This window comes from Prochlorococcus marinus str. MIT 9314 (assembly GCF_000760035.1).
In the GTDB taxonomy this organism is placed as follows: Bacteria; Cyanobacteriota; Cyanobacteriia; order PCC-6307; family Cyanobiaceae; genus Prochlorococcus_A; species Prochlorococcus_A marinus_B.
Map to the genome: position 1 here is coordinate 1 of NZ_JNAO01000011.1, position 57,671 is coordinate 57,671.

Annotated in this window: 62 protein-coding genes, 1 tRNA gene and 1 pseudogene; 45 read left to right on the forward strand and 19 right to left on the reverse strand. The window is 28.5% G+C overall.

Annotated elements, in window-relative coordinates; all coding sequences use genetic code 11:
• Positions 1 to 268: pseudogene (argC, locus tag EU98_RS0108975) on the forward strand (N-acetyl-gamma-glutamyl-phosphate reductase); the annotation flags it as partial.
• On the opposite strand, the gene purN reads toward argC, so the two are convergent.
• Positions 252 to 908 (reverse strand): phosphoribosylglycinamide formyltransferase, encoded by a 657-nt coding sequence (gene purN / locus EU98_RS03590; RefSeq protein WP_032515924.1) that lies wholly within the window; start codon positions 906 to 908, stop codon positions 252 to 254. The pseudogene argC and the gene purN sit on opposite strands and share 17 nt — an antisense overlap.
• 176 nt (positions 909 to 1,084) lie before the next feature.
• On the opposite strand from purN, the gene EU98_RS03585 reads away from it, so the two are divergent.
• Positions 1,085 to 2,668, forward strand: coding sequence for a glucose-6-phosphate isomerase (locus EU98_RS03585; RefSeq protein ID WP_032515925.1), 1,584 nt, complete (start codon positions 1,085 to 1,087; stop codon positions 2,666 to 2,668).
• On the opposite strand, the gene leuS is transcribed toward EU98_RS03585, so the two are convergent.
• Entirely contained in the window at positions 2,665 to 5,235 is a 2,571-nt protein-coding gene (gene leuS, locus EU98_RS03580; RefSeq protein WP_032515926.1) for a leucine--tRNA ligase, read from the reverse strand. The genes EU98_RS03585 and leuS overlap by 4 nt on opposite strands.
• 107 nt (positions 5,236 to 5,342) lie before the next feature.
• Here leuS and dapF point away from each other — a divergent pair, with 107 nt between their 5' ends.
• From dapF to EU98_RS03560, 4 genes are read left to right on the forward strand one after another with little or no spacing between them, the layout of a single operon-like run.
• Positions 5,343 to 6,203: a diaminopimelate epimerase gene (gene dapF, locus EU98_RS03575; protein WP_032515927.1), complete on the forward strand. Its 861-nt coding sequence runs from the start codon at positions 5,343 to 5,345 to the stop codon at positions 6,201 to 6,203.
• The gene (locus tag EU98_RS03570; protein WP_032515928.1) at positions 6,203 to 7,375 is read left to right on the forward strand and encodes a cysteine desulfurase family protein; all 1,173 of its coding nucleotides are present in this window, start codon (positions 6,203 to 6,205) and stop codon (positions 7,373 to 7,375) included. Before dapF ends, EU98_RS03570 begins: the two co-directional genes overlap by 1 nt.
• Positions 7,375 to 8,001: a DUF1995 family protein gene (locus EU98_RS03565; protein WP_032515929.1), complete on the forward strand. Its 627-nt coding sequence runs from the start codon at positions 7,375 to 7,377 to the stop codon at positions 7,999 to 8,001. Before EU98_RS03570 ends, EU98_RS03565 begins: the two co-directional genes overlap by 1 nt.
• 7 nt (positions 8,002 to 8,008) lie before the next feature.
• On the forward strand, positions 8,009 to 9,226 hold the full coding sequence (locus EU98_RS03560; RefSeq protein WP_032516017.1) for a D-alanyl-D-alanine carboxypeptidase: 1,218 nt from the start codon (positions 8,009 to 8,011) through the stop codon (positions 9,224 to 9,226).
• 8 nt (positions 9,227 to 9,234) lie between these two features.
• Here the strand turns inward: EU98_RS03560 and coaD are convergent, their stop codons facing one another.
• Positions 9,235 to 9,708, reverse strand: a complete 474-nt coding sequence (gene coaD / locus EU98_RS03555; RefSeq protein WP_025894515.1) for a pantetheine-phosphate adenylyltransferase — start codon at positions 9,706 to 9,708, stop codon at positions 9,235 to 9,237.
• A gap of 59 nt (positions 9,709 to 9,767) precedes the next feature.
• Here coaD and EU98_RS03550 point away from each other — a divergent pair, with 59 nt between their 5' ends.
• The 4 genes from EU98_RS03550 (at position 9,768) to EU98_RS03535 (ending at position 13,519) form a co-directional block, all read left to right on the forward strand.
• Positions 9,768 to 10,256 carry a flavin reductase family protein gene (locus EU98_RS03550; protein ID WP_032515931.1) on the forward strand — a complete coding sequence of 163 codons (489 nt, stop codon included), beginning with the start codon at positions 9,768 to 9,770 and terminating at the stop codon, positions 10,254 to 10,256.
• A 9-nt stretch (positions 10,257 to 10,265) separates the two neighbouring features.
• Positions 10,266 to 12,224, forward strand: coding sequence for an excinuclease ABC subunit UvrC (gene uvrC, locus EU98_RS03545; RefSeq protein ID WP_032515932.1), 1,959 nt, complete (start codon positions 10,266 to 10,268; stop codon positions 12,222 to 12,224).
• Between the two features lie 88 nt (positions 12,225 to 12,312).
• Positions 12,313 to 12,879, forward strand: a complete 567-nt coding sequence (gene hemJ / locus EU98_RS03540) for a protoporphyrinogen oxidase HemJ (protein WP_032515933.1) — start codon at positions 12,313 to 12,315, stop codon at positions 12,877 to 12,879.
• A complete protein-coding gene (locus tag EU98_RS03535) occupies positions 12,872 to 13,519 on the forward strand; it encodes a PHP domain-containing protein (RefSeq protein WP_032515934.1) in 648 nt (215 codons plus the stop codon). The genes hemJ and EU98_RS03535 overlap by 8 nt, the downstream gene beginning before the upstream one ends.
• A 1-nt stretch (position 13,520) precedes the next feature.
• Here EU98_RS03535 and cobN read toward each other — a convergent pair whose 3' ends face one another.
• Positions 13,521 to 17,258, reverse strand: coding sequence for a cobaltochelatase subunit CobN (gene cobN, locus EU98_RS03530; protein ID WP_032516018.1), 3,738 nt, complete (start codon positions 17,256 to 17,258; stop codon positions 13,521 to 13,523).
• A 72-nt stretch (positions 17,259 to 17,330) separates the two neighbouring features.
• On the opposite strand from cobN, the gene EU98_RS03525 reads away from it, so the two are divergent.
• Together EU98_RS03525 and metH are read left to right on the forward strand one after the other, a co-directional pair.
• Positions 17,331 to 18,245, forward strand: a complete 915-nt coding sequence (locus EU98_RS03525; protein ID WP_032515935.1) for a branched-chain amino acid transaminase — start codon at positions 17,331 to 17,333, stop codon at positions 18,243 to 18,245.
• Positions 18,246 to 18,263: 18 nt separating this feature from the next.
• Positions 18,264 to 21,830: a methionine synthase gene (gene metH / locus EU98_RS03520; RefSeq protein ID WP_032515936.1), complete on the forward strand. Its 3,567-nt coding sequence runs from the start codon at positions 18,264 to 18,266 to the stop codon at positions 21,828 to 21,830.
• Positions 21,831 to 21,839: 9 nt separating this feature from the next.
• On the opposite strand, the gene EU98_RS03515 is transcribed toward metH, so the two are convergent.
• A complete protein-coding gene (locus EU98_RS03515) occupies positions 21,840 to 22,058 on the reverse strand; it encodes a hypothetical protein (RefSeq protein WP_032515937.1) in 219 nt (72 codons plus the stop codon).
• 99 nt (positions 22,059 to 22,157) lie between these two features.
• Between EU98_RS03515 and EU98_RS03510 the strand changes: the two genes are divergently transcribed.
• Entirely contained in the window at positions 22,158 to 22,541 is a 384-nt protein-coding gene (locus EU98_RS03510; protein ID WP_032515938.1) for a DUF2237 family protein, read from the forward strand.
• Between the two features lie 48 nt (positions 22,542 to 22,589).
• Positions 22,590 to 23,420, forward strand: a complete 831-nt coding sequence (locus EU98_RS03505; RefSeq protein WP_032515939.1) for a DUF4922 domain-containing protein — start codon at positions 22,590 to 22,592, stop codon at positions 23,418 to 23,420.
• A gap of 3 nt (positions 23,421 to 23,423) precedes the next feature.
• Here EU98_RS03505 and EU98_RS03500 read toward each other — a convergent pair whose 3' ends face one another.
• Positions 23,424 to 23,603 (reverse strand): hypothetical protein, encoded by a 180-nt coding sequence (locus tag EU98_RS03500; RefSeq protein WP_032515940.1) that lies wholly within the window; start codon positions 23,601 to 23,603, stop codon positions 23,424 to 23,426.
• A 144-nt stretch (positions 23,604 to 23,747) separates the two neighbouring features.
• Here EU98_RS03500 and EU98_RS03495 point away from each other — a divergent pair, with 144 nt between their 5' ends.
• Positions 23,748 to 24,758, forward strand: a complete 1,011-nt coding sequence (locus EU98_RS03495) for a molecular chaperone DnaJ (RefSeq protein ID WP_032515941.1) — start codon at positions 23,748 to 23,750, stop codon at positions 24,756 to 24,758.
• A gap of 413 nt (positions 24,759 to 25,171) precedes the next feature.
• Here the strand turns inward: EU98_RS03495 and EU98_RS03490 are convergent, their stop codons facing one another.
• Together EU98_RS03490 and pheT are read right to left on the reverse strand one after the other, a co-directional pair.
• Positions 25,172 to 25,420, reverse strand: coding sequence for a hypothetical protein (locus EU98_RS03490; protein ID WP_025894526.1), 249 nt, complete (start codon positions 25,418 to 25,420; stop codon positions 25,172 to 25,174).
• Between the two features lie 105 nt (positions 25,421 to 25,525).
• Positions 25,526 to 27,970, reverse strand: coding sequence for a phenylalanine--tRNA ligase subunit beta (pheT, locus tag EU98_RS03485; RefSeq protein ID WP_032515942.1), 2,445 nt, complete (start codon positions 27,968 to 27,970; stop codon positions 25,526 to 25,528).
• 101 nt (positions 27,971 to 28,071) lie between these two features.
• On the opposite strand from pheT, the gene rpmG reads away from it, so the two are divergent.
• The 5 genes from rpmG to lptC all read left to right on the forward strand — a co-directional run bounded on the left by rpmG (position 28,072) and on the right by lptC (position 31,951).
• A complete protein-coding gene (gene rpmG / locus EU98_RS03480) occupies positions 28,072 to 28,266 on the forward strand; it encodes a 50S ribosomal protein L33 (RefSeq protein ID WP_002805540.1) in 195 nt (64 codons plus the stop codon).
• 17 nt (positions 28,267 to 28,283) lie between these two features.
• Complete coding sequence (gene rpsR, locus EU98_RS03475) at positions 28,284 to 28,505, forward strand: 30S ribosomal protein S18 (protein ID WP_002806014.1); 222 nt, start codon at positions 28,284 to 28,286, stop codon at positions 28,503 to 28,505.
• Between the two features lie 41 nt (positions 28,506 to 28,546).
• Positions 28,547 to 29,731 (forward strand): ribonuclease catalytic domain-containing protein, encoded by a 1,185-nt coding sequence (locus EU98_RS03470; RefSeq protein WP_032515943.1) that lies wholly within the window; start codon positions 28,547 to 28,549, stop codon positions 29,729 to 29,731.
• 68 nt (positions 29,732 to 29,799) lie between these two features.
• Complete coding sequence (gene metG, locus EU98_RS03465; RefSeq protein WP_032515944.1) at positions 29,800 to 31,344, forward strand: methionine--tRNA ligase; 1,545 nt, start codon at positions 29,800 to 29,802, stop codon at positions 31,342 to 31,344.
• Entirely contained in the window at positions 31,328 to 31,951 is a 624-nt protein-coding gene (lptC, locus tag EU98_RS03460) for an LPS export ABC transporter periplasmic protein LptC (protein WP_241466394.1), read from the forward strand. The genes metG and lptC overlap by 17 nt, the downstream gene beginning before the upstream one ends.
• On the opposite strand, the gene EU98_RS03455 is transcribed toward lptC, so the two are convergent.
• Positions 31,948 to 32,574 (reverse strand): cofactor assembly of complex C subunit B, encoded by a 627-nt coding sequence (locus tag EU98_RS03455; RefSeq protein WP_032515946.1) that lies wholly within the window; start codon positions 32,572 to 32,574, stop codon positions 31,948 to 31,950. The two genes, lptC and EU98_RS03455, sit on opposite strands and share 4 nt — an antisense overlap.
• A gap of 114 nt (positions 32,575 to 32,688) precedes the next feature.
• Between EU98_RS03455 and EU98_RS03450 the strand changes: the two genes are divergently transcribed.
• The 7 genes from EU98_RS03450 to EU98_RS09865 all read left to right on the forward strand — a co-directional run bounded on the left by EU98_RS03450 (position 32,689) and on the right by EU98_RS09865 (position 35,278).
• Positions 32,689 to 33,000 (forward strand): hypothetical protein, encoded by a 312-nt coding sequence (locus EU98_RS03450; protein ID WP_032515947.1) that lies wholly within the window; start codon positions 32,689 to 32,691, stop codon positions 32,998 to 33,000.
• Between the two features lie 10 nt (positions 33,001 to 33,010).
• The gene (locus EU98_RS03445) at positions 33,011 to 33,571 is read left to right on the forward strand and encodes a bifunctional adenosylcobinamide kinase/adenosylcobinamide-phosphate guanylyltransferase (RefSeq protein WP_032515948.1); all 561 of its coding nucleotides are present in this window, start codon (positions 33,011 to 33,013) and stop codon (positions 33,569 to 33,571) included.
• A gap of 2 nt (positions 33,572 to 33,573) precedes the next feature.
• Entirely contained in the window at positions 33,574 to 34,056 is a 483-nt protein-coding gene (locus EU98_RS03440; protein WP_032515949.1) for a tRNA (cytidine(34)-2'-O)-methyltransferase, read from the forward strand.
• Positions 34,057 to 34,085: 29 nt separating this feature from the next.
• Positions 34,086 to 34,159: transfer RNA gene (locus tag EU98_RS03435), tRNA-Met, on the forward strand.
• 67 nt (positions 34,160 to 34,226) lie between these two features.
• Positions 34,227 to 34,514, forward strand: a complete 288-nt coding sequence (gene clpS, locus EU98_RS03430) for an ATP-dependent Clp protease adapter ClpS (RefSeq protein ID WP_032515950.1) — start codon at positions 34,227 to 34,229, stop codon at positions 34,512 to 34,514.
• 11 nt (positions 34,515 to 34,525) lie between these two features.
• Entirely contained in the window at positions 34,526 to 34,777 is a 252-nt protein-coding gene (locus EU98_RS0108980) for a DUF1651 domain-containing protein (RefSeq protein WP_025931916.1), read from the forward strand.
• Positions 34,778 to 35,128: 351 nt separating this feature from the next.
• Positions 35,129 to 35,278, forward strand: a complete 150-nt coding sequence (locus EU98_RS09865; RefSeq protein ID WP_193743016.1) for a hypothetical protein — start codon at positions 35,129 to 35,131, stop codon at positions 35,276 to 35,278.
• 23 nt (positions 35,279 to 35,301) lie between these two features.
• Here EU98_RS09865 and EU98_RS03425 read toward each other — a convergent pair whose 3' ends face one another.
• The 3 genes from EU98_RS03425 to EU98_RS03420 all read right to left on the reverse strand — a co-directional run bounded on the left by EU98_RS03425 (position 35,302) and on the right by EU98_RS03420 (position 36,474).
• Entirely contained in the window at positions 35,302 to 35,691 is a 390-nt protein-coding gene (locus EU98_RS03425; RefSeq protein ID WP_032515951.1) for a hypothetical protein, read from the reverse strand.
• Complete coding sequence (locus EU98_RS09870) at positions 35,688 to 35,840, reverse strand: hypothetical protein (protein ID WP_193743017.1); 153 nt, start codon at positions 35,838 to 35,840, stop codon at positions 35,688 to 35,690. The genes EU98_RS03425 and EU98_RS09870 overlap by 4 nt, the downstream gene beginning before the upstream one ends.
• A gap of 268 nt (positions 35,841 to 36,108) precedes the next feature.
• Entirely contained in the window at positions 36,109 to 36,474 is a 366-nt protein-coding gene (locus EU98_RS03420) for a hypothetical protein (protein ID WP_032515952.1), read from the reverse strand.
• A gap of 75 nt (positions 36,475 to 36,549) precedes the next feature.
• On the opposite strand from EU98_RS03420, the gene EU98_RS09875 reads away from it, so the two are divergent.
• Both EU98_RS09875 and EU98_RS09880 read left to right on the forward strand, forming a co-directional pair.
• Complete coding sequence (locus EU98_RS09875; RefSeq protein WP_193743018.1) at positions 36,550 to 36,702, forward strand: hypothetical protein; 153 nt, start codon at positions 36,550 to 36,552, stop codon at positions 36,700 to 36,702.
• 338 nt (positions 36,703 to 37,040) lie between these two features.
• On the forward strand, positions 37,041 to 37,214 hold the full coding sequence (locus EU98_RS09880) for a hypothetical protein (protein WP_193743019.1): 174 nt from the start codon (positions 37,041 to 37,043) through the stop codon (positions 37,212 to 37,214).
• 108 nt (positions 37,215 to 37,322) lie between these two features.
• On the opposite strand, the gene EU98_RS09885 is transcribed toward EU98_RS09880, so the two are convergent.
• Positions 37,323 to 37,499 (reverse strand): hypothetical protein, encoded by a 177-nt coding sequence (locus EU98_RS09885; RefSeq protein WP_193743020.1) that lies wholly within the window; start codon positions 37,497 to 37,499, stop codon positions 37,323 to 37,325.
• A 196-nt stretch (positions 37,500 to 37,695) separates the two neighbouring features.
• Between EU98_RS09885 and EU98_RS09890 the strand changes: the two genes are divergently transcribed.
• Complete coding sequence (locus EU98_RS09890) at positions 37,696 to 37,866, forward strand: hypothetical protein (protein WP_193743021.1); 171 nt, start codon at positions 37,696 to 37,698, stop codon at positions 37,864 to 37,866.
• 63 nt (positions 37,867 to 37,929) lie between these two features.
• Positions 37,930 to 38,151: a hypothetical protein gene (locus tag EU98_RS03410; protein WP_032515953.1), complete on the forward strand. Its 222-nt coding sequence runs from the start codon at positions 37,930 to 37,932 to the stop codon at positions 38,149 to 38,151.
• Between the two features lie 9 nt (positions 38,152 to 38,160).
• Here EU98_RS03410 and EU98_RS09895 read toward each other — a convergent pair whose 3' ends face one another.
• Positions 38,161 to 38,319, reverse strand: a complete 159-nt coding sequence (locus EU98_RS09895; protein ID WP_179852468.1) for a hypothetical protein — start codon at positions 38,317 to 38,319, stop codon at positions 38,161 to 38,163.
• Between the two features lie 303 nt (positions 38,320 to 38,622).
• Here EU98_RS09895 and EU98_RS03405 point away from each other — a divergent pair, with 303 nt between their 5' ends.
• A complete protein-coding gene (locus EU98_RS03405) occupies positions 38,623 to 39,207 on the forward strand; it encodes a peroxiredoxin (RefSeq protein WP_025881525.1) in 585 nt (194 codons plus the stop codon).
• Positions 39,208 to 40,007: 800 nt separating this feature from the next.
• On the opposite strand, the gene ftsH is transcribed toward EU98_RS03405, so the two are convergent.
• The gene (ftsH, locus tag EU98_RS03395) at positions 40,008 to 41,762 is read right to left on the reverse strand and encodes an ATP-dependent zinc metalloprotease FtsH (RefSeq protein ID WP_032515955.1); all 1,755 of its coding nucleotides are present in this window, start codon (positions 41,760 to 41,762) and stop codon (positions 40,008 to 40,010) included.
• A 131-nt stretch (positions 41,763 to 41,893) separates the two neighbouring features.
• Here ftsH and rpmF point away from each other — a divergent pair, with 131 nt between their 5' ends.
• Complete coding sequence (rpmF, locus tag EU98_RS03390) at positions 41,894 to 42,064, forward strand: 50S ribosomal protein L32 (protein ID WP_002805281.1); 171 nt, start codon at positions 41,894 to 41,896, stop codon at positions 42,062 to 42,064.
• A gap of 3 nt (positions 42,065 to 42,067) precedes the next feature.
• Here rpmF and EU98_RS03385 read toward each other — a convergent pair whose 3' ends face one another.
• The 3 genes from EU98_RS03385 to psb30 are packed head-to-tail and all read right to left on the reverse strand — an operon-like array spanning position 42,068 to position 43,235.
• A complete protein-coding gene (locus EU98_RS03385) occupies positions 42,068 to 42,394 on the reverse strand; it encodes a DUF565 domain-containing protein (protein WP_032515956.1) in 327 nt (108 codons plus the stop codon).
• Positions 42,381 to 43,142 (reverse strand): HAD-IA family hydrolase, encoded by a 762-nt coding sequence (locus EU98_RS03380; protein ID WP_032515957.1) that lies wholly within the window; start codon positions 43,140 to 43,142, stop codon positions 42,381 to 42,383. The genes EU98_RS03385 and EU98_RS03380 overlap by 14 nt, the downstream gene beginning before the upstream one ends.
• 15 nt (positions 43,143 to 43,157) lie before the next feature.
• Positions 43,158 to 43,235: a photosystem II reaction center protein Ycf12/Psb30 gene (gene psb30, locus EU98_RS10215; protein ID WP_144010216.1), complete on the reverse strand. Its 78-nt coding sequence runs from the start codon at positions 43,233 to 43,235 to the stop codon at positions 43,158 to 43,160.
• A gap of 82 nt (positions 43,236 to 43,317) precedes the next feature.
• Here psb30 and EU98_RS03375 point away from each other — a divergent pair, with 82 nt between their 5' ends.
• The 10 genes from EU98_RS03375 (at position 43,318) to fmt (ending at position 52,776) form a co-directional block, all read left to right on the forward strand.
• The gene (locus EU98_RS03375; protein ID WP_032515958.1) at positions 43,318 to 43,665 is read left to right on the forward strand and encodes a YkgJ family cysteine cluster protein; all 348 of its coding nucleotides are present in this window, start codon (positions 43,318 to 43,320) and stop codon (positions 43,663 to 43,665) included.
• Positions 43,662 to 43,988: a TMEM165/GDT1 family protein gene (locus EU98_RS03370; RefSeq protein WP_032515959.1), complete on the forward strand. Its 327-nt coding sequence runs from the start codon at positions 43,662 to 43,664 to the stop codon at positions 43,986 to 43,988. The genes EU98_RS03375 and EU98_RS03370 overlap by 4 nt, the downstream gene beginning before the upstream one ends.
• Positions 43,989 to 44,300: a TMEM165/GDT1 family protein gene (locus tag EU98_RS03365; protein WP_032515960.1), complete on the forward strand. Its 312-nt coding sequence runs from the start codon at positions 43,989 to 43,991 to the stop codon at positions 44,298 to 44,300.
• A gap of 72 nt (positions 44,301 to 44,372) precedes the next feature.
• Positions 44,373 to 46,595 (forward strand): RNB domain-containing ribonuclease, encoded by a 2,223-nt coding sequence (locus EU98_RS03360; RefSeq protein WP_032515961.1) that lies wholly within the window; start codon positions 44,373 to 44,375, stop codon positions 46,593 to 46,595.
• A gap of 247 nt (positions 46,596 to 46,842) precedes the next feature.
• Positions 46,843 to 47,106: a hypothetical protein gene (locus EU98_RS10195; protein WP_342665653.1), complete on the forward strand. Its 264-nt coding sequence runs from the start codon at positions 46,843 to 46,845 to the stop codon at positions 47,104 to 47,106.
• Positions 47,107 to 47,164: 58 nt separating this feature from the next.
• Positions 47,165 to 47,731: a DUF2996 domain-containing protein gene (locus EU98_RS03355; RefSeq protein WP_032515963.1), complete on the forward strand. Its 567-nt coding sequence runs from the start codon at positions 47,165 to 47,167 to the stop codon at positions 47,729 to 47,731.
• Between the two features lie 80 nt (positions 47,732 to 47,811).
• Positions 47,812 to 48,984, forward strand: a complete 1,173-nt coding sequence (gene acsF, locus EU98_RS03350; protein ID WP_032515964.1) for a magnesium-protoporphyrin IX monomethyl ester (oxidative) cyclase — start codon at positions 47,812 to 47,814, stop codon at positions 48,982 to 48,984.
• A gap of 31 nt (positions 48,985 to 49,015) precedes the next feature.
• A complete protein-coding gene (locus tag EU98_RS03345) occupies positions 49,016 to 50,437 on the forward strand; it encodes a TldD/PmbA family protein (RefSeq protein ID WP_032515965.1) in 1,422 nt (473 codons plus the stop codon).
• A gap of 3 nt (positions 50,438 to 50,440) precedes the next feature.
• Positions 50,441 to 51,793 (forward strand): TldD/PmbA family protein, encoded by a 1,353-nt coding sequence (locus EU98_RS03340; protein WP_032515966.1) that lies wholly within the window; start codon positions 50,441 to 50,443, stop codon positions 51,791 to 51,793.
• On the forward strand, positions 51,790 to 52,776 hold the full coding sequence (fmt, locus tag EU98_RS0108990; RefSeq protein ID WP_032515967.1) for a methionyl-tRNA formyltransferase: 987 nt from the start codon (positions 51,790 to 51,792) through the stop codon (positions 52,774 to 52,776). The genes EU98_RS03340 and fmt overlap by 4 nt, the downstream gene beginning before the upstream one ends.
• Here the strand turns inward: fmt and EU98_RS0108995 are convergent.
• Positions 52,773 to 53,483 (reverse strand): TerC family protein, encoded by a 711-nt coding sequence (locus tag EU98_RS0108995; RefSeq protein WP_032515968.1) that lies wholly within the window; start codon positions 53,481 to 53,483, stop codon positions 52,773 to 52,775. The two genes, fmt and EU98_RS0108995, sit on opposite strands and share 4 nt — an antisense overlap.
• Before the next feature lie 74 nt (positions 53,484 to 53,557).
• Between EU98_RS0108995 and mfd the strand changes: the two genes are divergently transcribed.
• Positions 53,558 to 57,067, forward strand: coding sequence for a transcription-repair coupling factor (gene mfd, locus EU98_RS03335; protein ID WP_032515969.1), 3,510 nt, complete (start codon positions 53,558 to 53,560; stop codon positions 57,065 to 57,067).
• A 72-nt stretch (positions 57,068 to 57,139) separates the two neighbouring features.
• Complete coding sequence (locus EU98_RS09900; RefSeq protein ID WP_011818467.1) at positions 57,140 to 57,301, forward strand: hypothetical protein; 162 nt, start codon at positions 57,140 to 57,142, stop codon at positions 57,299 to 57,301.
• The last annotated feature ends 370 nt before the right edge of the window (positions 57,302 to 57,671 follow it).

Consider the following 57,671-nt stretch of genomic DNA (forward strand, 5'->3'; position numbering starts at 1 on the left):
TGCAGAATTCTTTTGGATAATTATTATAGAAATTTCAAAAACTATTAAAGTCTTACCTGTAGATACATTCCCATCTACAAAATGGGTTAAAAATACAAACCAAATTTTCCTATCTGTTAAAGTTGATATTCGAAATGGAAGAATAGTTATATTATCTGTAATTGATAATTTGTTAAAAGGACAAACTGGGCAAGCAATTCAAAATTTAAATATTATGAACGGATTTTCAATGGATGAAGGTCTTGATTTAATTAATAATTTTCCATAAATTTACTTCTTATCAAAAAGCCAGCATGAGAGATTGAGAGAGGTAAAATTTTATGCTCTAGCAAATGTATTCTTTTTGAAAGCGATTCAATATCATCATCATCTCTAATTGACAATGCAGCCTGCATTATCAATGATCCACTATCTACCTCCTCTTCAACAAAATGTACTGAACAACCAGTTATTTTGGAACCATTAAATATGGCGTCCTTTATCGCAGAACCACCTTTATATGCAGGAAGTAATGAAGGATGAATATTTATAATCTTGTTCTTGAATTTATTAATAAAAAATGGAGTGACAATCTTCATCCATCCTGCCATAACAACAAGTTCAACATCGTGATTAATTAAATTATTTACAATTTCTAATTCAAATAGCTCTTTATGGGGAAAGTCATTGTCCCTTATTATTTTGTGAGGTATTTTTACACTTTCAGCTCTTTTTATACAACCCGCATCATCTTTGTTAGTAATGAGAACTTTTATATCTACATCTAATTCGCCTTTTTCTGATAGATTAATTAACTCCTGAAAGTTAGTTCCTCTTCCAGAAGCAAGTACACCTATTTTTAATTTTGGTGAAAATTTTCTAAATTCAGATATCTCAGGCGAAATTATGTAATTAAATGATTTCTCCAAGGTTTTTATCCAATGATAAATTCATATGAAATAAAATAAACCCTCTCTTTTAATTATTTATATTCAAAAACATATTTATTTGAAAATATAAATTTAAACAATTTTAAATGAATCAAATCTATGTACTATTCGTATAGATATAATTAGTTAATAACTAAAGGAAACAAATATATAATATGAATGGAGATTTAAACTCATGGGATAAATTTTGTAATTATCTTTGGTTTGATAAAAAATTAAATATTTGGTTAGACATAAGCAAAATTAATTTTACAAATGAAGAAATTAAAAATTTAGAAGAGAAATTTGTAGATGTATTTTCATCAATAAAAGAATTAGAAAATGGTGCAATCTCAAATATTGATGAAAATAGACAAGTTGGACATTATTGGCTTAGAAATCCATCAATTTCACCTTCTTCAAAAATAAGTGAGGAAATTAGCGCAGATATTGATTCAATCTCTGAATTTGGGAAACAAATTTTAAATGGAGATATTAAGAATAAGAATCAACAGAACTACACTGATGTTCTATGGATAGGAATTGGTGGAAGTGGTTTAGGACCATTACTTATTACAGAGTCACTGCAGAAGTGCTCTAGAGGCTTAAATTTTTCTTATATCGATAATGTTGATCCTTTTTTAATTAGCGAAAAGTTAGAAGAGTTATCTGAAAAATTATCCACAACATTATTTGTAGTAGTAAGCAAATCAGGTGGTACGCCTGAACCTAGAATTGCTATGGAAATTATTAAAAGTCATTGTGAAAATAATTCTCTTGAATGGAATTCTAATGCTATAGCTATAACGATGAAAGATAGTAAATTATTTAAAAAGGCCACTTCTGAAAATTGGTTAAAAATATTTAATTTGCAAGATTGGGTTGGAGGAAGAACTAGTATTACAAGCTCTGTGGGATTACTTCCATTAGCTCTTATTAATGAAAATATGTCTGAATTTATTAGAGGTGCATCATTAATGGATGAGGCCACGCGTATAAGTGATTTTAAAAATAATCCCGCAGCACTATTGTCATCTGCTTGGTATTTAACTGGGGATGGCGTTGGGAAGAGAGATATGGTCGTATTACCATATAGAGATAGGTTACAGGTATTTAGTAAATATCTTCAGCAATTAGTAATGGAATCATTAGGAAAGAAATTTAATAGGAATGGTGAAGTAGTTAATCAAGGTATTTCCGTATTTGGTAATAAAGGATCTACAGATCAGCATGCTTATGTTCAGCAACTGAGAGATGGTATTGATAATTTCTTTTGTATTTTTATTGAATTATTAGATTCTCCATCTACCAATATTTTTGATGAAAAAGAGAATCCTAAAGAATACCTTTCTGGTTTTTTGCAGGGAACCAGATCAGCACTCTCTAGTGAAGACAGACAAAGTATCACTATTACTTTAGAAAAGTTAAATTGTTTTTCACTAGGGGCCTTAATCGCTTTATTTGAGAGGGCTGTATCCTTCTACGCTGAATTGGTAAATATAAATGCATATGATCAACCTGGAGTTGAAGCTGGAAAGAAAGCAGCTGCAAATATTATTGAGTATCAACAAAAAGTAAGTAATTTATTAAATGAAGGTGGAGAATATTCTATAAATGACATAACATCATTATTTGATAATTCAGTTAGTGAACCCATATTTTTTATACTTCGTGAAATGTGTTTCGGTAATGATAATTATTTAGTTAAGGGCGATTGGTCAAATCCAAATTCATTAGTTATTCAAAAAATAAATTCTTAAACAACAATATTCATTATTTTTCCTTTAACAATAATTATTTTTCTTATTTCCTTATCTTGAGTCCATTTTAAAATGTTAGGTCTTTTAGCAGTCAATTCTTTAATTTGATCTTCACTCATATCATTATTAATATTTATTTTGTCTCTAACTTTCCCATTCACTTGTATTACTAGTTCATATGAATCTTCCTTTAGTGCCTCGGCATTAAATGACGGCCAGTGTTCTAAATGTACAGATTTTTTAAATCCTATAAGATGCCATATTTCTTCTGCAATATGAGGTGCAAATGGAGCCAACAAAATACAAAATGTTTTTAAAGCATCAATTTTTAAATTATTGTTTACGTCATTAATGGAATTTGATAATGAATTATAAAACTTCATTAGTTCTGAAATCGCAGTATTAAATTGGTTATTTAATATGTCATTTGAAATTTCTTTTATAGCGATATTCATTGACTTTATTAAACTTTTTTCTTTATCTGGATAGGAATTAGATTTACTATTTATATCTTTTGCACAATTTATATAAAGCTTCCAAATTCTGCTTAAAAATCTAAATTGTCCTTCAACATCTGTATCTCCCCATTCCAAATCTTTTTCTGGTGGTGCTTTAAATAATATAAACATTCTTGCTGTATCTGCACCATATTTTTTAATTACTGATTCAGGGTCTATTCCATTATATTTAGACTTAGACATCTTCTCGAAAAGAACTTCGAGTTGAGAATTGTCAACTGGATCTATAGGATTTGATAAGTCAGTAATATCGGAAGGAGAAACATATTTACCAGTTTTATTGTTTTTATAGGCTGCCGCCTGAACCATTCCTTGCGTTAATAGTTTTTTGAAAGGTTCATCAATTTCAAATAGTTCATTATCCCTCAAGGCTTTTGTGAAAAATCTTGCATATAACAAATGCAATATTGCATGCTCTACCCCTCCAACATATTGATCTACAGGCAACCACTTATTGATTTCAATCTTTTCAAATGGCTTATTAGAACATTTTGAAGATGGATATCTTAAAAAATACCATGATGAACACATGAAAGTGTCCATAGTATCAGTTTCTTTCCTTGCCTCTATTCCACATTTTGGACATGTAGTATTTATCCAATTATTATTATCACCTAAAGCATTAATCTTGTTAGCCGAGATTTCAATATCTTTTGGTAAGGAAACAGGTAATTCCGATTGCTTTAATGGAACAGATCCACATTGTTTGCAATTAACTATGGGTATTGGACATCCCCAATATCTTTGTCTAGAGATTAACCAATCTCTTAGACGATATTGAATCTTATTTTCAGCCCATCCATTATTTACTCCCTCCTCTGAAATTTTTATTTTAGCAATAGTATTTTCTATGCCATTGTATTGATTTGAATTAATAAGATATCCTTTTTCTACATAAGCTTCTTCAAGCTCTTTACTTTGTTCACTTTTATCCTTTATTATTACCTGTTTAATATCAATATTATTTTTCTTAGCAAATTCAAAATCTCTTAGATCATGAGCAGGCACGCCCATAACAGCACCTGTACCGTATTCATCGAGAACATAACTTGCCACCCAAATAGGAATAGGTTCAGAATTAACTGGATTTATTGCTGTTAAGTTAGTTTTTATTCCAATTTTTTCAAGTTCATTATTTTTATTATTTTTCAAATATTGTTTAAGATTCTCTATATCTTGTATTGATTCTTTATCAGAAATATTTTTTACTAATGAATGATTAACAGAAATTGCTAAATAAGTAACTCCAAATAAAGTATCTGGCCTTGTTGTAAATACAGTAATTTTCTCTTCTGGATTGGTATTGATATTGAAATTAATATTTGTACCAATTGACTTTCCAATCCAATTATCTTGCATTATTTTTACTCTTTCTGGCCAGTTATCTAATTTTTCTAAATCCTTCAATAACTCATCCGCATAATTAGTAATTCTTAAAAACCATTGCTTTAATAATTTTTTTTCAACTACAGCCCCAGATCTCCAAGATTTACCATCTGAATCAACTTGTTCATTCGCTAGGACTGTATTATCTATAGGATCCCAATTAACTTCTGATTCCTTTTGATATACAAGACCTGCCTTGTATAACTCTAAAAATAGATATTGAGTCCAAATATAATAATTTTCATCACATGTTGCAAATTCCCTATCCCAATCAACTGATAGTCCCAAAAGCTTTAATTGTGACTTCATATGAGAAATATTTTTTTTAGTCCAGACACTTGGACTAATTCCTCTTTCAATCGCTGCATTCTCAGCAGGCAAACCAAAAGCGTCCCAACCCATTGGATGTAAAACAGATTTGCCCTTAAACCTTTGGAATCGAGCTATTAAGTCTGTAATAACATAATTCCTAACATGTCCCATATGAAGATTACCTGAAGGGTAGGGAAACATTGATAAGGCATAAAATTTATCGCTATTCTCAGTTAATTCATCGGTTTTGTATAAATTGTTTTCTGTCCATATTGACTGCCATTTTTTTTCTATTTCAGATGGATTATATAAATTGGTATCAGCCTCATATTGTTTATCGGGAGAAATCACTTAATTTTTATTTGTTAAATTATTATTTTAATATCCATTGTATAAAATAGAAATAGATTGTTAAAAGGAATAATTTATAATTAAAATTTAAAATATATTATCTACAAATGAAAAATATAACTTTTGAAAAATATCAAGGTAACGGAAATGATTTCGTAATAATAGATTCTAGAGGAAATGAAATATATAAAAATTACATGACAAATAAAATATTTGATATAAAAAAAATTTGCAACAGGCAATTTGGTATTGGAGCAGATGGTGTGATTTTTATAGAAGAACCTAATGAAGATAATTATGCAAAAATGATAATTTTTAATTCTGATGGTTCAGAAGCACAAATGTGTGGAAACGGAATTAGATGTTTAGTTGAATATCTCCACGTAAATGATTCAATGAATAATAAAAATATAGAATATAAAATTGAGACTAAAGCAGGTTTAAAAATTGCAAAATATATAAATGATGAAATTACAGTAAAAATGGGGGTTCCAATTTTAGAATGTCAAAATATTCCAACAACAATTGAAAAAAAAATAAATTCAATTCCTTCACACGAATTTATTGAGAAAGATTTTAATAATATGGGTTATGCCGTAGGAATGGGAAATCCTCATTTAATATTCTTCGTAAAAGACATAGAGTCAATTGTTCTCTCCAGACTTGGTCCTATATTTGAAAAAAATGAATTATTTCCTGATAAAACTAATGTGCATTTTTGTCATATTTTAAATAGAGATAATATCAAAGTAAAAGTATGGGAAAGGGGTGCAGGAGCAACCTTAGCTTGTGGAACAGGTGCCTGTGCTATCCATGTAGCAGCTTATAAATTAGGCCTTTGTAATTCTCAAACCATAGTAACTTTACCAGGAGGTAATCTTAAAATTGATTGGTCAAAAGACGATTGTGAAGTAATGATGACCGGTAATGCTAAAAAGGTTTTCACAGGATCAATGTTACTAAATTAATGGAAAATAATTTTATTTATTTAGATAATGCATCCACAACTCCATTATCTGAGAATGTTTTAAATATAATTAATTCAACTTACAGGAATTATTGGCATAACCCTTCATCTACATATGAGCTAGGGATAAAATGCTCTACATATCTTGAAAAAATTAGATCAAAAATTGCTTATATATTTGAATCAGATGCAGAGGATATAATTTTTACATCTGGTTCTTCGGAATCGACAAATATTGTATTTAATAATATTTATGAGAACTTTAAAAATGGTAGGGTTGTTATTTCAAATGTTGAACATCAAGCAACAACTATTTGTGCTAATAAACTAAGAAAACAAAATTGGGATATTTACGAATGGACGGTAAATAATTATGGAATTTTAAATATTAATAATATTGAAAACATTTTAAATAATTATACTAAGCTTGTATCAATTATTTGGGGACAAAGTGAAATTGGGACAATACAACCTGTCCAATTTATTGGTAGCAAATGTGAAGAATTAAATATAATGTTTCATTTAGATGGAACTCAAATATTAAGTAATGGAATATTCAGCTGGAAAGATCTTAAATGTGATTTTTTAAGTTTATCTGCTCATAAATTTGGAGGTCCAAAAGGGATAGGTATTCTTTTAACAAAAGAAAAGTCTAGACAAATTTTAAAAAATAATGACATATCACTTACTCAGGAATTTTCAATTAGACAAGGGACACAAGCTTTGCCATTAATCGCTGGAATGTATGAATCATTAAAGAATATTAAAGGAAAAATAAAATTATATGATTACATAACTGAATTTCCCTCTAATAATATTACTAAACTCAAAAATTATCTTTTTCAAAAAATTAAGGATAATAATCATATAAAGATTACGGGTAGTATTAACCATAGACTTCCCAATCATATTTCGTTTCTACTATTAAATAAACTATTTGAGCCTATAAGGGCCTATAAGATTGTTAATTTCATGTCAGAAAATAAAATAGCTATAAGTAGTGGAAGTGCATGTTCAAGTTCATCTGGGAAACCTAGTTCAACACTTAAAAATATTGGTTTAAAAGATGATGAACTATATTCAAATATTCGTGTTACTTTAGGTTCAATAAACAATAAGTCAGAAATAGATAAATTTTTAGAACTTATTCAAATATGTATTGAAAAATTTTAATGGAAACCAATTACAGACTACCTAAAGATTTAAATGAATCTCTTAAGAATATGGAGGATGCAATTACTCCAAGTTTATTAGATTCAAATAAAAGATTTACTATAGAATATAATTTTGAAGGTTTGAAGTTTAACAGAATTGGAATAACTATTTACAAGATATTGTCTAAAAATAATAATGTATATATAACATTTGCTGATCAAGGTGCTGTGGCTTTGGCACAAAGAGACTATCCAGATATCAAAGATAAAATTTTTACTTTTAAATCATTTAATGAATCAAATAATATAAATAATATAGATAGTGCAATGATATCGATACTACCTCAGCCATATGATTTCGATTCATTTGAACCAATGTCTGATAATTATCAAGGTACGCATTATTCATTAAATCCAAAATTTGAAGATTCTAATATCGGTATAGGAAGTGTTATTAGAGAGCGACGTAAAAACTTTGTCAAAACATGGAAAAATATTTATTTTTTGCAGCCTTTAAATAAAGCCGCTCTTATGCATATTTATCCAAATAACTGGTTGCTTTTCAAAGAAGAAAATAAAAGATATTTTTTTAAAAAAGAATTTGAAATTAAACCCGATAATGAATCTATTTTTGTGAATTTATAGATTGAATGTGATAAAAAAAATTTATTCATTTTTCTTAATTGTTCTTGTATTAGGAACATCTCCATTCTTAATAAGATACTTCCTAGCAAATCAGAAAATAACTATTTTAAATAGTATTTATTTTAATTTCCCGGGAATAATTACTAAAAACAAAATATGTCCTACTTATGATGCTTTATTGAATCAAACGCTTGATGATTCTTTTAGTGTATCAATTATTAATAATAAAGGGGAAATAATAAGTTCCTATAATGAGGATGTTCCAAGGTTGCCGGCATCTAATCAAAAATTATTCTCATCAGCTTATGTTTTAAGTAAATATAAATTAAATAATAATTTAAAAACTTCCTTATTTAAATATAAAAACGATTATTATTTACAAGGTCAAGGTGATCCAGATCTTAATTATGAGCATATAATCGAACTAATATCAAATGTTAAAGAAAATAAAATTATTAACTTTAATATTGTAGAAATTGATTCAAAATTATATTGGCCTAATGGTTGGACAAATACTGATAAACTTTACGAATATGGATCTCCAATTACATCTCTTGCAATAGAAAGTAATCACAATAAATATGATGATATTTATTCATTAAAAATTTTTATTAAAAATTATTTAAAAAATAAATTTCCAAATTCAAAAATATATATAGATTTTTTTGATTCAGAAAAAACTTTTTATTTTAAAAATATTAAAGAGATAAATAAAATATATTCAACTCCAATTGTTTCATTATTAACTCTAACAAATTCTGAAAGCCATAATTTTACAGCTGAATCTCTCTTTAAAAATGCCTCAAATACATGGAACGATAATAACTATATAAAACTGAAAAGATGGCTTGAAAATAAAGGCCTCCCAACAACTAAAGCATACTTTGCAGATGCTAGTGGATTGTCTCGAAAAAATAAAATTACAACAAGGTTAGTTGTATTGTTTTTAGATAAAATGAGATATTTTAATGATTTTAAAGCTTATCAATCTACACTTTCAATTACTGGAGTAAGAGGAACACTAGCTAAAAGATTTGTAAATAGTGAATTGTCTGGAAAGTTTTTTGGCAAAACTGGGACTCTTTCAAATGCCTTTGCATTATCTGGCTTTTTATATAAAAATGAAAGGCCAATAATTATAAGCATTATCCAAAATTCCAATAAAATTGATAAAGAAAAAGCTTTTAAATTATTACGTGATCTTTATTATTTGAAATCTTGTTAATAAAAATATTATTTAAAATATTCTTTTAAATCCCTCTCAACAGATGGGGGTACCATGTGATTAATTTCACCACCAAATTTTGCAACTTCTTTTACTAATGAACTACTGAGAAAACTATAATTTGTATTTGTCGATAAAAATATAGTTTCAATATCATTATTAAGAGATTTATTTGTATGAGCAATCTGAAGTTCATACTCAAAATCACTCATTGCTCTTAAGCCTCTAAGAATAAGATTAGCTTTTAGATCATTTGCACAATCTACAGTTAGACCAGAATAAGAAATAACTTCAATATTAGGTAAATGAGAAAGAGAATTTTTTATTTGTATTATTCTTCTTTCAAGATTAAATGTTGGTGTTTTAGAAGTATTTTCTAAAACAGCAACTACTAGATTGCCAAATATTTTTTCAGCTCTTTCTATTAAATCAATATGCCCGTTTGTTAAAGGATCGAATGTACCAGGATATAGAATTTTCATGAATTTATTATGTTCGAATAAGAAATTTAGTTAAAATAAGTTTATTAGATATATCAATTATGACATTAAATCTAGAAGCAAAAAAAATCTTATTAAGAAAAATACCTCACGGATTATTTATTTGTGGAGTTAGAGACGAAGATAAAAATGAAGTGAATGGATTTACTGCTAGTTGGGTGACTCAAGGTTCCTTCACTCCTCCATTAGTCGTAATGGCTGTTAGAGCAGAAGGTTCTAGTCACGAAATAATAAAGTCCACCAATAAGTTCTCATTAAATGTCCTCAAAAGTGATCAAAAGGACCTAGCAGCTGTTTTCTTTAAACCCCAAAAAGCATTAGGAGGCAGATTTGAATCTGTTGAATTTAATTTAGGTGAACTTGGATTGCCTATTTTAGTTGATAGTGTTGGTGGAGTTGAATGTAATGTTGTTGGAAGTGTTATTCATGGAGACCATACAGTTTTTGTAGGAGAAGTTCAATCTGCTTATTTGAATAGTGATGTTGACTCTCTAAATTTATCTTCAACTGGTTGGAATTATGGAGGTTAATCTTTATATATGAGTAATTCCTCTATAGAAACAATAAATAACAAATATAATTTTAAAATTGAATATAAATTAATTAATAATAAAGAATTACTAAAATCAAGATTATCCGAAATTCCAAAGTCATCTGGTTGCTATCTTTTTAAAGATATAGATAATAATTTACTTTATATTGGTAAATCTAAAAAACTCCGTAGTAGAGTAAGTAGTTATTTTAATAATTTTTCAGATTTAACTCCAAGATTAAGTTTGATGGTTCGTCAAATAACTGAGATAGAAATTATAGTCACAGATAGCGAATATGAAGCACTAAATTTAGAGTCAAATTTAATAAAAACAAACAAACCATACTTTAATATTCTTTTAAAGGATGATAAGAAATATCCATATCTTTGCATAACTTGGAGTGAAAAATATCCTCGAATATTTATTACAAGAAGAAGAAGAAATAGAAATAATTTAGATAGATATTATGGACCTTATGTAGATGTCGGATTATTAAGGAGAACATTATTTACGATAAAAAAAATATTTCCACTTAGACAAAGGCCAAGGCCAGTCTATAAAGATAGAACTTGTTTGAATTATTCAATAGGAAGATGTCCAGGTGTTTGCCAAGAAGTAATATCATCTGACGATTATAAAAAAATAATGAAACAAGTATCTATGATATTTCAAGGAAGGAATGATGACTTAGAAATATTTTTACAAAAAAAAATGTTGCAATTTTCAAATGATTTAGATTATGAAAATGCAGCAAAAATAAGGGACCAAATTTCAGGTTTAAAATTATTAACTGAATCACAAAAAATATCAATACCTGATTCTTCAATTAATAGAGATATCTTTGGAATAGTTTCAGAAAAAAATGTAGCTAGTATACAAATTTTCCAAATGAGATCTGGCAAGCTTATTGGAAGAATTGGCTATAGTCAAAAATTAAATAATGAAGATGAAAATCTTATTTTACAGAAGATATTAGAAGAGCATTATATGAATGTTGAAGCCGTAGAAATACCATCAGAAATTCTTATTCAATATAACCTTCCAAAACAAGCAACCATAGAGGATTGGTTAACGGAGCTAAGAAAAAAGAAAGTAAAAATCTTAATCCCAAAAAGAAATAAAAAACATGAAACTGTAGAAATGGTTTTAAAAAATGCGAAATTGGAATTAGATAGAATATTAAATGGGATACAAGATAATGAATCATCAATTGAGGATCTTGCCCAAATACTCGAATTAAGCGAACAACCTAAAAGAATTGAAGGTTATGATATTAGCCATATACAAGGTAGTGACCCTGTAGCATCACAAGTCGTTTTTATTGATGGTATTCCTTCTAAACAGCATTATAGGAAATATAAAATTAAAGATCCAAACGTTTTTGTAGGACATAGTGATGATTTTGCTTCGATATATGAAGTAATACTTAGAAGGTTTAAAAAATGGTCAAGATTTAAAAAAAGTGGAGGGGATTTTTCAATATTAAATGATAAAACGAATAGTAAATTAGACAATGAACTTCTATCAGATTGGCCTGATTTAATAATGATTGATGGAGGAAAAGGACAGTTAAATGCAGCTATTAAAGCATTAAAAGAATTAAATCTTGAGGAAGAGGTAACTATATGTTCATTAGCAAAAAAAAATGAAGAAATATTTATTCCAGGCTTTACTAAGTCTCTTGATACTGATGAAAATCAAAAAGGAGTTCTTCTATTAAGAAGGGTAAGAGATGAAGCACATAGATTTGCATTATCTTTTCATAGAGACAAAAGATCTAAGAGAATGAATAGATCTCAATTGTCCCAAATCAGTGGATTAGGACCATCAAGAATAAGAGAATTGCTTGAGCATTTTAAATCAATAGACGCGATAAGAATAGCTAGTAAAGAGGATTTATCAAAAGTTAAAGGACTTGGAAAAAATTCAGTAAATGATATATATGAATATTTTAACGAGTTATAAATATTAATTAATTTTTGAAAAATAGATTTCTTGATATTGTTAAATATAACTATATTAAAAATATATATTTTTAAATTAATCTAGTAATTTGGCAGCTGAAGCATATCTCTGGTTTAAATCACTTCACATTATGGGTGTAATCGTTTGGTTTGCTGGACTTTTTTATTTAGTAAGGCTTTTTATATACCATGAAGAATCTAAAAATATGGATAATGAATTAAAAATTGCCTTTAATAAACAATACACCTTGATGGAAAAAAGGCTGGCGAACATAATCACAACACCTGGGATGATATTAGCTTTAAGTATGGCTATATGCATGGTTATTATGCAACCAAGTTGGTTAAGTGAGAAGTGGTTGCAAATTAAAATATCTTTTGTTTTAGCATTAGTAATTTATCATTCTTATTGTTATAAAATAATGCATTCATTACAAAATGGCACCTCAACCATTTCAGCAAAAAACCTTAGATTATTAAATGAATTGCCTACTTTATTATTATTTATAATTGTACTTTTAGTTATTTTTAAAAATAATTTTCCAACTAGTGTTGCTACATGGAGCGTAGTTGGACTAATTATTTTTATGTTGGCTTCAATACAATTATATGCAAAGATTAGAAAGAAAAATGAGAATTCATTAAGTAATGAATAGGGAAGACTTAGTAAAATTAACTTCTAATATTAATAAAAATAGTTGTCCTAAAAATATTAATTTTCACTGTCACACAAAATTTAGTGATGGAAGTCTAGAACCATATGAACTTTTAGAACAAGCTTATAAAAATAACTTGAAATTTTTATCAATAACCGATCATCATACAATTAAAGCTCATGAATATATAAATAAAAATAATATACTCAAAAATTATCCTAAAGATTCTTTTACATTAATTTCGGGAATAGAAATTAATTGTTTGATTCTAGGATGTTTAGTACATGTAATTGGATTGGGAATAGATATAAAAAGTAAATATCTAAATCCATACATCCTTGGAGAGTCACCAATAGGTAATGATTTAGATATTAAATCAGTAATTAAAGCAATAAATTTAGCTGGTGGTTTATCATTTCTTGCACATCCAGCTAGATACAGGATTCCCTTTTATAAATTAATTCCAGAGGCCAAAATACAAGGTATTGATGGAATAGAGGTTTGGTACGATTATGAACTTAATGAAGTATGGAATCCTAGTTTATTTGTATGTTCAGAAATAGATAAATTAGCAGATAAATATTCAATGCTAAAAACATGCGGAACAGATAGTCATGGACTTTCGCTATTAGGTAGATAATTCAGAATTCGTTTTTTTCAATGATTGAATCAGTATTAATAATTATGTTCTTTAAATTTTCAATGACATCTGATGAACAATTATTCCACATTTTTCTATTGACAATTTCAAGGAATCTTTGTGCAATATCTCTTAAAGCCCATGGATTATTCTCTAGAAAGAAATTCTTAAGATCCAGATCACATAACCATGATTTATAAACTTCCTCATAACACCAATCTGAGACTACTTCAGTAGAAGCATCAAAAGCATATAAGTAATCTAGTGTAGCTGAAAATTCAAAAGCTCCTTTATAACCATTATCCTTCATTCCATTTATCCATTTAGGGTTAAGTATTCTTGATATAACAACTTTATTAATTTCATCTTGTAATTTTGATATTTTAGACAATCCAAATTTTGATAAATCACCATGATACATTTCAGGAAATTTACCGCTCAATTTTTTTACTGCTGAAGATAATCCGCCCTGAAACTGATAATAATCATCAGAATCTAAAATATCATGTTCCTTATTATCTTGGTTATGAACAACTAACTGCACATTTTTAAGAGCATTTTCTAATGATTTTTTATCCTCTATAGGTTCAAGATTATCACTGTAAATCCACTTACTCCAATTAAGAAATGATTCTCCAAAATCATCAATATTATCCCAATTAGAATTTGAAATTAGTTCTTGCAGACCAGTTCCATATGAACCTGGAGCTGACCCAAATATACGATTAATTGAATCACCTTCCCTTGATGACCCAGCAAGAGGGTTAAAATTATCATCCTCATTAAGATTAGAAACAAGATTTATTGCTTTAGAAGTTAATTTAACTAACTGTGGAAATGCATCTCTAAACATTCCCGAAATCCTTAAAGTAACATCAACCCTTGGTCTTTCGAGAACAGATAAAGGAATGATTTCTAGATCAACTACTCTTCTTGAAGGCCCATCCCAAATAGGCTGTACTCCTAATAAATATAGTATTTGACAAATGTCTTCACCACCATTTCTCATTGTGGATGTTGCCCATACAGATATTGCTATATTTTTTAAATCTTCTCCATTATCTTGTTTGTATAAATCAAGTATTTGTGAAGCGGACTGACAACCAACACTCCATGCTGATTCAGTTGGCAGTCCTCTCGAATCAACTGAAAAGAAATTTTTACCAGTGGGTAAAGTTTCAGTTTTACCTCTCGTAGGGGCTCCAGATGGACCACTTTTTACATATTGTCCATTTAATGAATTAATAAATGATAATTTCTCATTATATGAAGAATTAATGATTGGATATAGAATCTCTTTTTTTAATAATAAAAAATACTTATTATGTTTTTTTTCATTAAAGAAATAGTCTATTATTTTATGATTTTTATATTTTTCTAGAGTTTTTATATTGGTATTCTTTTTGTAAAAAAACAAATATATTAAATACTTTGCTTGTTGTTCCAAAAAATCAATAGCCATTCTAAAGTTTAAAATATTTTTGTTGGAAAAAGTCAATAAAATTTTTTTATCCTTTTCACTTAACATTTGATCATATTGATTTGTCCAAGGATTCAAATCTAGTTTTAAATGTTTTGCTATATATTGAATAAGACCAATTCGGTTGGCATTTGGTACTCTGGCAATACACAAGAATAAATTTATTTCATTAATGTCTTTCTGCCGATTGCCAAAAATATGCAAACCTGTCCTAATTTGAGATTCTTTAATTTTGCAAAGAAAGGAATCAATTTCTCTTATTTGATTATTTTTATTCTTTAATGTAATTTCGCTAAAATCTTTTTTAATTAATTCAAAAATGGATTTTTCTATTATTTTAATCCGATTAGAATTTAATAATTTTGCTTCAAAATATTCGTCTAAAAAATTTTCTAATATTGAATATTTTCCATATAATTCTGACCTATCCAAAGGAGGGGTTAAATGATCAATAATTGTTGCAGCAGTTCTTCTTTTAGCTTGGGATCCTTCTCCAGGATCATTTACGATAAAGGGATATATGTTTGGTATTGCAGGACAAATAATATTTGGAAAACATTTATTGCTTAAACCTATAGATTTACCAGGTAACCATTCAACAGTCCCATGTTTACCAATATGGCACATTGCATTTGCATTAAAAACTTTTTCAATCCAAAAATATTGTGCTAAATATCTATGGGGAGGTGGAAGATCGGGAGAATGAATATCTCTATCAGTGAAAGCGTCATAACCTCGTTGAGGTTGAATCAATAATGTTATTTTTCCAAATCTAATACCATTTATTGAGAAGCCTTTATTATCAAGATCGATCGCTTCGGATGGTTTACCCCAACGACTAACAATAATATTTTTGGGATCAAGTTCTAAATAATTCCAATATTTTAAATATTCACTAAGTGGTAAGTAATCTAATGGTTTATTATTTTGAGATTCAATATCATTAGTTCTAGTTTTTATAAGCATTGACATTAATTCCGAAGAATCTTGAGGATAATTACAAGATCCAAGGTCATAACCTTCTTCTTTTAACCAATTAAGAATATTTATTATTGAAGATGGTGTATTTAGACCAACGCCATTACCGATTCTTCCGTTCTTTACTGGATAATTACTTATTACTAAACAAATTCTCTTATCAAAATTATTAAGTTTCTGAAGTTTCACATAATTTGTTGCAAATTTTGTAATCCATTGAATACCTACTTGATCAGCTTTGTAACTAGTTATTTCACTATATAGTGGATTTTTCTTAGAAATAATTTCTTTAAATGCTGAAGGACAGGTAGTAATTCTTCCATCAAATTCGGGAATAATTATTTGCATTAATAAATCAGATGAATTCATTCCAATAGATGAATTTAACCACTTTTTTCTTGATCTATTAGAAGAAAGAAGTTGTAAAATTGGAATTTTAAGAGAAGTAAAAATATTTGTTGAATTTTCAATTAAATCGTTATTTTTGATTTGAGATGAAGAAAATGAAGTTGTGGTAATTATTAGTTTAATATCTTCTTTTTTAAAAATGTCTATTAATTTCTTCTGAATAATATGATCTTTTAGTGTAGAAACAAAAAATGTTTTAGGAGATAGTCCGCATTTTCTTAATTGCAAGTTAAGTTTTTCGTTTACTTCAATTTCATTGGCCAAAAAAAGTGATTTATAGGATATTATTCCTATTTTTTCGCCTTTTTCATTTTTCCAATCATATAAGTAGGGATCTGCATAAAAAGTAATATTCAAAAAATCATCAGGAATTAATTTTTCATCTACAACTAAATAATTTAAACAATTAAGAAACTTTCTATAATTATCCAGTCCTCCAGATCTTAGTAATCTAGAAATATTTAATGCAATATTTTTATCTATACTACTTATCTCACATAAGGAAATTTCCTGATCAATGGTACCTGATAGGATTACTAACTTCCTTTTTTTATTAACTGCTTGCCAATTTAAAAGTTGTTCAATTCCATAGTTCCATGTACCTTTATCTCCAAATATTCTAAGTACGACAACTTTTGCATAATTTATTGTTTTTAATAAATAATTATCTATTTGAGCTGAGGAATTTAAATTTGAGATTTCTAAAGCTCTTATATTATTTTTTAATGAAGCAAATTCTTTTTCTAACAATAAGTTTGATATAAGATTTAAATCGGCCTTGACACTTGTTATAAAAATAAAATCTGCAGCTGGTTGCTCAATTAAATCATCCTTATTCTTTTCATTTCCTGCTATATTTAATATCCTGTGCATTTTTATATATAAATAAGGTTTAGAATACATAAGTAAGATAAAACAAGTTTACCTTAATTAAATAAATTAAATATGCATGAATTTCTTCCATACGCCTGGTTCGAAGGTAAATGTATTCCATTTAAAGAAGCAAAAATATCAATAGCTACTCATGCACTACATTACGGTACTGCTGCATTTGGAGGAATGCGCGCGATACCTAACCCAACAAACAAAGAAGAATTCCTTTTGTTTAGAACTGATAAACATATAAAAAGATTATCTCAAAGTGCAAAATTACTCTTAACTGAAATTTCTGAAGAATATATTTTTAAAGCCTTAGAAGAAGTTATAAAAATAAACAAACCAGAAAAACCTATTTATATAAGACCATTTGTATATACAAGCGATTTAGGTATAGCGCCGAGGTTACACAATATTGAAACAGATTTCTTTATTTATTGTATTGAGCTAGGAGATTATCTATCCCCAGATGGTGTTTCTTGTAGAATGAGTAGTTGGACAAGACAGGAAGATAGATCTCTCCCCTTAAGAGGAAAAATAAGTGGAGCATATATTACTAGTTCACTAGCGAAAACAGAAGCTAGTTTATCGGGTTTTGATGAAGCCCTGCTATTAAATTCAAGTGGTAAGGTAAGCGAAGCTAGTGGTATGAATTTATTTATTGTAAGGAACGGAGACTTAATCACTCCTGGTGTTGATCAAGATATCCTTGAGGGGATTACTAGAGCTAGTGTAATTGAATTAGCAAAATCATTTGGAATAAATGTAATTGAGAGGCCTGTTGATAAAACAGAATTATTAATAGCAGATGAAGTTTTTCTAACTGGTACAGCAGCAAAAATTACACCAGTTAAAAAAATTGAATCAACTGTATTAAATGTTGAAAGACCAATAATGAATAAATTAAAAAGTAAGCTTATAGAAATAACAGAAGGTCGTTCTCAAGACTATGATAATTGGGTAACAAGAATTTCACTAAAATAAATTTATTTTTACCTAAAAATGGAATCTTTCAGAACCTATCTAAATAGAGATGAAAAACCATTAATTATTTTTGACGGAGGTACTGGAACATCATTTCAGAACTTAAATCTTACTGCAGATGACTTTGGAGGAAAAGAATTAGAGGGATGTAATGAAAACCTTGTTTTATCATCGCCAGAGGTAGTTGAGAAGGTTCATAATTCATTTTTAGAAGCAGGTTGTCATGTTATAGAAACTAATACATTTGGAGCCTCATCAATAGTTCTTGATGAATATGATATTGCGGATAAGGCTTATGAGATAAATAAAAATGCGGCATTTATTGCAAAAAATGCTGCTGCCAAATACTCTTCAGTTGATAAACCAAGGTTTGTAGCAGGTTCAATTGGCCCAACAACTAAATTACCAACCTTAGGACATATAGATTTTGATGAATTAAAGCAATCATATAAAGAACAAATTTATGGTCTTATAGATGGAGGAGTTGATCTTCTTTTGATTGAAACTTGTCAGGATGTTTTACAAATTAAATCTGCCTTGTTAGCTGCAAAAGAAATTCTTGAAAGTAAAAATATTGATATACCTTTAATGGTATCTATAACAATGGAAACAACAGGTACTATGCTTGTTGGATCTGATATTGCTTCTGCATTAACAATATTAGAGCCTTTTAATATAGATATCCTTGGACTTAATTGTGCAACTGGCCCTGAGCAAATGAAGGAACATATTAAATATTTGTCTGAAAATTCTCCCTTCGCTATAAGCTGTATTCCCAATGCAGGTCTTCCTGAAAATATTGGTGGTGTTGCTCACTATAGATTAAAGCCAATAGAATTAAAGATGCAGTTAATGAATTTTATATATGACTTTAATGTTCAATTATTAGGTGGATGTTGTGGGACAACACCTGAACATATAAAATACCTTTCTTCAATAATCGATGAAATTATTGATAACGAACGGACTAACAATAATGGAAAAAAAAATTCAAGCGGTTTTATTCCATCTGCCTCATCAATATATAACTCTGTGCCATATAAACAAGACAATTCAATTTTGATAGTAGGAGAAAGATTAAATGCAAGTGGATCAAAAAAGGTAAGGGAGTTATTAAATAACGACGATTGGGATGGCTTAGTTGCAATTGCAAAGCAACAACAAAAAGAAAACGCTCATGTTCTTGATGTAAATGTCGATTATGTAGGCAGAGACGGAGTGAAAGATATGAAAGAAATAACTTCAAGACTAGTTACCAATATAAATTTACCATTAATGATTGACTCTACAGATGCTGACAAAATGGAAAGTGGATTAAAGTCAGCTGGTGGTAAATGTATTATTAATTCAACCAATTACGAAGATGGCAATGAAAGGTTTGATCAAGTTCTAAATTTAGCCTTAGGATACGGTTCAGGTCTTGTTGTCGGAACAATTGATGAAGATGGAATGGCAAGGAATTCAGAAAAAAAATATAAGATTGTCAAACGAGCGATTAATAGAACAAGAGAATGTGGTTTGTCAGATTATGAGCTATTTTTTGATCCATTAGCTCTGCCAATATCTACAGGGATAGAAGAAGATAGATTAAACGCTAAAGAAACTATTAGTGCTATATTAAAAATTCGTGAAAATTTCCCAGATATTCATATCATACTTGGGATATCAAACATTAGTTTTGGTCTTTCACCATTATCAAGAATTAATCTAAATTCAATATTTTTAGATGAATGCATTAAAGCAGGATTAGATTCTGCTATCATCGCACCAAATAAAATTTTGCCATTATCAAAAATTTCTGAAGAAACTAAAAAGCTTTGCTTAGATTTGATTTATGATAAAAGAAAATTTAAAGATGATATTTGTATTTATGATCCATTAGTAGAATTAACAAAGGCTTTTCAAGATTTATCTATTCAAGATTTCAAAAAAGCATCTTCAGAAAATAAAAACCTAACTCTTGAAGAAAGTCTGAAAAATCATATTATTGATGGAGAAAAAATAGGATTAGAAGATCAATTAAATAAAGCGTTAAAAAAATATAAACCTCTTGAAATAATTAATACCTTTTTACTAGATGGGATGAAAGTTGTAGGAGATTTATTTGGTTCAGGTCAAATGCAATTACCATTTGTACTCCAATCCGCTGAAACAATGAAATTTGCGGTTTCAATTTTAGAACCATATATGGAAACTGTAGATGAAAATATATCAAATGGAAAACTCTTAATTGCAACTGTCAAAGGCGATGTACATGATATTGGAAAAAATTTGGTAGATATAATACTTTCAAATAATGGTTATGACGTTATAAATCTTGGAATAAAGCAAGATGTTTCAGCAATTATAGATGCACAAAAGAAGCACAATGCAGATTGCATAGCTATGAGCGGATTACTTGTTAAATCAACTGCATTTATGAAAGATAATTTAGAGGCTTTTAACAATGAAGATATTAGTGTACCAGTAATATTAGGAGGCGCAGCCTTAACCCCAAAATTTGTAAATGAGGACTGCAGCAAAATATATAAAGGGAAAATATTGTACGGAAAAGATGCGTTCACTGATCTTAAATTCATGAATGAATATATGGATAATAAAAAAAAAGGTAATTGGTCAAATACAGAGGGTTTCATAAACAATGAGGGTATAAATATTAATTTAGCCTCACCAAAATTCAACTCTCAAGCTGTTAAAGAACCAATATCAATAAATACCGAGATTTCCAAATTAAATTTAAAAGAGAATATCATAAGATCTAAATTTATAAATGAAGAAGAACCAATTAAACCCCCTTTCTTGGGAACGAAAGTATTGAACGACGTTGATATAGATTTAAATAAATTAATTTTTTATTTAGATAAAAAAGCTCTATTTAGCGGACAATGGCAAATAAAAAAAGGAAAAAACCAAAGCGTAGATGAATACAATAACTATTTGGATTCATATGCTAAACCATTGTTAGATAAATGGTTAGAGACAATTATAGAAAAAAAACTTATTTCACCCAAAGCAGTTTATGGATATTTCAAATGCGGGAGAAAAGATAATAGTATTTTCTTATTTGATAAGAAATCATTAAATAAAATTTCCCAATTTAATTTTCCAAGACAAAAATCTGGGAATAATCTATGCATAGCTGATTTTTATTGTGATTTGAAAAATGATAAACCGATAGATATATTTCCTATGCAGGCAGTAACCATGGGCGATATTGCTAGTGAATATTCTCAAAAATTATTTAAAGAAGATAAATATAGCGATTATTTGTTATTCCATGGACTTACAGTGCAATTAGCAGAAGCTCTAGCTGAGTATGTCCATGCACTAATACGTATTGAATGTGGTTTTAGATCTGAAGAACCAGGCAAAAATAGAGAAATACTAGCTCAAAAATATAGAGGAGCTAGATATTCTTTTGGTTATCCTGCATGTCCAAAAGTCTCTGATTCAAACATACAATTATCATTGTTAGATGCAAAAAGAATAAACTTGACCATGGATGAATCTGAACAACTTCATCCAGAACAAAGTACCACAGCTATAATTTCACTACACTCAAAAGCTAAATATTTCAGCGCATAAGCTAAATCTTTAGTTGTTTTCTAAATATTCAATAATTTCTTCCTGTAGTTCTTCCATGGTATTATTATCACCCAAATCAAGTCCCTCTCCGGCAGCGTCCTGTGTTAACTCAAGATAATATGAAGCACCATCACTAGATAAAAATTCTAATGCAGAAGTTTCATCACTATCTTTAAAAGCTTCATAAAGAGCTTTAAATGCTATGTTTTCAGTAAAGTCCCAATCCATAATGAAAAAAACCTTATTAGAATTATTACCTCCTTACCCCCCATACTCGTCAACCTTTTTTAAAGAAATGTTGGTGTTTTATTATTATTAAAAAAATCTATGACTAAAAAAAATCAAGATCAGTTGAATGTTTTGGGAGAAAAAATTGATGTTTGTAGTTGCGCACCTATGACAGGGTGGTTCAGAGATGGATTTTGCAACTATGACAAAAATGATGGAGGGAATCATTCCATATGTTGTGTAATGGATGATAATTTCCTGAAATATAGTAAATCACAAGGAAATGATTTAATAACTCCCATGCCTATTTACTCATTCCCAGGACTAAAGGAGGGTGATCATTGGTGTATTTGTCTTGATAGGTGGAAGCAAGCATTATTAGACGGTCTTGCACCAAAAGTCATATTAGAATCAACTAATATTGTAGCCTTAGAATCAGTACCTCTGGAAAAATTGAAAGAATATCAATTTAATAAAAAGTAATTACAAATTTATTATTTTTTTTAAAATAATTATGATAATTTTTTTAATATGAGTTCAGAAATATATTGGAAAAAAGCATTAGAGCAAAGTCAATTATCAATTGATGATAAATCATTATATCCTCTTAAAACCGATATTATTACAAGAGATTTATATGAAAAAGACGACTTCATAATTAGAAAACTCGATACTTCAAAATTTAATAAAAAAAAAATTTATGGTCCTAGGCAGAATCCATTTTGTCCTTGGGAAAAGGAACTAGAAATTGATAAAATTGGTGATAATCATCAACTAATATTAAATAAGTACCCTGTACAAAAAGGTCATATTTTACTGATTACAAATGAATGGAAACCTCAAAATGGATGGTTAGATAATAATGATTGGAGAGCGATCCAACAAGTTAATAAGGATACTAGTGGATTATGGTTTTTCAATAGTTCTCCAATTGCGGGTGCAAGTCAACCTCACAGGCATTTTCAACTTCTGCGTAGATCTAGAGGTGAGATATCATGCCCAAGAGAACAGTGGTTTTTAGAAATGAACTCATATCAAGATCTAAATAGTAAGCTTAAAAAAAATATTATTGTATCCAAATTTAATTTTTTAGAAAATTCATCATCTCTTTTTGAATTTTATTTAGAGTTATGCAAGAAATTAGGACTTGGGGAACCTATAAGTGATAAGAAACCGAAATATCCTTACAATATTTTAATAACTAATAAATGGATCGCTATTATAAAAAGAAAAAATGATCATATTCATGGTTTTAGTATTAACGGTTTAGGTTTTGCAGGATATCTACTAGTAACTGAAAAATCAAATATTAATTATTTAAAGAAGTTTGGACCTGAAAAACTCCTTGAATGTTTTGTTTGAATACTAGTTAGTTACTTCAACTTCTTTATCTCTGCTTATTTGGCTTTCTAGAACTTCTATAGATGCTGTTACAGAGGCGATTTTACGTTCAAGTGAATCCTTAATATAATTGAGCATTTCTAATTTTTTATGTTGATAAAATCTCTTTTTTTCTTTAGATGATTTGAAATAACAGTTAAACATTTTTTATTTTTATTATAAAAAGATACTTAATTGACTTGTGACATGAAAATAAATTGGTTTTAATTTAAAAACAATAATTCGTATGGACTTTAAATTTTTTTTGAATAAAATTAAATAAATCCATTACTATTCAAGAATATATTATTGAATATTCCAGAAAATTCAAATACAAAAAGAATTTCAATTGATTTGCCTGAGGACCTAATTTCCAGGTTTGATCAATTACGAAAAGAGTGGGGATTTCGAGCAAGAGGACCTGTAATAGAAAAAATACTTAAAGAACTTCTTCAAGAAGATGATTTACTACCTAAGAACCAACAGCAAGAAATAGACTTTAACGAGAAGAATAATAACGAAAAATTAAATATTGATGAAGATACTGCATTGGTATTAATTAAATCAGACGTAAATAAAGAAGTTAATAAAATATCTTTGAATAAAACAGTTACCAATAAAAATCAATATAAAGAAAAAACCAACTCAAACATAAGCCTTCCGAATTTTGTTGAAAAAAAAGTAAAGAATTTAAGAAGAAGTATTAATAGTGAAAAATTAAAGGAAAATATTGCTGATATTCAAATTAATACAATTAAAGAAACTGAATTAATAAAATGTCGAATTGAGTTAATTAGTCATTGGAAAAACTTATATGGATCAGTTCCTAATGATCATGTGGTAGAAGCTTCGATGGATTGGTTTGGAAGGGATATATGGCCAAATCTTGATGGAACTGAAAATCTACCCTTTACGTGGAGTGCAGCCAATAAATTAATGTCTGAATTATGTCCATTTTGGATAAAGAAAAATCCATCCCTTGAGATTGTGTTATTAATGATTGGCGTTTTAGAAGACCCTTTTGCTACATCAGATTTAATTAATAGGATACCAACTCTTGTGAGAAGATTTGTAAGTAGATTTAAGCGAAATAACAGATCAAATTCATTTGAAACTTTGGACTCAACAATGACAGTACATGGAGCACTTAAATTATTGAATTTATCAACATCCGCAGGATCAGCTCATACTTTCCGTAAAATTAGGGAGGCCTATAAATCAATAGCCTTAGAGAAGCATCCCGATGCTGGAGGATCAACAGATCAAATGAGAAAATTAAATGAAGCGTATCAATTGCTTAAAAATCTATACAGATATTAGTATACTAATTCTTAAATAAGACTAAGTATAAGTCTAAATAATAGTCTTATATAAGATAGCTGTTAAGTTTAAAATTTCTGTTATTCATTAATTATTTTTTTTCATTCTTAAAAACATTAATGATGTATAAATTAAATTAAAAGAAAATATAATTTTTAAAAAAATTCTTCGTATAGCAAATCTTATATAAGACTTATTATTAGTCTAATTTATAGTCTTACAATAGATAAGTAAGATAAGTTAATTTATCAATTTGAATGAATCATCCAAAACCTCTTTATCCCTGGTAAAAATCTAATACTGAAGAAAATAACAATATTTTATGTCCTTTCAATGTCCAAGAAATAAATAAATGCTTAAAAGTATTGCTATAACTGCCATTAATATCATCAAGTACTGCCTTAAAGACAGTACTACTTAGATTGAAGCTTCTCAATGGCCGTTTGCCTATCAATACTAGGGACATCACTTAATCCATTAGCATCAAACCAAGGGGCGCTAGCCCAATCAAAACCTTCACCAAAAGTATTATCTGGTGCAGTTATATACCAGTGACATGAAGCATCTGGTATGTCAACAGCACATTTTGACCAATCATCTGACCACTGAGGGACTTGAACCCACAGCACTGAAGATAGAAGTAGAGATAGTAGATTAATCATGAACTTTATCATACAATATTAATTACTTTTATAGGATTATTATTTATCTTATATAAGAATCATTTATAGACTAGTTTATAGTCTTATATGAGATTAGCAATACATTTAATTCCTCAATTTAGTGTCAAAACATTTTTCAACATTAGAAATAATATTTGAATGTATTGATGTAATGTCAGAGTCCAGTAATGTTTTATCTTTATCTCTATAAGATAATCTAAATGTATAACTTATATGATCTTCTCCAAATTTAGGATCTTCAAAAACATCAAGTAAATTTACATCCTCTAAGAGATTTTTTCCTGTTTTTCTTATTTGTAATGTTATTTCGCTAATCAAAAATTTCTTACTAAAGACAAAATTTATATCCCTTTCCATTTTCGGAACAATTGGGTATTGCTTGTATATTGGAATCCATTTATTTTTTCTTGTACTAGCTCCCAAGAGGTTAGAAATATTTATGTTAAATAAATAAACTTTTTTTAATGACTTCTTTTCTAATATTAGTTTGGGATGTATTTCACCAAAATAACCTGCATCTTTACCTTCTATAACTAATTTTGCTGTTCTTCCAGGATGAAGAAAATCAATTGAATCAGTAGGTTTATCTTCAATTTTAATGTTCAAAGATGATAAAGCCTCCTTTAACTTTCCTCTGGCCTGAAAATAATTAAGATCGTTATCCTTACCCGAATTTATCCATTTTCCAAATTTTTTATTTCCATAAATCGCACCATTCAGAACTTCTTTTTGAATAAACTCAGTTTTCTTGTGAAAAACATTTCCAATTTCAAATATATAACAACTTGCTTGTCCAGCTTTTATATTACGGTTCACTATTTCCAAATGTTCTTTCCAGATATTATCTCTAAGACAGCTTGTTTCTAATAACAAAGGATTAGAAATCTTTATAAGTTTTTCATCATCTTCAGGAACAAGAGAGTAGCTTAGTACCTCGTTAAAACCATTTTCTATAAAACCATTTCTTACTTTTCTCAATGCCAACTGTTCTGATGACAATTTTCCAGGCTTAATTGGATTAGGAAGTTTTAAGTCGAATCTGTCATACCCTATTAATCTTGCTATTTCTTCAATTAAATCTATTTCTCTTATTAAATCATGAGATCTATTAGGAATTACTGCTACATCCCAGCCATATTCTTTATTCTTTAAGGTACAACCTATGAGTGTTAATTTATCAACTATTTCATTATCAGATAAATTTCTTTTTTCAAATTTATCGTTAATAATTAATGGACCAAGAATTTTATGTATTCGATTTCTCCGTAGTTTAATAAATATATCCTCATTACTTATTAAATTTGAAGTATTGATTATTGGTGAATTAATAGAAAAATATTCTTCTAAAAGATTAATTGCCCTTGTTACTGCACTTATTGTATTTTTTGATGATATCCCTTTTTCATACCTGCTGCTAGATTCTGTTCTTAAGCCAGCCGCCTTGGAAGATTTTCTTATAGTAACTGGATTAAAAACAGCACCTTCAAGGTAAATAGATGAGGTGTTATTACTTACAGAAGTCTCTAAACCGCCTATGACCCCTGCAATAGCTACCGGTTTATCACAACAAGTAATGACTGTGATATTGTCATTTAAGTCATATTCTTTACCATCTAAGCAAATAAGGCTTTCGTTATCCTTGCCTTTTCTTACAGAGAAATCTTCTGGAGAAACTTCCTTACCAATTAAGTTTGACAATTTATCTTTATCAAACGCATGCAAAGGTTGACCTTGTTCTAATAGAATATAATTTGTCAAATCAACTAGAAGATTAATAGATTTTATACCTGATTTTTCTATACGGTCTTTAAGCCAATTTGGCGATAATTTCTCTCCATTTACTCCATCAATGGAGCTTATTGTATAGATACAATTAGATTCTATAGCCTCTGGACAAAGTTTAATTCCCTTAAGTAAATGAGTATTGTATTTATGGTTTAATTCTGGAAAATTTAAGGTGGATTCTAAAAGGGCAGAAATTTCACGAGCTATACCTATAACAGACATTCCATCAGGTCTATTAGCTGTAATGGCTAAATCATATATAAAATCATTTAATTGAAGCAAGTCAGATCCTGGAGTGCCCAATTCATGTTTTAGGGCCAAATCTTCATCAATGATCTCTATCCCTTCGCTAGAGTCCTCTAAACCCAGTTCCTGCAGTGAACATATCATTCCATCACTCATGACACCTCTAATTTCACTTCTTTTAATAGTTAAATCAACTGCATTTAATTTCGCACCGACAGTAGCAACATAAACATAAATATTTGCTTTAATATTGCTCGCACCACAGATAATTTGTAAATTCTTTGAATTACCAATATCGACTTGGCAAATTGAAAGTTTGTCAGATCCTTCGTGCTTTAAAACAGATAATACCTTTCCTAAAACAACACCATTTACATTTTTTGAACAGTCTTCTAATGATTCAACCTCAAATCCACCAATAGATAATTTCTCAGAGAGATCTTCAGGAGTAGAAGTAATTTCTACTAAATTTTTCAACCAATTTTGAGAAACTTTCATATATATTTTTTAGTCAATGATGATAAAAGAAATAAGTATATCTTCAAAAAAGTTTGTTGAAGATGTACAATAGAAAATTATACAATAAAGTATTAATTAAAATGGCCAAAAAAGGGACAAGAGTTGTAGTGACCCTAGAATGTACTGAAGCTAGGACTAGCACAGATCCTAAGAGATCAAATGGCGTCTCAAGATATACTACTGAAAAGAATCGTAGAAATACAACCGAAAGATTAGAACTAAAAAAGTTTAATCCTCATTTAAACAGGATGACAATTCACAAAGAAATTAAGTAATCAAATCAAATTAAATCATGCCTAATTCAATTTTTAAAAAACAATTATCACCTATCAAACCAGGAGATCCTATTGACTATAAGGATGTAGAACTACTAAAAAAATTCATAACTGAGAGGGGCAAAATCCTACCAAGAAGAATGACAGGTTTAACTTCAAAGCAACAAAGAGATCTCACATTAGCTGTTAAGAGAGCCAGAATTGTAGCTCTTTTACCCTTTGTAAATCCTGAAGGATAATTTTTTATTGAATATAGTTGGCACTGTAATATTTCAAATATTTGAAAGATTTAACTGATTTAAAAACATATATTATTGACTCTGATGATCCACATGAGGTTGATGACGCTATTTCATTAGAAATAAAAGAAGGAAATAAGAAAATTTTATGGATACATATTAGTAATCCATGCAAACTCTTTTTGCATGACTCTAATGCTGATTTAAATGCAAGAAAGAGAAATAGCAGTTTATATTTAATTGATCAATATGTCCCAATGCTTCCTAAAGATATTCTTGAAAATGCAAATCTAGCTCAAAATAAAGTTTCAGAAACTATTAGTGCAGCAATAGAATTCAATGACGATGGATCAATAAATAAATATGAAATAACTGAAGCAATAATAAAACCTAAATATCAATTAACATATGAAGATGCAAATGAAATATTAGAAATAGAACCCAAAGAAGAAATAGAATTAATTGAGATTAAAAAATTATTAGAAAAAAGTATTAAATTTAGAAAGAAACAAGGAGCAATTATTTTTGAAAGTCCTAATAATAAAATTAAATTATATGAGGATAAGATTTTACTAATTAAATTAGAGAAAACTAAATCACAAATTATAATTGCAGAATCAATGATATTAATGGGTTATGTAACAAGTTTATTTATACATAAATATGATTTAGCGGCTGCATTTAGGATTCAAAAAATAAATTGCAATCCAACTGAAATACTCAATAGATATAATGATAGTGATATTAAATATATAATTTTAAAACAATATATGGGAAGAAGTTACATAACTACTAAGCCTGGAATCCATGAATCATTAGGCCTTAAAATGTATGTACAATGTACATCACCACTTCGAAGATATCTTGATTTGATAATACAAAGGCAAGTTTATAACAAAATTAATAATTACGAAGTTCTTAGTAAAGATTCAGTCTCTAAGATTATTGATTATTCAAAGAATAGACAATCAGAAAATAATAATATATTTAAAAATGATAAATTTAAGTATTTAAAATTATTTTTTAAGAATGAAAAAAAAGCTTTTTATAAAATTATATTCGTTAAGTGGATTAATAATAAAAAAAATATTGCTTTGGTTTATTTTCCAGATTATTCACTAGAAATACTTATTACTCTTTTTGTATCAATAGAAATATACAGTAATAAAATATATAAAGTTAAATATATTATAAATGATAGTAATCTTTTAGAATTTATTTATTAATAAGATAATCAATATAATGGGTTGTTATTAGTTCAAAAAATATCTGTTAGTATAAATAAAAAAGCTTCATGACTTTTGTCATTACTACACCTTTATATTATGTTAATGATAAACCTCATTTAGGAAGTGTATATACAACTATAGTTTGTGACTCAATAGCTAGGTATAAAAGGCTTGCAGGTAAAGAAGTTGTTTTCATCACTGGTGTTGATGAACATGGTTTAAAAATACAGAGAACAGCTAATGAAAAGGGTATTGCGCCAAAATCTCATTGTGATGAAATCTCAGAAGTCTTTAAAAATAATTGGAAAGATTGGAATATATCCTTTGACAAATTCATAAGAACAAGCTCAAAAAATCATGAATTTGTTGTTAATGAATTTTATGAAAGAGTAAAAGCATCAGATGATATCTATATGGGAGTTCAAAAAGGTTGGTATTGTGTCGGTTGTGAAGAATTTAAAGATAATCCAGAAAATTCATCAACATACAAGTGTCCAATACATCAAAAAAATCTAGAATGGAAAAATGAAGAGAATCTCTTTTTTAGGCTTTCAAAATATCAAAAAGATATCGAGAAAATTATCAACGAACCTTCTTTTATAGAGCCAATAGAAAGAAAGAATGAAATTATAAATTTTGTTTCTAGAGGTTTAAAGGATTTTTCAATTTCAAGAACAAATGTTACATGGGGAATTCCAGTCCCTGGTTACGATAACCATACCTTTTATGTTTGGTTTGATGCTTTACTTGGATATATAAGTGCCATTAGTTCTGATGCGACAGAACATTCATTGGAAAAATCAATTAATGGAGGATGGCCAGCTGATGTTCATTTAATTGGTAAGGATATTCTGAGATTCCATGCTGTATATTGGCCTGCAATGCTCATTTCTGCCAAAATGAAAGTTCCTAAAAAGGTTTTTGGGCACGGATTTCTTACAAGAGAGGGGCAAAAAATGGGTAAAAGCTTAGGAAATGTGCTCGACCCTGATTTATTGCTTACAAAATATGGAAATGATCCTGTAAGGTGGTACCTCATTAAAGACATCTCATTAGGAAATGATGGAGATTTTCAAGATAAAAGATTTGTTGACATCATCAATAATGACTTAGCTAATACAATTGGTAATTTATTAAATAGAACATCATCTATGTCTAGAAAATGGTTTGATAATAAAGTGCCAAATAATGAAAAAATTTTAAGTGAAAATAAATTAGAGAATTTTGCCAAAATTGCAGTTGAGAACTATATTTATAACTTTGATAACTACAAATTAGATTTAGCAGCTAATGAAGTACTTAGCCTAGCAATTAATACAAATTTGTATTTGAATGATAATCAACCATGGGTGCTAATAAAAAAGAAGGATAATCTACCTCTAGTTAAAGAAATTATTTATAACGTTTTAGAAAGTACCAGAATTATAGGATTATTATTACTACCTTTATTGCCCGAATTATCTATAAAAATTAATGAACAACTTGGCTCTATATATAGAGAGGAAATTTCTTGGGAAAAACAATTAATTTGGGGATTATTAGTTAGCAACTCAAGTCTTCCTAAACCCACTCCAATCATAAATAAACTAGAGTATGAGCAAAAATTATAGATTCATAATTTTCCTCACATTATTTATGCTTGGTTGCGCCTCAAATGTAATTGATGAAAATAAAGTTATACAAAAAATAGACAGTTTAGATATGACTATATTCTCTAAAAGTGGAGATAAAATATATTCTATTACCAGTCCAAATTCAAGTTATGACAATATTGAATTAGAATTTGAATTAAAAAAACCTATTATTAATATTCTTAATGGGAAAGAAACTAAATATATTATTAGTTCAGAAGAATCTACATTATCAGATAATAATAAACTCTTGAAATTGAAAGGGAATGTTAAATTAAAAACTTTAAAAAATAATGAGGATATTTTAAATGCTGATAATTTTATTTGGAATATAGAAAATACTGACTATCTATTAGAGGGAAATATAAGATTTGAAAATCAAAATATCATCTTAAATTCAGGAAAAGCCATATTGGGTTCAGATAACATAATTGAATTTTTCAATCCAGTAAAATATATAATTAAAGATGAAAATAACGAAAATAAATATGAAATAAACTCAGAAAATGCTTACTATAATTTAAATACTGAATCAGTAAGCTTTGAAGCAAAAGATAAAAGAGTTAAATCAATAATATATTTTTAAATTTTATTTTTTGAGAAAATATTATTAATTTTTTTGGACCAGTTATTAATCCATTTTTCATCAGACTTCGTAAAACACTTAGCACTCCAGCCTCCTATCAATATGAAAGCCTTATTATTTATAGGTACAACTAAAATAGATGGAATTTCAGCGCAAAAATTATAAAATTCATCTCTTCCAGGATAAAATTTAGTGTTTGCCAATGATATTAATTTTTTATCTTTTATAGATCTCAGACAAGTTTCCCCAGGTTTAAAATCATTACTTGAAGTGATACCCCTCCTCAATATATTAACGCCATCATTGTGGATTAATATTGCTGCTGCTGCTGTAGAAGTTAATATCGCTTCAGAACCCCATGCAAGTTCATCAATAACTTCATCCGGCAAGTTTCTATCGAAGAGAAACTTATTTTCTCCTTTTAAAACAGCTTTCTCACCAGCTACGGATTGGAATTGTTTAAATAAAAAACCTATCAAAATAATAATTAACGAAGCTATTGCTGCTAACACTTGTGCTCTTTCAAGCTCAGGAGTGATTGTTTCTATTGAAATAAAATTTGCTATCTGAAAAATAAAGAGTATTACACCTACTGATATTAATGATTTCCCATTGAATCCCATATTTTTAATATGTTATTTCTAATTAAATTATGCAGATATTATATTGTTTAGTAGAATTAAAATTACTCAAACATATGGTTTTTAATATATAATTAACTAAAAAAATCTCTCAAAATGAACCTAAACATCAATAAATATATACTTTCCCTTATCTTTACTGGCTTTATTTTTATTCTTATCCCTTCCACTACATACGCAAACGAAATTAATAATATAAATGAATATTTTGGTATTACTCAACAGAAGACTGTTATAAATTACGAAAAAAGTCAGCCATCATCTATCGACAACCCTCTAGTGGATCCAAACTTTAACACTATGAGATCAAAAGATACTGAGAGTTCAACTGCTACTTATATAGTTATAGGTTTGTTAATTGCTGCCACAATTATTCCTCTAGCAACATGGTGGTATTTCTCTAAATAATAGAGAATTTATGAATGCCAAGGATTTAAGAATTAGTGAATATTCATCTCATATAGTTTTTATTACAGGAGGGACAAAGAGTGGGAAAAGTGAATTTGCCGAACATCTTGCAAAGGAGGTAAAAAAATTATCATATGTTGCCTTATCTGAAAGCAATTTGGAAGATAAAGAATGGCAAGATAAAATTAATTTACATCGAAAAAGAAGGCCAAAAGATTGGAAATTAATAGAAACGACAGATCTATTAAATACATTAAGGAATGAAGAAGGTCCATTATTAATAGATTCTATTGGGGGATTCGTTATGAAAAGTATTGGCAAGGAACAAAATGAATGGTCAACAAAAATGAATTCACTTATAAGTCTCTTAATGAAAAGAAAAAGCATAACAATTATTGTTGGAGAACAAGTAGGTTGGAGTTTGGTCTCTGAATATAAAATTGGTAATACATATATTGAGAGAATAGGCGAACTTCAAAAGAGAATAACCAAAATATCAAAAGATAATTGGCTGGCCATAAACGGCAGAGCAATCAAAATAGATGAAATAAGTATTGAAATACCTGCTTAAAATTGGAAGTCGCTCTTTTTGAACCTAGAATCCCACAAAATACTGGAAATATCGCCAGATCATGTGCTGCATTTAATATACCTTTAAATCTTATAGAGCCCTTGGGTTTTAAGCTAGAAGATAAATATTTAAAAAGAGCAGGATTAGACTATTGGCCTCTAGTTACTGTTAATCAGTATGAGAATTTTGAAAAATTTTTAGCGTCAAAATCAACAAAAAGAATAATTTCTTTTAGTAAAAAAAATGGATTATATTTGAAGGATTTTAAATTTAAGCAAGAAGATATTTTGCTTTTTGGGAGAGAAGATTTAGGATTACCCGATTCCATTATTGATAAAAGCGACTTTTTAGTATCAATATTTATGCCGAATATACAGACTGTAAAAAATGATCAAAAAGGTGTTAGAAGTCTAAACCTTTCTGTAGCATGCGGAATTGCTATATATGAGGCCCACAAACAAATAAATTTTCAAAATGGTAATTAAGTACAACCAATGCCTTACAATATTCCCATGTCTCGGTAGCTCAGCTGGTTAGAGCGGCGGATTCATAGCCCGCAGGTCGCGTGTTCAAGTCACGCTCGAGACATTTTTAATATTTAAAATCGAAGAAAATAGGTGAAATTTTTGTTTTAATTAAACTATTAAAGACAATAATGGTTAATTCACTCGGCACAGTCTTAGATCCAAAAAAATCTAAAGCAAAATATCCAGAAGCAAGAGTTATAGTTCTTGATGACAATTTTAATACTTTTCAGCATGTCGCAAATTGTCTTCTAACAATAATCCCAAGCATAAGTGAACAAAGAGCATGGGATCTAACCATTAAAGTTGACAAGACAGGATCTGCAGAGGTATGGAGAGGTAATCTTGAACAAGCAGAGCTATATCATGAGCAACTATTCAGCAAAGGATTAACAATGGCTCCAATTGAGAAAACATAAAATAAGTAAGATTGACAGAAAATTATTGGCTTATAAATTCGAATCGTTCAAGGGTTAAAAGGTTTTCAAAGAATAATCAAAATAAAGATAAATTTTTTGAATATATGTTTATTGACTCTGGAAGAATTCTTGGTGTTTTAGGAAAAGAACCACCTCTTATGACAACCAGAGAAGAACTTAAAGTTGATAAAGCTAGAGATGAATGGAGAAAGTTAATAGCTCAAGGTTGGAGGAGAACCAAACCAGTTTGGGAAGACTATTAGTATCCAATATTGTTACTAGGATTAGTTATATAAATTATGAGGTTTAGGGCGTAGTTAACGGGTAAATTTAATGGTTTCAAAAGTAACAAAGCTATTCCTTGAGTCACATTAAATTCTTTATTTTTCATAAAAAAATAAAAGTCTCATTTTAATTATAAAAAGACTGTCAAATACAAAGTAAAAATAATGAAAAAAGATACATAAGCATTTATTGATTAGGGATTTTCAAGATATCTAATATCTAAAACTTATTTTAAAAAATCATAGATTTAGGGTTACTTGTTATTATTTAAAAAAAAATCCACGTTATAATTTAGTAATCCCTACTAATTTTTAATTAATAAATACCAAATGAAATATCTCATCAAAAGCAAAAGATCAAGAGCTTTATTTGGTATTGGAATAGTTGCTATAAGTATTGGATTAATATCAAAAAAAGTAATTAACTATCCAATTGGAGGATGTATGAAAGGTACTCAAGAAATAACCTTTAATATCTAGCCATTAATCATCTTACATTTTCCTTAATTCTTAAATCCAGTCAACTTTGATAACTCTTTTAGTGAAAGTACACCTAAAATTAGTTTTCCATTTATTTCCCATGTGGGAAACCCTTTAATTCCTTTATCAATACATAACTGAGTTTGACTATTTATGCCATCTCTTGCACATTCAACCACATTAAGTTCTCTATAAGCTTGCTTACCAAATAATTCACTTTGATTAAGGCAATTAGGACACCAATATGCTGAATATTTAACTACACCATTATCTTTAAGGTATTTGGCCAACTCGATTGATTCCCTAGTGCTTTCTGAGATGACTATAAGTTCTCTCTGATTATTTAAGTGGGAGCCATTTACAACACTTGATAAAGGAAGCAAAAATAATAGTGGGATTAATAGGTTTTTCATTTATTTACTACTTTTCCTCCATATTTTCTTACTACCTTATCAAGCAAAATTCGTATATCTTTATTTTTAAGTTTCTCTATTTGCTGAAGATTTTCAAGAAGATCACATATTTGATCATGCGTATCTTTATTTAATTCACTTACTGCCATTTATATTTATAGTTTTTATAATCCAATTTTAAATCAAAATTAAATTTACATACTTATTGTATTTATATTTTTTTATTGCTATTTTTTTAAAGCGGGCTAAGGTTCATATCTCCACGAGGATTTAGTCCGCTGAATTTTTAAAGATTCAATTTATTTTGGATCCTTCCTTAAGAAATTGATTAGAAATATTAAAAAATATTTATCTCTGCTTAATTTCTAAATTCCATTGAAAAGCATTCTTATATAAACATTAATAGTGTGACACTATTTATTCAATAATGTTGTTATTTTGCTTCATAACTTTCTTAAAATACTTATACTCAATAAATTCATGCATCATTTTGATATCATCAGATAATACTTTTTTATTAACTGCATATTCGTCCACATTAAGTGAAGAACTATTATTTTCAGAAAATTTTTCATGATCAAAAGAATAGTTTATGGAATCACTATTATAATTATGATTTTTACCATAAGTTTCATTTAATACACCTCGAGACCTTAACGCTTCCTCAACTAATAAACCTGTGACTTTTGACTGACTAAACTCATTAGCTGTGCACAATTTTTCAATAATTTCATGCACTTCTTCACTTGGCAAAAAACCAATTCTTTTCCTCGGAGAGGGCATAATAAAAAAAAATAGTGTGACACTTGCACATTATAAGTGTTGCACTATATTTGATTTAAGTCAACTAATTTTGCTATGCATATTTTATTAATTCCTGTCGGATTTATTCTTTGGTATCTAGCTTATGAAGCAAAACCTATCATTAATGAGGAAGTAACACTTAATTGGGAAGAAAAAAATACAATTAAAAGAAATAAACTTTTAAATATAATCAACGAAAGCTTTTAAAATTTACTGTTAATCGATTTTGACCATTCCTTGTGCTTATTATCTAGATCTGAGATTAACTGTTTTTGATAAGTAAATTTGAGTTGATTTTCGTTAAGTGATTTTTTTGTGATAATCATCTCTTTAGAGAAAAAATAAGGAGTGTTAGAACTACTAATTTTTTTTTTGACTTCCATATATTGAATCTATCTATTTTTTTTATATGACTTAAAAGGTTATAGTCTCAATATTTTTATATTCTTTTTATGTTTCCTTCATATCTGTTTTTAGCACGTTTGTAAAAAATATTAGTTTATTAAACAATAAAGGCTATATTTAAACAAAATATATGTTTTATCATGAATCTAAAGGAGAGAGGGATTACTGTTGGAGATTTACTAATACTAATAATAATAATAATCACTTCTACATTATTAATTAAATCATTTAGCAAGGATAAGAAAACAACTCTTAATTATAGTAATCAAGAGCAAGTTTCTTATAAGGAAAATTACTATCAAAAATTTATTTGAATAGCTTATATAAATTATTTCTAAAACTCTTAACTAATTGAATTAACTATTAAGTATCTCTTATGTAAATTGCAAGAAAATAATTATCAAACAATGAGTTTATGTATTTTAAATATTTTGATTAAATGATTTAGAACTTTCCCATTTCAAGTTATCCTTTAAATCATTGATATCATTTGATATTGAAACTAATTTAACCATTTGAAGAATTTGACTTTTATTTAGCCTATTAATTACGATTAGTTTATTAAGCATTTCTAAAACAGATTTATCTCTAATATTCATTACTTGTATAAAAAGCTATGATCCTTTGATTCAAATACTTTATCTTATAATTTTAAAAATTTTTCATAAAATTTCATTATATATTTTATGATAAATATAAAAATATTTATAAAATCATCAAAAATAAACCTTTACTTACAAGAAAATATCGTAAGCTCAGTTTCTTATAAATTCGTTTATTGTAAAAAGAAAAACAATGAAAAAAAACTCCAAGAAAGAATACCTTAATAAAGATGAAGTCAATGAAATGATTGAATCAGCTTTAAGGAGACATAATAGAAGATCTACAATAATATCAAGCGTACTTGGCTGGATTCTAATTGGAGGTTATTCATTTGGACTTTTTCAAGCAGTTCAAAATGTCTAATTAATCTTTTCTTTAAATAAGAACTTCCTTAATGATAAATTAATATAAGACTCATTATTATTTATGAGAGAATATATTAAGGCAAATCTTACAGTGATAAGAAAATATTTAAAAAAACGAAAAAAATATACATCAAAATTAAATAATGATTCGATAATGGAAGAATTCAAAGAATGGAGCAAAGATCCATTACCTGAAACAGAATCAATTTGGACTTTACCTGACTTAACTAGGAATGAAAGACTAAAAAATTTTTGTCGCTCAATTAAGAAGGAAATAAGATAAGATAATTTTTTAACTACCTAGTTGTATATGATTTACCTTTAAGTAAAAATAACCCGCAAATCCAACTATATTCAAAATTACAACGAAGATCCAAGCTCCAATTGGCTGATTAGAATCAAATTTTTTTATTTTAACTTTTTCCTTTAGTCTTTCAATATATTTAGCCATAATTAAAAATATTAAAAAGAATATTTCTAATTATAGAGAGTTAAATTTTAAGGAATCTTAAATAAAATAAAATTTCTTTTAATTCGAATTTTTATTGTCAAGCCTGTTAATGGGGTATTTAATTAACTCCTTTTTGAGATTTTTTAAAAGTTTATTGTGATTCAAAATTGTAAATTTCCTAGTAAAAGAATAGTGCCATTTCATTGAATTAAAAAAAAACTTGCTAATTCATTATTAATAAAATTATAATACTTATTACGGTCATTCAGACCATACATAATTTAAATAAGGACAAATTTTTTCATGAGCTTAAGAGTTGGCCAAGAAGCACCAGACTTTAGTGCTACAGCAGTATATGATCAAGAGTTTAAGGAGATTACACTTTCAGGTCTAAGAGGTAAATGGGTTGTTCTATTTTTTTACCCACTAGATTTTACATTCGTATGTCCAACTGAAATCACTGCATTTAGTGATAGATACCAGGATTTCTCGGCACTTAATACGGAAATTCTTGGGGTATCAGTTGATAGCAAACACTGTCATTTAGCTTGGATACAAACCCCAAGAAATGAAGGTGGTATAGGTGATATTAACTATCCGTTAGTTTCTGACTTAAAAAGAGAAATTTGCCAGGCGTACAATGTTCTAAATGATGATGGGGAGGCTGATAGAGGTTTATTTCTTATCAATCCCGAAGGAGTAGTTATGCATACGACTGTTAACAAGGCTCCTGTAGGAAGAAATGTTGATGAAACACTAAGGATTCTTCAAGGTTATCAATACGTTGCGGCAAACCCCGATGAAGTATGTCCAGCAAACTGGACCCCAGGGGAGAAAACAATGTTAGAAGACCCCAAAGGTAGTAAGGAATATTTTTCTGCGCTATAGAAGAATTAGAAACATTTAAGTAAGTATTGAGTAGTAAATAATTATAAAAAAATAAAAAATAAATATATTCAAAAAGTGGATTAAATCCCCTTTTTGAGGTTTTGGCACGATCCAATCGCTCAAATTAGTTTTATATGATAAGAAGGACCACGTATAAAAAGAAATTTCTATGAATATTAGGATAAAAAGATTAATTAAATTTAAGTCATTTAAACCAAAATATCTATAAATATAAAACTGATCATAAACACTAATATTATTAATTTGAAGATGCCAAAGATAGAAAGAAATCAAAATAAAATTTACCAATATTATTTTTTTTAACAGAAACCTAGATTTCTTAAAAATTAATAGGATAGAAATTAAAAATATGAAAAAACTTAACTGGGGAATATCTGGTTTTGGTACATTAACTCCTTCAAGAAATAAATTAAATATAAGATCATAATTTATATATATATAATCAGCTATTAAGTAAGAGAGAAATATTAAATTTATTGCTACTAAGAATAATAATCTTTTTCCTTTAATTATTTTTATATTATGGATTTTATCCCTTTTAAAATTATAGAATGTATAGTTTTTTAGAGAGTTTATATACACAATAGATGGACATATTGCACCGCTCAAATAGTAAAGAATTGAATAAAAGGAAATATTATTAATATCGAGTGAATTCAAATTTAACCATTGTTTTTGTACAAATGGAAGAATAAGTAAAAATGAAAGTGTAACTAATAACTTAGTTGTGTTGTTTTTAATTATCAAGAAAATATTTTTTTTAATTTAAAGCAATTAAATCAAACTTTCAACAATTTAGAAGTTGTTAATTTAAAAACTTCTTTATCTATAGTTTCTTGATTTAAAAGTATATCAACTAATTTATCTAGCAATACTCTATTTTTTTTCAATATTTTTATTGAATTATTTAATGAAATTTTAGAAATATTTATGATTTCATTATCTATTCTAGAACTGGTATTTTCTGCTATAAGAGGCTTTCTTCTAAATAATCCATCTCCTAGATACATTTCATTATTATCAGAATCCATTGAAATTGGACCAATAATTGAAAATCCATATTTTGTAACCATTTCCCTTACGATATTTGTCGCATAAGAGATATCATTTATAGAGCATTGTGTAATTTCACCTTCACCAAAAACTATCGTTTCTGCTGCTCTTCCAGCTAGAGCAATTTCAATTTTTGAAAATAATAATTTTTTTGAAATCAATCCACTAGAAATTACATCTTCGTCAGGGCATATTTTTGTATATCCTCCTATAGATCCAGATCTAGGTAAAATCGTGATTTTATCAACTGATTCAATACCATTTCTCACAGCAGATACAATTGCTCTACCTACTTCGTTATAAGCAATAATTTTTTTCATATTAGGAGAAGTTATTAATGAGCTTCTCAAGCCAATGGTAATTTTATCAAGAGCATTCTCTATATGAAGATCACTGATTAATTTAGATTCGTCTCTTGCACAGTGAATAGCACTCTCGTTCATCAAGTTTGCAAGATCTGCTCCCGAAAATCCAACTGTTCTAGAAGCCCAATATCCTAAGTCAACTTCGCTTGATAGTGGTTTGGAAAGTGAGTGAACTGAGAGAATTTTTTTTCTTCCATCTAAATCTGGAAGCATTACTTCAATTTTTCTATCAAATCTTCCTGGTCTTAATAATGCTGCATCCAAAATATCTGGTCTATTTGTTGCTGCTAAAACAATAATCCCAGAATTATCAGCAAAACCATCTAATTCAGTTAGAAGCTGATTAAGGGTTTGCTCTCTTTCATCATTGCCACCTCCGATCCCGGAACCTCTTTGCCTACCAATAGAATCAATTTCATCAATGAAAATTATACAAGGAGATTTTTCCTTAGCCTTAGAGAATAGATCACGAACTCGGCTTGCTCCAACACCAACAAAAAGTTCTACAAACTCTGATGCCGATATTGAGAGAAAAGGCACTCCTGATTCACCAGCAATTGCTTTAGCTAATAATGTTTTACCTGTTCCTGGTGGGCCTATTAGAAGAACTCCCTTAGGAACTTTTGCTCCAAGATTTTCAAATTTCTTAGGTTCTTTCAAAAATGTTATTACCTCTTTTAATTCCTCAGCGGCTTCAGGAACGCCAGCCACATCATCGAATCTCGTTTCTACATCATCAATAGTTACAAATTTAGCTTTATTTTTGGTAAAACCAAAAGCTCTGGAAGCCAATTTTGATGTACTCCTCAAGATTAAGACTACAGCTAATATGAAAATCAGGAAAAGACTTATTGAAGCAAATGTATTAGCAGCTGAGGCTTCTTTTCTACTATTGTTAATAGTTAGATCTACTTTATTTTCAGTAGCCTTTTCAAGGATTAATTGATCGTTGTAAAGGATAGGTATCTTAGATTTATCGCCATTTTTATACAAAACATCAATTTCTCTCTGCCTAGGATAGAAAAGAATTGATTCTATTTTCCCCGTCTCTATATCTTCTAGAAGATCCGAATAACTTGATTTAGAATCTGAATATGAGAATTTTGATCTAAACACTAATCTTTATAAGTGATTAATAAAGCATATATGCTTATTTAAAAAATTGACGTATATAAACAAAATATACTCAAAAGTTTTGGAGATAACCAGTTACAGGTTATATTATTATATGGAAATAAAGAAACAGAATGGCTGTACCAAAGAAGAAAAAATCAAAGAGCAAAAGGAACCAAAGGCACGCTGTTTGGAAAGGGAAAGCAGCAATAGCAGCTCAAAAAGCTATATCTTTAGGTAAATCAGTTTTAACTGGGAAAGCTCAAGGATTTGTTTATCCTATTGAAGAAGAAGAAGAAGAATAGCTTTTAAGACCCTAGTTTAAATGCTTCAAGTATGACAGCATAAATTGCACCAATTCTTAATTTATCAACTACTGACCATAGATAATAAAACTTCGAACTTGCGGCAGGTTTAATTCTAATAATAATTTCAATAAAAACAATAATTATTGGGACCATTATCAACTCATTTTTACCTTCAGAAATAAATTTTGTAATAAAATTTGCAAACAAAAAATAACCTGTCAAAACAGAAATTAGACCAATAGATTTTGTTCTCCAAGTATCACTTAGAAAACCAAAAAATAAATTATTTAACTGGTAGGTAATTCTTGAAAAATTAGTTTTTTGCATTATTAGAAGACACTAAATAATCACTTAGATAGTTATAGTCAACATATGATTTTTTTAGTTTAGGGCCTTTAATTGCATTTGCCATATTATTCTCATCACCAAGACTGTCTAAAATACAATCTAATTTAATATTTTCTTCAAGAACAATTGGGATATTTGAAGGAACAAAAATTGTCGGCAAGTTAGCTGCCAAAGAAGATTTCAATCCTGGATTGGAGTCTTCAAAAACAATTGAGTTACTTTTGTTTATACCACTTAATTGGATTGCCTTTAAATATGGTAATGGATTAGGTTTTTTTAATTCAACGTCTTCACTTGAAATAATGAACTCAAAAGGGTTAAAGCCATTAAAAAGATATTCAACAAGTAGATTGACTTGAATTCTTGAACTTGAAGTAACAATAAATTGTCTTACTTTTTTTTTATGTAATTCATTTACTAATCTAAAAACACCAGTTTTTAAACTGACACAATTTTTTTTTATAATTTCTAAATAATGAAACTGCTTTGTTTCATGAATTTTGAGAATTAAATCTTTTGAGAAATCATCATTATTAGATTTAGCGTAATAAGCAATCCTATTTTTGCCTCCATTTATCTTCAGAAGTTTTATATATGTATTAGTGTCCCAATTCCAATCAATACAAAGTTCAGTGAAAGCATTATTAAAAGCAGGTAAATGGGCTTCTAATTCAGTATTTGCGATGGTACCATCTAAATCCCAATAAACACCCTCAAGATACGTCACCAAAAAGAATTTATTTTATTTACGGTAAAATACAAGAGCAATTATTGCTGGTCCTGCTAACGCAACTACAGCCAAAGGAATAAGTGTTGCCATGATTAATGAATATGTTTTGTGATACTATTTTTACAAATAAATGAAGAAACTGTACTGATACGTTACAAGATTGAATTAAATCATGAAATCATGGACATGTATAGAAAATTGTGGAGCTTGTTGTAAATTCAACTTGAACGAAAGAAGCGATTTGTCTGACAAACTTAACAAAGAAGATATAGCTTTGATAAATTCGATGACTGCAAGAGACGGTTGGTGTAAAAACCTAGACAGAGAAAATAAAAAATGCTTAATTTATGAAACCAGACCACATTTTTGCCGTGTAAATGAATTTTCAACTACATTTAAGGGATATTTGAAATCTGGTGACAAATTTTTAATAGATTGCTGCAAACAACATATTTCATCAAACTATGGATCCCAAAGTAAAGAGATGAAGACTTTTAAAATAGCTGTTTTAGGAAAATGAATAGTAAATTAGAAAAAAATGAAAACAATTTAGAAAAAAGTTTTTTTTCTATATTTATAACGACTTTTACAACAATCTTTATTGCTGAACTTGGCGATAAAACTCAGATAGCCACATTGATGCTTTCTGCGGAATCAGGCAGACCAATAATTGTTTTTCTTGGAAGTTCTCTAGCATTAATAAGCTCTAGCATAGTAGGAGTTCTTATTGGTAAATGGGTATCAAAAAAAATATCTCCTAGCAAATTTGCTTTATCAACTGGTGCTTTAATGATACTGATAAGTATTTTTTTAGCTTATGAAACATTCAAAAATTATTTATAAATGGTTTTAAGTTTATTACTATCAACTTTTCTAACCGTTTTCGTAGCTGAATTAGGTGACAAAACTCAACTGGCTACTTTAACTATAAGCGGAACTTCAAATAAACCACTAGCAGTTTTTCTCGGGTCTTCTTCAGCACTTGTTATTGCGAGTTTATTGGGAGCTTTAACAGGCGGTTCTATTTCAAGTTTTTTACCCGAAGTTGTTCTTAAATCAATAGCCTCAATTACATTTTTTATCATAGGTATAAGGCTTTTTATCAATTCTTTCACTATCGAAAAAGATGAAAAAGAAGAGAAAGAAAATAATTAGTTTTAAGCTTGGATAATAAGGTGTAATAATGAAGTGTATACCCCTAAATTAATTTATAATTTCATCTAGATCATGTTCACATCATCTTCAATAATTGATAATCTTAATCAGTCAGAAGGGTTAGAATATAAAAAATTATGCAGATTATTAAATATAACAAAGAAATCTGATAAAGATAAATTAGATATTGCTTTAAAAGCCCTAGAAGCACTTGAAATAATTAATAAAAATGAAGATGATGAATATACCTGCATAAAAGATAGTGATCATATAATCGCAAAAATAAGATGTAGTAGCAAAGGCTATTGCTTTGCTGTTAGGGGAAAAGACAAAGAAGATATCTATATCAAGGAAAATCTACTTAACTATGCCTGGAATGGAGATAAAGTTTTAGTAAGGATAATAAAAGAGGGTTATAGAAGAAGATCCCCTGAAGGAATAGTTGATTGTATTCTTGAAAGATCAAATCAAATACTTCTTTCTAAAGTTGAAATAATAAACAATGATGTATATGCAATCCCAATAGACGATAGGATCCTTTCTAAAATTAAACTTCCAAAAGAGAATAAAATATACACTTTCAATCCAGACTACAAGAATATAGTAAAAGTTGAGATTGATAGATTTCCCATAGGTCAAGAAGAAGGACTAGGTCATGTCATACAAGAGCTAAAACTAAACAATAATGAAGAGTATGATACAGACTTTGTTTTATCTAAAAGCAATATCGTTAAATCATACAATTTCAATCATATTGAGTCTAAAAAAATAGAAAAAAGGGAGAGGATAGACCATACAGATAAAAACTCTTATTTATTCAAAAGTTGGAATTCTAATAATTCTCCAATGCTCCCAATGATTCAAATAGAGCAGGGAAAAAATAAAAGTACTAAATTATGGATACATACAAATAATCTTGCAGAAAGAGTAGATCTAAGTAGTAAAAAATCTCTAGAAATATTATTTAAAGGTTCTGAATCTTTGCCCTTATTAAATGATTGGCAAAACTACCTTAGTGAAGAAATAAGAAATGATTCTAAATTTAAATTTGGTGAAAAGAATGAAGCAATAAGCCTCTGTGTGCATTTAAATAGTGATAATGAAATAATTGATTGGTCATTTCATCTTACTTTAGTAAAGTGCTCTCTTATTGTTGGAAGTGATCATACTGACGCGCTTCTATCTAGAAAAAGCAAATCAAGAATTACCTCTCGGGTATTAAAACCTATAAAGGAATATATCGAAGATTTAGATAAAATACTTGAAATTTCATCTTCATTCAGACAAAAACATCTATTGGAGGGTAAGGTTGAAATTCCTGCTCCACTTAATAAAATTGATGCTCTAGAAGAATTTTTTATTCATAATCCAGCTGAATATTCAAAAGGATATTTTGAATCATTAAACAAAGAAGATTGCCAAACATACCTTTCACCAATACTACATGAAGCTAATTTAATATGGTTCAAACATTCAAATCAATATGGCTTAAAAAGCGCAGGGTACATTTCAAACGGAATAGATTACGTTAATGCAAATGAAATCATCAAATATTCAGAATTTATTGATAATGATATAGAGCTTAATGAAGATGGTAATTTGACATTTAGTCAAGTAATCAAATTATGTAGCGACGATAATAAAAAAAGAATCTTACATAAACTTCTAATTAATGAATTTAAGGACAATGAAATAAGCTTGATATCTAAAAATCCTGATAATGATGAATCAGACAAATTATTTATTTCTCCATGGACAATTCCTGGATTTGACTTCACTAATCTTATTAACCAGTACTGTATTGTTAATATGATATTAAATGGTAAAAAATCAAAGAAGAATAATATTAATGCAATCAATATAGCGGAAAGTAATTCATTAGAATTAGTAAATTGGAGTATATTTAATTCATCAATTTCAAAGAATCTGGAAATATTTTTTAACAAGTTTGTTATAGATAAACTTAATGAATACAAGTACAAAGTTAAGCAATATAAATCTAATATGATAAATATAAAAAAAGTAAGAAAAGCAGCAAAATTACAAGGTAATATTTATAGTGGGTTTATATTATCAGTGCAAACATATGGTTTCTTTGTTGAGATATCAGAACTTAATGTAGAGGGTTTAGTACACGTCAGCACTCTTAATAATGATTGGTATGAATATAGATCAAGGCAAAATCTATTAATTGGAAGGAAATCTAAAAAATCATATAAAGTTGGAGATGCAATAGAAGTAAAAATCATAAAAGTCGATATTCTTAAATATCAAATTGATTTAGAATTAACATAAATATTTTTTCAAAAATTATATTATGGAAATATTAACCAAAAAAATTTAAGATAACTTTATTAGAAATATGTTTAAGAAAAAATATTTATTATTAACTCTTTTTTTACTAATAATTATTCAAATTTTATTATATACAAATAATAATCAGAAGACTTCATTCAGATACTTTAAATGGACTCTCCAAGAAGTAAGTATAGGCAAGTTAATCAGTATTTCATTTTTTTCAGGTTTATTTGTAAGCACTTTATTGAATACAACAATAACTAGTACTAGTTTCAGAAAAAAAACATTCGAAAATGTGGAAGATGATTTTGTATCTAATAATATTGAGGAAGAAACGGAACCAAACGTTGAGATGCCGCCACAAAGGGATATTAGAGAAACTCAACCAACGATTTCTGTTAATTACAGAGTAGTCAAAAATATGAATGATAATAATTTTAAAAAAGATCAAAGTTATTCAAATCAGAATATTAAAGATGACTGGGATAGTGCTGATAATGATTGGTAGAAAAAAATTAATTAAAAAATGTTTTTTTAATTTATAATGGGATAAATAGTTTTTTTTTATGGAAGAAAATTTAGACAAAAATAATGAAGTTAATAAAGAAATATCTGACAACATTACACAATCAAACTCTGAGGAAATAAAAGAACCTAAATCAGAAAAAGTTATCAACATAGATATTAATAGTGGTGATTCTGCTACTAAAGTTGTTATAAAAAATGAAATTAATACTCCCGAAAAACCTATAACAAAACCAAAAAAAGATCTCCCAGTAGAGAAAAAGCCTTTCAAAGAATTTATTAATATGCACCTTATTCCCTCACTTACTGAGGAAATTAATCAAAGAGGATTAGAAATAAACAATATTAACCTCACTAACACAAATAGACCTATTGCTGGAGATAAATGTTGGGTAATAAATTGTGAAATTAAAGATACATGTAACTTTTGGTTATCCTTTGAGAAGGATGACATTAGTTCATTAAAAAGTATTTCTTTATCAAAACCTAATCAACAACCCAGTATTATTGAATCCTTTCTTATTGACGAAAAAAGAATTACCCTAAAATTAATAATTTCAAGAGTACTTCAAAGATTGAATGGGCAAAAGTTAATAGGAGTTAATTAGAAAAACAATAACACCAAGTTAACTTTTCCCTCGAAAATACAAATCATAGTAAATAATAGTATTAATAAACCGAATAAAAAATGGCTCAATCAACTGTTGAATCAAAAAATAAAAAAGATATTAATAATGGAAAGATACCAGCAAAAGAAACAATTTTGTCCCCAAGATTCTATACAACAGACTTTGAGGCTATGGAAAATATGGATTTATCAATAAACGAGGAGGAATTAGAAGCTATTTGTGAGGAATTTAGGAAAGATTACAATAGACATCATTTTGTAAGAAATAGTGAATTTGAAGGCGCTGCAGAAAAATTAGATACTGAGACAAGAGAGCTTTTTGTTGATTTTCTCGAGGGAAGTTGTACATCAGAATTTTCAGGTTTTTTACTTTACAAGGAACTTAGTAAGAGAATTAAAGTCAAAAACCCTCTACTTGCTGAATGTTTTGCTCATATGGCCAGAGACGAAGCAAGACATGCAGGTTTTTTAAATAAATCAATGAGTGACTTTGGACTTCAGTTAGATTTAGGTTTTTTAACAGCCAATAAAGATTACACTTATTTCCCTCCAAGAAGTATTTTTTACGCTACTTATTTATCCGAAAAAATAGGTTATTGGAGATACATAGCAATTTATAGGCATCTCGAAAAGAACCCTGATAGCAAAATTTTTCCACTATTTAATTACTTTGAAAATTGGTGTCAAGATGAAAATAGACATGGGGATTTCTTTGACGCATTAATGAAAGCACAGCCACGTACTGTTAAATCATTAAGCCAAAAAATTACCATTGGCGGCTCTACTTTTACACACCCATTATTCGACTACTTCCATAGGTTTAGATATTTCTTGAATAATCTTCCATTAACATCCAAGTTATGGTCAAGGTTCTTTCTATTAGCTGTATTTGCAACTATGTATGCAAGGGATTTGGGAATTAAAAAAGATTTCTACAGTTCTTTAGGTTTAGATGCCAGAGATTACGACCAGTTTGTTATTAATAAAACAAATGAAACTGCAGCTAGAGTTTTCCCTGTAGTAATGGACGTTTATGATAAATCTTTTTATGGAAGATTAGATAAAATAGTAGAGAATAATAAGGTTCTTTCTGATATTGCAAACAGTGATGAAAATAAAGTATCTAAAACTTTTAAAAAAGTACCTAAATATTTATCAAACGGTTACCAGTTATTAAGACTATACTTATTAAAACCTCTTGATAGCAAAGATTTCCAACCTTCGATTAGATAATCTTTAATACAGAGAAGATTTATAGACTCATATGCTTACGTCACAAATCAAATCAAATGAAATCGTTTTTGGTAGTTGCAATAAAGATTTATTAGAAGAAATCATTTTCTACGGAATTAAACTTGGTGCTGATTTTGTAGAAATATTTATAGAGAATACTGACAACTCAAGCGTGTTAGCAGAAGAAGATTTTATTACAAGTGTAAGTCCATCATTTGGAAAGGGTGCTGGCATTAGAATTTTCAAGGGAAAAAAGGATGGATTTGTAAGTACAAATGATTTAACAAAGCATGGCTTGATGAGATCGGTATCTCAGGCTATTGAGATGTTAGACATAACAGACAACAAAAAAGAACTATTTAACGGTTTAAATAAACATAGGGACTATAGTTTATCCAAGAAAAAATGGATTAATGAAGTCCCATCTATTCATGAGATAAGTGAAAAACTACTAGTTAGCACAAAGTCTTTAAAAAAAAATAATAAAATAATAACTAGGAAAGGAAGTTACTCAAGAAATCTTCAAGAAGTAATTATAGCCTCCAGTGACGGAACCTATGTCTCAGATATTAGATTGCATCAAACAGTTGGTCTCAACGTAATTGCAAGTGATGCCCAATATAGATCTAGTGGAAGTAGAAGATTTGGATCGTCAGGAATGCCTAATGAATTTAGATTATGGGATCACGAAAAAGCAGCTAATGATGTGTTTGAAAGTTCAATGAACATGTTGTATGCAGATTATGTTGATGCAGGACAAATGCCTGTTGTATTAGCTAATAAATTTGGTGGCGTTATATTCCATGAAGCCTGTGGTCATTTACTTGAAACTACTCAAATAGAGAGAGGAACAACACCATTTGAGAATAAATTGAATGAAAAAATTGCACATGAATCTGTAACAGCAATAGATGAAGGGATATCAGAAGGATCCTTCGGTTCATTATCAGTAGATGATGAAGGTATGGAACCCGAAAAATCAGTTCTTATAAAAGATGGAATTTTAAAAAAATTCATATCCGATAGGGCAGGTGAATTAAGAACTGGCCATAAAAGAACAGGAAGTGGAAGAAGACAAAATTATTCTTTTGCTGCAGCTTCAAGAATGAGAAATACTTATATAGCTAAAGGTGAGCACTCTAAAGAGGATTTAATCAATAGTATTAGTGAAGGGCTTTACTGCAAATCAATGGGTGGTGGCAGTGTAGGTGCTACAGGACAATTTAATTTTGCGGTAGAAGAAGGATATCTTATTAAAAATGGAAAATTAACTAGTCCAGTAAAGGGAGCAACATTGATCGGTGAGGCTAAAGAAGTTATGCCAAAAATATCAATGTGCGGAAATGATCTCGAATTGGCTCCTGGATTCTGTGGATCCATTAGTGGAAGTGTCAACGTAACTGTTGGCCAACCTCATATTAAGGTTGATTCAATAACAGTTGGCGGAAGATAAGATATGAATTCAAGAGAAATCACAACTCAAATCTCCAAAACTGCAGATTTCCTAAATCTTAAAAAATGGGATTATGGAGCAAGCTTCTCTAATGATTATTCTGTGCAAGTAGATAAAGGAGAGGCTAAACAACTTAAGGCATCACAAAAACAAATCTTAACTATAAGAGTTTGGAATCAATCTAATCTAGTTGGTATTACTACAACAAGTGATATTAGTGAATCTGGTATTAAAAAGGCTCTTAAGCAAGCAAATATAGCTTCTGATTTCGGCAATAAGAATGAATCTACAGAATTTTCACCACTAGCAAAGGATCCTATTAAAGTTAAGGAAGTTAAAAAAAGAAATCCTGTTGGAATAAAAAAATTACTTACAGTTTTAAGAGAAGCGGAAGTAAAACTATTAGAAAGTCATGAATCCATAAAATCTGTTCCATATAATGGTTTATCTGAGAGTTTCTTTGAGAGAGTTTATGCAAATAGTGAGGGTGCCTTTCGAAGTTATTCCAAAAGTCAAGCAGCCCTATATTTATATGCAAGAGCAGAAGAGAAAAATAAGAAGCCTCGTAGTTCAGGTTCCGTAAAACTTGGATATGGAGCTGATGATATAGATATAGAGTCGTGTATTAAAGAGGCTTCAAATAAAACAATTTCTCATTTAAATTATTCATCTATTAAAACTGATAAATATTTAATATGTTTTTCCCCAGAGTCTTTTTTAACTATCATTAACGCCTTTAGCTCAATGTTTAATGCTAGAAGCATCATTGATGGAGTGAGCTTATCTAATAAAAATTCAATCGGAGAGAAACTATCTACAGAAGCACTTAATATTTATGATGATGGCCTTCACGAAAAGAATATTTCTTCAACACCTTTTGATGGAGAGGGAACCCCAACCAAAAGACTATGTCTAATTAACAGAGGGAGAATTGAAAATTTTATACATTCTGAATCAACTGCAAGAATATTTAAAACGACTCCCACTGGCCACGCTGGACTAGGATCAAAAGTATCAGTATCTCCCGATTGGATCGTAGTTGAAAAGTCAGATGAAAACTTTGATCTAAAAACATCACTCGATCACTCTACTTATGAGGGAGAATTTGTTTATATAGAGGAGTTAAATGCAATCCATGCAGGTGTCAGAGCAAGTCAAGGTTCATTTTCTCTTCCATTTGATGGATGGCTCTACAAAAACGGAAAAAAAATCTCAATAGAATCTGCCACCGTAGCAGGGGATATCAAATATCTTTTGAAAAATATAGTAAATATTGAATCAAGCCAGGAGGTAACAACAAGTGGAATTTCTCCACATATATGGGTAGATGAATTATCAATAACTGGTGACGCGTGAGAATTATATTCTGGGGAACACCTGAATATTCAATTCCTAGTCTTGATATTTTTATTAAATCTAAGCACGAGGTAATTGCAGTAGTTAGCCAACCGGATAAGAAGAGATCTCGGGGAAATAAATTAATAGCCTCACCTGTAAAAAGCATTGCTGAGAAAGAATCTATAAAAATTTATACTCCAGAAAAAATCAGGGGCAATATAGATTTTATAAATGAACTTAAATCACTTTCTTGTGATTTATTTATTGTTATAGCTTACGGGAAAATTTTACCCAAAGAGATATTGGAAATTCCAAAATTTGGTTGTTGGAACGCACATGCTTCATTACTGCCAAGATGGCGTGGTGCCGCCCCAATTCAATGGTCCCTAATAAGAGGCGATGAATTTACTGGTGTAGGAATCATGAAAATGAATGAGGGACTGGATACTGGCGACATATTGTTGGAAGAAAAAATTAAAATTAGTAATAACGATAATTTAAATACACTATCGGAAAAACTTAGTATTTTATCGGCAAAATTATTTTTAAATGCTACATCTATAATCGATGAAAATATTAATAAAAATACTAATCCTCAATTAATAAAACAAAATACCCTTGGAAGAGAAATTACTTACGCAAGAATGATTGAAAAATCAGACTTTAAAGTTGATTGGGGTAATGAGGCAATTAAAATTTCTCAAAAAATAAAAGGACTATACCCACGAACAAATACAAATTTTAGAGGTAAGAACCTTAAAATACTTAAAATCAAAGTTTTGACTAGTGATGTAATTAAAAATGAAAAATACCTTTTCATGAGCAATTATTCAAGACCAGGTTTTATTCTTGCTGTAATAGAAAATGAAGGAATTATAATTTCAACTAAAACTGATCCGATTATTTTGTTAGAAGCAAAACTTGAAGGCAAAAACATTTCTAGCAAAAAGCAATTGATTCAACAGTTAAAGCCATCAGCAGGTGAATATCTCTCAGATTAAGTTTTAGATTCTTTTTTAGAGAATCCCCAAATGAAAGCAAAAAGAATCAAAAAATAAAAATAATAGTCTGGAAGAATAGATTCTTTAATTAACGTATTTAGTAAAAGTTTAATCCCAACTATTAAAATTGCTACGTAACCGGCTGTTTCTAATCTAGAAAATATATCCAGAAGTTTTAGAAAAATCCCCGATGTAAATCTTAAGGCTAATACTCCAATCACTGCTCCAAATATAATTAATATGTATTGATCACTTATAGCTACTGCAGTAGTGATACTGTCTATGGAAAAAGCAAAATCAGTAATTGAAAGAAGCGCTACAACCCTTAAAAACCTAAAATTATTTTTATTATTATCTGTCCCATTTTCAGCGTTTTCTATATCTGAATTTAAAAAAATATTAGAGAAGAATAAATAAATTAAATAAAAACCAGCAAAAACTCTAATAAAAATAAACTTTAGAAGAACATTAGATAATATGATTAGAATAATTCTAAATAATAAAGATATTGTTATACCAATATTTAAGGCTCTTGACCTTAATTCTGAACTATCGAGGGATTTAGTAAGAGAAGCTAGTGCTACAGCATTGTCTGCAGATAATAATAATTCTAGAGTAATTAATATTGGTAAAAGTGTAAAAATTTCATACCAACTGTCTACCTGATCTAGTGTGGGTATAAAAGAATTTATTGCGGCGGAATCCATCAAATATTATTCACAATCAGTATAAAATCTAATATAATGGATCGGATATTTGTAATCAAGATTGATAGTTATAAATGAGTTTAAATACTTTAGTTGATTATATTTCGAACTCACAAATTACTTCTGAATTAATAAAAAGAATTTCAAAAAATAATGAATTAAATATTGTTGGTTCAAGTAGATATGCAAAATCAATAATATTAGATAGCATCGCGAAAAAAGAGGAAAAAAATATATTATTAATTTGTCCTAATGTAGAAATTGCCTACAAATGGATTGGTTATTTTGAAAGTATAAATGATAAAGCAGTTTTATATTATCCTCCAACAGAACATCTACCATACTCATCAATTAATAAATCCAAAGAGATTGAATTTAGTCAGCTTACTGTTTTATCCAAATTAATAAAAAAAGAGAAAAATGAACTTAATATTGTTATATCAACTGAGAGATCACTACAACCTCATCTAATAAATAAAAACTTATTAATTGAAAACAAATTAGATTTGCAAAAAGGAGTTCAAATCGAGATTCAAGAATTAGCAAATAAACTTACTTTGTTGGGCTATACAAAGGATAATGTAACTTCAACTGAAGGATTCTGGAGTAGGAGAGGGGAAATAATAGATATTTATCCTGTCAATAATGAGTTTCCTGTAAGATTAGAATTTTTTGATAATGTCATTGAGAAAATAAGAGAATATGATCCCCATACACAGAAAACATTAGAAAGTATAAATAATATTGAAATAATACAGGCTGGATTTGATTTGCTAATAAAAAATAAGTTAAATAATTTATCCAAGAACAATCTTTTTAATTCAGAAGATATAAATAAAAATAATCTTGATCGTTATTTAGGAATAATTGAAGAAGAACCCTCAAACATAATAGATTTTATAAATAAGGAAACAATTCTTGTAATTGATGAATTAGAAGATTGTAAAAAATTTGTAAATAATTGGTATCTAGATTCAGAAAGTAATTTTGATAATTGTAAGTATGAATTAAATGAGAACCTTAAAAATAATGACATTAATTTAGAGGTAAAACCTAATTTGCATTTAAAGTTTGACGAAATATTAAAATCACTAGGAAATTTTAATTTAATAAAATTTTATGAATTTGAATCTAAAATCAATATCGATAATAGATTTTTGTTAAACGATAAAAGATTAAATTCATACTCTAAAAATGTAGGAAAATTATCCAATGATATAAATAAAAATATAAAAAATAATGAAAAAGTATGGATATTATCAGCACAACCATTGAGAACAAGGACTTTACTTTTTGAGCACGAATGTAATGCAAACTTCTTAAACAATCCTAATGATATTGATGAAGCATATAAGTCAATTAATAATTCAACTCCTCTAATTTTAAAAAATAAGAACAATTACGAAATCGAGGGGTTTTATCTTCCGATAGTGAAAGTTGTCCTGATAACAGATAAAGAATTATTTTCACAACAATCTCTTTTTAATAATGTATTCATAAGAAGAAAAAAAAGAAGTGTCAATTCAAATATAAATGTAAATAAGATTAGTCCCGGTGATTTTATAGTTCATAAAAATCATGGAATAGGAAAATTTTTAAAAATAGAAAAAATAAATATAACTGGAGATTCAAGAGATTATTTAGTCATTCAGTATCAAGATGGAAAGATAAGTGTTGCTGCTGATCAACTTGGTAGTGTTAACAGATATAGATCAAGCGGAAAAATAAAGCCGAAAATAAATAAATTAGGAGGGACAGAATGGGAAAAAATAAAAGAAAAAAATAAGAAACAAATCAAAAAAGTTGCTGTCGATATTTTAAAACTTTATGCAAAGAGAGAAAAATTAAAGGGTTACATTTACCCAGAAGATGGTCCTTGGCAAGATGAATTAGAGGAATCATTCCCTTATCAACCAACACCTGACCAAATTACTGCTGTAGAAGAAATAAAATCTGATATGGAAAGCGAAAAGCCAATGGACAGGCTAGTTTGTGGAGATGTAGGATTTGGCAAAACAGAAGTAGCTGTTCGGGCTATTTTTAAGGCTATTACATCAGGCAAACAGGTAATATTACTAGCACCTACTACAATCCTAGCTCAGCAACATTGGAGGACAATAAGTAATAGATTTTCACCTTACCCAATAAAAGTATCATTACTCAATAGATTCAAAACTGTTAATGAAAGAAAGGAAATCTATGCAGGTTTGAAAAATAACAAAATTGATTTAGTTGTAGCAACGCACCAAATTTTAGGAAAAGAAATAGAAATTAAAAACTTAGGACTACTAGTTATTGATGAAGAACAAAGATTTGGAGTAAGGCAAAAGGAGAAAATAAAAAAAATCAAAACCAACATAGACGTTTTAACTCTCTCGGCAACTCCAATTCCAAGAACTCTTTATATGAGCTTATCTGGACTAAGACAAATGAGCTTACTAAACACTCCTCCACCATCAAGAAGATCAATAAAAACATATTTATCTGAAATAGATATGGATGTTATAAGAACTGCAATTAATCAAGAACTTGATAGGGGAGGTCAAATTTTTTATGTTCTTCCAAGAATTTCTGATATAGATCAAGCTGTAAATAAATTAAATAATATGTTTCCCAGCTTAAAATTTATTGTTGCTCATGGGCAAATGAACGAAACAGAACTTGAAAATGCAATGATTGCTTTTAATAATGGAGAAGTAGATTTAATGATATGCACAACGATAATTGAAAGTGGATTAGACATCCCTAAAGTAAATACAATCATTATTGAAGATTCTCACAAATTTGGCCTTTCACAACTTTATCAACTTAGAGGAAGAGTAGGTAGAAGCGGTGTACAAGCACATGCTTGGTTATTTTATCCAAATATAAATAAAATTAATGACGCTGCAAAACAAAGATTGAAAGCGATAAAAGACTTTTCAGAACTAGGCAGTGGATACCAACTTGCAATGAAAGATATGGAAATAAGAGGTGTTGGTAGTTTACTAGGAGAAGAACAAAGTGGAAAGGTTAATGCTATTGGATATGATTTATATATAGAAATGCTCCATGAGGCTATTTCGGAAATCAGCGGGCAAGAAATACCTGAAGTTAACGACACTCAAATTGATCTACCAATAAATGCATTTATACCTGCAACATGGATATTAAACAGAGAAGAGAAGCTTGAAGCTTACAAATCTGTTACTGAATGTTCAAATAATGATGAATTAACTGAATTAGCTACAGACTGGGTTAATAGATATGGAAACTTACCCAAACCTGTTGAGTCCTTAATTATGATAATGAAAATAAAATTACTAGCTAAAAAATGTGGTTTTAATAAGATCAAGCTCAAAAAGCCAAACATCTTGATAGAGACAAAATTAAAAAATTCTACTTTTAAAATTCTTAAAAATTCTTTGGCAAGTAGTGTTCAAAATAAATTTAATTTTAATGAAGGCCAACCATTTTCAATCATCACTATAAGGGGTTTAGGTGCAACTGAAATTCACAATCAAATTGAGCAACTAATGTTGTGGTTCGTTACTTTTGAAAGAGAAATAAAGAATTTCGATAAAGAACTTATTAAAAGAGATTAAATTATTAAATAATTATTTAAAATCCGCGAATCAGTTTGATTTCGGTTAGGTTTATAAAAATTTATTTATTTTATGGGTGAATATATAGACGTCGGAATCCAAACTTCGATTTTACCCTTATCAATTATTCTTTCATCAATTGTATTAGGCATATTTGCATTATTCGGAGAAGAAACAGAAAATGATGATGATGATTCTGATTCAGGAAGTGGTGGCTTAATGCAACCTATTTGAAATTATTTATAAACAATTTGTTTTGACTTTCTCTTAGAGACTTTAAATAACCTATTAAATGAACCTATCATTAAAATAAGAGCAGTAAAAGAAGATACAAAAATAAAAATCACCAACAATATCTCATACAGATATGAAAAGAGATCAATCAATAATAAAAAAGATTTATTAAATGTCGAAGGTAGATTTTGTAACAGCAAATTTTTATTAGGAATTAAATAATTTATATAAAATAATAAAACACTCAAAATAAACAAAAAGAAAGATTCAGTAAATAGTCTTTTTTTAGATTTTCTTCTTAAATTTAATTTTTTTTTAAAAATATATTTATCAGGTTTAATATTCAAATTTGGGATGTTTAAATCTGCCA

Coding starts and splice junctions, on each gene's coding strand:
- EU98_RS03585 (WP_032515925.1), top strand. CDS start 1,085: ATGAATGGAGATTTAAACTCATGGGATAAATTTTGTAATTATCTTTGG.
- dapF (WP_032515927.1), top strand. CDS start 5,343: ATGAAAAATATAACTTTTGAAAAATATCAAGGTAACGGAAATGATTTC.
- EU98_RS03570 (WP_032515928.1), top strand. CDS start 6,203: ATGGAAAATAATTTTATTTATTTAGATAATGCATCCACAACTCCATTA.
- EU98_RS03565 (WP_032515929.1), top strand. CDS start 7,375: ATGGAAACCAATTACAGACTACCTAAAGATTTAAATGAATCTCTTAAG.
- coaD (WP_025894515.1), bottom strand. CDS start 9,708: ATGAAAATTCTATATCCTGGTACATTCGATCCTTTAACAAACGGGCAT.
- EU98_RS03550 (WP_032515931.1), top strand. CDS start 9,768: ATGACATTAAATCTAGAAGCAAAAAAAATCTTATTAAGAAAAATACCT.
- uvrC (WP_032515932.1), top strand. CDS start 10,266: ATGAGTAATTCCTCTATAGAAACAATAAATAACAAATATAATTTTAAA.
- EU98_RS03535 (WP_032515934.1), top strand. CDS start 12,872: ATGAATAGGGAAGACTTAGTAAAATTAACTTCTAATATTAATAAAAAT.
- cobN (WP_032516018.1), bottom strand. CDS start 17,258: ATGCACAGGATATTAAATATAGCAGGAAATGAAAAGAATAAGGATGAT.
- EU98_RS03525 (WP_032515935.1), top strand. CDS start 17,331: ATGCATGAATTTCTTCCATACGCCTGGTTCGAAGGTAAATGTATTCCA.
- metH (WP_032515936.1), top strand. CDS start 18,264: ATGGAATCTTTCAGAACCTATCTAAATAGAGATGAAAAACCATTAATT.
- EU98_RS03515 (WP_032515937.1), bottom strand. CDS start 22,058: ATGGATTGGGACTTTACTGAAAACATAGCATTTAAAGCTCTTTATGAA.
- EU98_RS03510 (WP_032515938.1), top strand. CDS start 22,158: ATGACTAAAAAAAATCAAGATCAGTTGAATGTTTTGGGAGAAAAAATT.
- EU98_RS03505 (WP_032515939.1), top strand. CDS start 22,590: ATGAGTTCAGAAATATATTGGAAAAAAGCATTAGAGCAAAGTCAATTA.
- EU98_RS03500 (WP_032515940.1), bottom strand. CDS start 23,603: ATGTTTAACTGTTATTTCAAATCATCTAAAGAAAAAAAGAGATTTTAT.
- EU98_RS03490 (WP_025894526.1), bottom strand. CDS start 25,420: ATGATTAATCTACTATCTCTACTTCTATCTTCAGTGCTGTGGGTTCAA.
- pheT (WP_032515942.1), bottom strand. CDS start 27,970: ATGAAAGTTTCTCAAAATTGGTTGAAAAATTTAGTAGAAATTACTTCT.
- rpmG (WP_002805540.1), top strand. CDS start 28,072: ATGGCCAAAAAAGGGACAAGAGTTGTAGTGACCCTAGAATGTACTGAA.
- rpsR (WP_002806014.1), top strand. CDS start 28,284: ATGCCTAATTCAATTTTTAAAAAACAATTATCACCTATCAAACCAGGA.
- metG (WP_032515944.1), top strand. CDS start 29,800: ATGACTTTTGTCATTACTACACCTTTATATTATGTTAATGATAAACCT.
- lptC (WP_241466394.1), top strand. CDS start 31,328: ATGAGCAAAAATTATAGATTCATAATTTTCCTCACATTATTTATGCTT.
- EU98_RS03455 (WP_032515946.1), bottom strand. CDS start 32,574: ATGGGATTCAATGGGAAATCATTAATATCAGTAGGTGTAATACTCTTT.
- EU98_RS03450 (WP_032515947.1), top strand. CDS start 32,689: ATGAACCTAAACATCAATAAATATATACTTTCCCTTATCTTTACTGGC.
- EU98_RS03445 (WP_032515948.1), top strand. CDS start 33,011: ATGAATGCCAAGGATTTAAGAATTAGTGAATATTCATCTCATATAGTT.
- clpS (WP_032515950.1), top strand. CDS start 34,227: ATGGTTAATTCACTCGGCACAGTCTTAGATCCAAAAAAATCTAAAGCA.
- EU98_RS09865 (WP_193743016.1), top strand. CDS start 35,129: ATGAAATATCTCATCAAAAGCAAAAGATCAAGAGCTTTATTTGGTATT.
- EU98_RS03425 (WP_032515951.1), bottom strand. CDS start 35,691: ATGAAAAACCTATTAATCCCACTATTATTTTTGCTTCCTTTATCAAGT.
- EU98_RS09870 (WP_193743017.1), bottom strand. CDS start 35,840: ATGGCAGTAAGTGAATTAAATAAAGATACGCATGATCAAATATGTGAT.
- EU98_RS03420 (WP_032515952.1), bottom strand. CDS start 36,474: ATGCCCTCTCCGAGGAAAAGAATTGGTTTTTTGCCAAGTGAAGAAGTG.
- EU98_RS09875 (WP_193743018.1), top strand. CDS start 36,550: ATGCATATTTTATTAATTCCTGTCGGATTTATTCTTTGGTATCTAGCT.
- EU98_RS09880 (WP_193743019.1), top strand. CDS start 37,041: ATGAATCTAAAGGAGAGAGGGATTACTGTTGGAGATTTACTAATACTA.
- EU98_RS09885 (WP_193743020.1), bottom strand. CDS start 37,499: ATGAATATTAGAGATAAATCTGTTTTAGAAATGCTTAATAAACTAATC.
- EU98_RS09890 (WP_193743021.1), top strand. CDS start 37,696: ATGAAAAAAAACTCCAAGAAAGAATACCTTAATAAAGATGAAGTCAAT.
- EU98_RS03410 (WP_032515953.1), top strand. CDS start 37,930: ATGAGAGAATATATTAAGGCAAATCTTACAGTGATAAGAAAATATTTA.
- EU98_RS09895 (WP_179852468.1), bottom strand. CDS start 38,319: ATGGCTAAATATATTGAAAGACTAAAGGAAAAAGTTAAAATAAAAAAA.
- EU98_RS03405 (WP_025881525.1), top strand. CDS start 38,623: ATGAGCTTAAGAGTTGGCCAAGAAGCACCAGACTTTAGTGCTACAGCA.
- rpmF (WP_002805281.1), top strand. CDS start 41,894: ATGGCTGTACCAAAGAAGAAAAAATCAAAGAGCAAAAGGAACCAAAGG.
- EU98_RS03385 (WP_032515956.1), bottom strand. CDS start 42,394: ATGCAAAAAACTAATTTTTCAAGAATTACCTACCAGTTAAATAATTTA.
- psb30 (WP_144010216.1), bottom strand. CDS start 43,235: ATGGCAACACTTATTCCTTTGGCTGTAGTTGCGTTAGCAGGACCAGCA.
- EU98_RS03375 (WP_032515958.1), top strand. CDS start 43,318: ATGAAATCATGGACATGTATAGAAAATTGTGGAGCTTGTTGTAAATTC.
- EU98_RS03370 (WP_032515959.1), top strand. CDS start 43,662: ATGAATAGTAAATTAGAAAAAAATGAAAACAATTTAGAAAAAAGTTTT.
- EU98_RS03365 (WP_032515960.1), top strand. CDS start 43,989: ATGGTTTTAAGTTTATTACTATCAACTTTTCTAACCGTTTTCGTAGCT.
- EU98_RS03360 (WP_032515961.1), top strand. CDS start 44,373: ATGTTCACATCATCTTCAATAATTGATAATCTTAATCAGTCAGAAGGG.
- EU98_RS03355 (WP_032515963.1), top strand. CDS start 47,165: ATGGAAGAAAATTTAGACAAAAATAATGAAGTTAATAAAGAAATATCT.
- acsF (WP_032515964.1), top strand. CDS start 47,812: ATGGCTCAATCAACTGTTGAATCAAAAAATAAAAAAGATATTAATAAT.
- EU98_RS03345 (WP_032515965.1), top strand. CDS start 49,016: ATGCTTACGTCACAAATCAAATCAAATGAAATCGTTTTTGGTAGTTGC.
- EU98_RS03340 (WP_032515966.1), top strand. CDS start 50,441: ATGAATTCAAGAGAAATCACAACTCAAATCTCCAAAACTGCAGATTTC.
- EU98_RS0108995 (WP_032515968.1), bottom strand. CDS start 53,483: ATGGATTCCGCCGCAATAAATTCTTTTATACCCACACTAGATCAGGTA.
- mfd (WP_032515969.1), top strand. CDS start 53,558: ATGAGTTTAAATACTTTAGTTGATTATATTTCGAACTCACAAATTACT.
- EU98_RS09900 (WP_011818467.1), top strand. CDS start 57,140: ATGGGTGAATATATAGACGTCGGAATCCAAACTTCGATTTTACCCTTA.